Raw genomic sequence first — 41,775 nt, 5'->3', positions numbered from 1 at the left:
CTCCGAGAAGGCACCCACCGCGGCCGCCGGGTCCATCGCGTCGCCGAGATCGCGCGCGATGGCATAAAGCTCCCCGGCCGCGTCCCGGCGCCCCTCGTCCGTCGCGAACATGCCAGAGAGGCCGTCGCCGAGTTCCAAGGCGCGCAGCCCAATCGCCGCGCTCGCTTCGGCGTCAACGGCGTTCGTCTTCCGGATCTCTTCGAAGACCGCAATGCCATCCCGGATCCCGGAGACCGCCGCGTCAACGACATAGTCCGGCCGGGCCGTCACCGCCACGCCGGCCGCGAACGCCTCTGCCATGGCTGCCCCGAGACGATCGGCGCCGGCGTAGACGAGGTTCGCGACCGACAGGACAGAAGCCAGCGCGCTGTTGGCACCTACCCGTACGTAGCGCAGCGAGAAGGCGATGAAGCCTGCCCGGTCGCGCTCGCTTGTCCGCCTGAAGGTGATGCACCGTGCCCGGATGGGCCCGTGCGTCGGGAGCACGAGGACGCCGCGCCCCCCGGCCCTCATGGCGGCCGTAAGGCTATTCGCCTCCGCGTCCGCCGCATCGGACGCGACATAGGCGTCGACGTCGAAATACTGCGGCGCCTCGCCGATGTCTTCGTCGAACGGATCGTCTCGATGGACGAACTCGTGAACGATGACGCGACGGCCGCCGCTGTCGTCATCGCGAGCGACGAAGAACGGCACCCCGTTCCAAGACGCCGGAAAGAGCGTCGACTGCCAGTCGCGGCACTCGGCCATTTACTCCCTCCCCGATCCGACGATAGGCGCCGCCGCCTCCGGCATCGACACGCCGGTCGACCCCGGCCCGTTGGTACTGCCCTGCAGCGGCATGCGAGCGGCCTGTTCCCGGGCAATCTCGCGCATCCGCACCTCGAAGAGCGGGGACGGCTCGACCTGAACCTTGAGCTCGCTGCGCACCGTCGCCTCGCCGGTTACCGACATCTGGGCCGGGCCCATGCGCATCATGGCGCGGCCGCGCGCCCCTTCCGGATCGCGGCGGAACTCGTCCGCGGCGCGGCGCGCGCGCTCCATAGTGGCGGGATCGACCGCCGGCCCGCTGGGCAGCGACGGCAAGTCGTTCCAGATGCGCTTGATGCGGCCCCAGGTGCCGAGGTTCATCTCTGCCTCGGGGTCGTACCCGGCCGGATATGCCGGCTTAGGCAGTGCATCGACGGCGGCATTGATCAGCGCCTTGCCGCCGAAGTAGAGGCCGCCGCCGATCAAGCCCCCCTTGAGGCCCATGTTCACGAAGGTACCGAGGCGAGAACCGGCCGCAGCAGCGCCGACGGCCGAAGCGCCGGCCGCCGCCGCGCCGCCTCCGCCCAATGCTCCCACAAGCGCGACCAATGGACGGATCGCGAGCGTGAGCGCCCCGATGCCGCCGACGGCCATCGCCGCATAGGTGCTGAACTCGAGCAGCTTCGGGTTCGTCTCGGCCATCGACCGGAACGTCGTCGCAACCGCGTCGAGGCCTGTGGCGACAGTGTCAAGCACCCCGCTCTCGGCCAGCGAGAGGATGAGGTTGTCAAACGACGACACGAGGCGGTTATGAGCCCCGAGAGGCCCGCGCCGCATCAGTTCCGCGCCCCGCTCGGACGAGCCTGCCGATTGCTCGGTCAGGATCTTGAGGAAGCGCTCGTAATCATCGTTGAACGTCAACGTGCCGATGCGGACGCCCTGACGCTGGTCGAAGATGCGCGACATCTGGCCAGGCGTGACGCCGCGCTCACGCAAGTCCGCGAGGAGCCGATCGACGTCGAGGCGCTCGCCCAGCGATGCGGTGTACCGTGACACCATCCGGGCGACCTTGCGCTTGTCGATGATCGACTTGATGCCGAGGCCCGAGATGACCTCGTCCGTCATCGCCTCCGCGATGTCTCCACCCTCGCTTTCGGTGCTCGTGAGCCGGCGCTGCAGGCGCTTCCGGATCTTGGAAGCGTCGATGCCCTGATTGCGCAGGCCCGAGAGCAGGTCGTCGACCGAGACCGGCTTCGTCTCGAGAGCATAGTCCTCGAAGCGCATGCCCATTTCGGCCATGGCCTGCCGGCTGTCGGCGGTGGGCTTCACCGTTCGGGTCAGCATAGAGCGAACCGCAACGCCCGCCTCGTCTCCACGAAGACCGGCCTGGCCTTGTGTCGCGATCATCGCCGCGAGTTGCTCTTGGCTCACGCCGAGAGCCGCGGCAAAAGGAGCCGCATACTTGAAGCCCTGCGCGAAGTCGTCGACGCCGAGGCGCGTCACGTTCGCGCCCTTCGCGATGATGTCCTGGTACCGCGTCGCCGCGTTCACCAGTTCCTCACGGTTCTTGGGCTTGATGCCGTAGGCCGCGAGCGCCGAGACGGTGAAGTCGGCCGCCGAATAGGGGTCGACATCGCCGAACAGCGAGAAGTTCATGGTCGGGCGCGCCAGCGCATCGGCGTCGTTTTCGTAGCCGGCCTGCACATAGGCGCGCTGCAACTCAGAAACATCGCGTGCCGAGAAGCCAAGGCCTGCGGCGCCGAGCTCGCGGGCATTGCGGCGCAGGCGCGTCGCCTGCTCATCGGTGAGCTCGCCGCGCGCCTGCGAATAGGCCACGGACCGCTCGAACTCGATCATGCGGGTATACGCGCTCCGGAACGCCATGCCGCCGCCGTAAGCCGCCGCGGTGCCGGCGACGGTCGCGGCGGCCGAGCCGGCCCGCGCCATGGGGCGCTGCGATTGTGCCGGATGCGTCTGCGGGGTCAGCGGAACGCCGGATCCAGAGACGGGACCACGTCCCCAGGGGCCGCCGCGCGCCATGATCTGAGCCTGGCGCTGCAGCTGGTTGTTCGCCGCCTCGATCGACCGCTTCAGCGCGTCCTGCTGGCCGCGCAAGTTGTTCAATGGGATACCGGCCTGCTCGAGACCACGCTTCGCCTCGATGGCGGCGCGAGCCTGATCACGGTAAGCCGCGGCGGCTGAAGAGACGGCCGCCTGCGCCCGACGATAGGCCGCCTCCATCTGCCGCGTCGGCTGCTCGACCTCTCGCATCGCGCGGCTGAGGCGCTGGACTTCCTCCTGCGCAGCGCGGAACTTCTGCCGGGTCTCGGAGAGCCCGCGCTGCAGGCCGCGAAAGCCCTCGATGCGGTCGAGCTTGCCCTTCATCTCGCCGATCTGCCGGCCGATACCGGAGACGGCTTCGCCGACGGTCTTCCCCGCCTTGCTGATCTCCTTGAAGCGGTTCGCGATGTCGGCGAGCGCCTTGCCCGAGGCATCACGCGCCCGGAAGACCGCTTCGGCTTCAAGGATGATCGCCATCAGGTGCCTCTCTTGGGCCGGAAGTTGGCCCGTTCAATCCACCACCGGATTTCCCGCAGCGGAATGGACCGGATCGTGGCGATGTCCGCGATCCGGTACTCGAAGACGATCAGGTCGAGGGCGTCTCCGATGTCGAACGGGCATCGCTGAAAAAACCGAGCACGATGTCCCGGATTGCCATCGCATCGGCGAGGCTCATCTGACCCATCAGGTTCGGGTCAAGATCGACGAGCCGACCGACGTACTGGCGCAGCACACCCTTGTCCTCGGCGGGGAAGAACGTGCCGTCCTCGAGCCGGGCGACAATGTAGGGATCGCCCAGCTCCAGGTAGTCCTCGCCGTTCGGCTCCCGGATCTTCACTTCCGTGATCGGGGCGTCGGCGGTCTGCAGCGGCTTCTTCAGCTTGTGGATCACGGCCGGCATCAGTTGTCCTCGACCTTGCGGTAGCTCTGGGATGCGATCGACAGCCCGGTCACCTCACCAGTGGAGAGGTTGACCTGCGGCCGGCCGACCCACCGGGCGCGGCCGAAGAAGTGCGTGCGCCGACTGTCGTCCTCGCGGATCGTGACATCCAGCGCGCACTTCAGGAGCTCGGCATCCCAGACCAAACCGCACGGCTGCGAGAAGTTCATCTGCGCCGTGTAGGGTACCGGCTGCGAGGTGAAGAAGACCGATCCATCATGGTTCGATCCGGCCTGCACCTCGCGGTTGGTCGGGTTGATCGAGATCTCGCCGCGGGCCGAGTAGCGGACGCCGTTGACGGAGATCGTGATGCGGCCGCCGAAGGAGTTGCAGCATTCCGTTGCCATTGCTCAGATCTCCCTTAGGCCGCGTACTGCAGGAAGGTCGTGACATTCGCCGCGAAGACGCGGAGCTGGTTCACGACGTCGACCGGCAGGTAGGCATTGACCCGGGTCGCGTTGTTCGGGTCGCGCTCGACCTGGACGAACTGCGCGAAGAGGTCCGCCTTCTCCAGGACGCCAAGGGCGACGAGGTCGCTGTAGGCGTGCACGAGCGTGTCGCGGATGTCCTGCGGCGTCGTGATCTCCTGCAGGTTCGACGGGTTGTCGTCCGCCAGCGCCTGCCGGCTGTGCCGGTTCTGCACGAAGGTGCGGATATAGCGGACCGAGAACATGAGCTGCGCCATGGTCTCGATGTCGCGGTAGGTCGCGTCGGCCGCACCGGCCGCCGTCTCCTGATAGGTCGTGACGACGCGGTCGATGCGCACCAGTCCGTCGTTGCCGACCCGGGCGGCCGATATGCCGTCGACGTAGAGTGCCTGGCGGTCGTCGATATCCCACCAGTCGGCGCGCGAAGGCGGCGGCTTGATGCCGTCGAGCAGCAGCGTCTGCAGCGGGCGAGACAGCTCCGGCGCGTCCGTCAGGTGCATGGCACATTGCCCGCCAAGCGCCGCTGCCCATTCCCAGGGGGGCGACGAGGCCAGCTTCGACCCCATGATCGACACGTGCTGGTCGTTGCGGCTGTCGCCCAGGGCAGCAAGGCCCGACAGCGTGTCGAACTTCACGGTCAGGTAATGACCGTAGAGCTGCTTGGTCGGAGACCAGCGGCCCGAAGTGTCCGACAGGAAGTCGCGAACCGTGTTGAGGCTCACCGCGTCGGCATAGGGCGAGGCGATCCAGTCGAACTCGTCGTCGCCCAGATTGGCGAGCGCGTTCGTCAGGTCCGGAACGCCGGTGCCGCCTGAGAGCTGGGTGATCGTCGCATGCCCGACCAGGATGTTCGGTTCATCCGTGAGCAGCCGGACCAGCACGTCGTTGCCGATGGTGCCGACGTGCCGGAACGTCAGGGTGACCGTGCCGGTCGCGGCCGTGGCGCTGATCGGCAGCCCGGCAGCGTTGATCGCGTCGCGCACGGAGTTGCCCACCGTGGTCGCGTTGTCCGCGGCGTTGACCTGCAGCGTGATCCTGACGCCGCAGATCTCGAGCACACCGACGCCGGTAACGCCCGGCGCGGTGCACACGATGGTGCCCTCGGCCGCGGTGCCGGCCGGGTCCGCCAGGGGAAGGGCCCAGATCGGCTGGAACGGCGCGTTGCGGCGAGCCTTGGCGTACATCGCCGCGAGGACCGAGCCGGCCCCGAACAGCGCGTTCGCGTCCGCCTGGCTGCCGATAGGGCCAGCCGGGACGTCGGCCGTCGCGGAACCGGCGGCGAGCTTGGGGCCGACCAAGAGCAGGCGCGACTGGCCCTCGTATGGAGACCCACCGCTGTTGATCTCCGCGTAGAAGAAGGGGACGAGGATGTTCCCCGGAATGTTGTTGAAGGCGACCATCGAAGGCTCTCCTTATCCCTTGGACTTGCGGGTTCGCCGCGGTCGCCCGGGCTCGCCGGCGACGACGTCGCCGTCACGGAGCCGGCGGGCCCAGTAGCTCGTGACCTCGACGTGCCGCCCCTCGGGCGGCAGCGGCTCCCAGCGCCGTTCCGGCTGGCGGACGAGCGCCGTCGTTCCGTCCGGCCGCTCGGCCGGTCGGATGAAAAGCGTTGCCATTGCTGTCTCCTGTCAGGGCGCCGGCTGGTCGATATCGATGTCGGCGGTGATCGATGCCTGCCCTATCTCGCCGGAGGGGTCGGCCACATCCAGCGTGACCGAGACCGTCTGCAGCGAGACGCGAACAGGCCCGACGGGCGCCGCCTCGGCGATGCCCCCGAGGACGTCCCGCCCGTAGCTGCCTTCCGGCAGGCCGTCGTAGAGCCGGCGGATCCGCGCCGGTAGGCGATCGAGACCGGTCGGGGGCGTGGGCGGGACCATGGTCGGACAGTCGTCATCGGTCGCGACCGTGATCCGCATGACGCGGATCGCCTGCAGACGCCGCTCTTCCGACGTGCGGTCGACGTCCGATTGGATATCACGGACGCGGCTGCCGCCGGCGTCGCGGAAGAGCTTGCCAGTCGGACCGAAGAAGAGGGCGAACCGGACCTGCGCCTCGAGCAGGTCGAGGGTCGCTTCCGTCTCCGCATCCGTTGCCGGGTACGACGCCTCGAAGCCGCCGGTCTCGTTGCCATGTTCGTCGCGGCGCTTGGCGAAGCTCATCACCGCCATTTCGATGTCGATACTGATCAGGCGCAGGAATGGCACGCCGCCCGCCTTCTGCGCCGGGTCGCTGTTGTCGAGTGCGGTGTAGATCGTGATGACCGGCGTACTGGCATCGTCCGCCAGGTCGTCGATCGGCTTGAAGGAAGTGTCGTAGACACAAGGTCCGGCGATGGTCGGGTAGCCGCTGCCGGCCGTGAACGCGGCGTGTGGCAGAAGCGCCTCGAAGGCGGCAATGCGCAACGCGGTGCGGATCAGGCTCATGGCGGGGCCACCAGTTCGTTGAGATCGAGCGCATAGCCGCCCATGCCATCGGGGCGGATCTCGGCGATCTCGAAAAGCTCATTGGTATCGACGCGCAGGACGTAGTCGCCGGTGCGCGGCCTGTAGGGCAGTTGCCCAGGCGAGACGCCGACGTTGATCCTCGAGCTGGCAAAGCCTGCACGGTCGGATCGCGGCGCCATGTGCGCGATGCGCTGCCCGCTGTTGGCGCGAGATGCCACTTCGGCGGTGATGCCGAGGAAGTCGACGACGGCTCGGCTTGGATCGGGTTCCGAGCGGCCGTTCGGCTTCGTCACCGCCCGGGGGCGAAGAACGAAGCCCTCCGCGAAGACAGCATCGACTGCGGCGTTGAGCTCGCCGTTGAGGTCGTCAAACGCGGAGGGCATGGGATCAGTCCAGGATTGGGGACCCGCGATCAGGTCCGGCGACCGCGGTGCAGTGCGGACGGCATCGTGCAGATGTGGAGCGGATACGAGTATACCTCCACGTCGGCCCACGCGTTGCGCTTCTCGTCGCGGATGATCCACGAATAGAACGGCTGACCAAGCGTGTTGACGAAGTCGAACGTCTCGGCCGGCGCCTGCGCAACGGGGAAGATGCCGGCATTGACCGGAAAGAAGCGAACCTTGTCCGAGCCGACGCCAAGCGTCGTGTCGTCATCGGTCCCGCGATAGTTGTGCCAGGTGATGTCGCCGTAGTTGAACGACGTGTAGGCACCGCCATGCCCTTCCCGAAGGGACGCGGCAGCCGACCACCCCTCAAAAGTCTTGATGACCTCGGGATGGTTGACGAAATCATCCCAGAACGCATCGCCGCAGATCGCATGGATCTCAACGCGGGAGCCGCCCAGGCCCTTCAGAGCCTTCAGCATCGACCTGCGAACCTGGTTGCACTTCTTCCGGATCACGCCGGAGGCCGGGTTGGCGTTGTCCAGGTCGAAGTCGATTTCCGCCGGAACGGTCTGACCGAACTCGGTCTCCCAGTCGTAGATGACCGAGCCATCGGCATCGACCGTCTTGCCCAGGATCGCGCCGAGCCTCATGTTTTCGAACGTGAGGTCGAAATCCTGCATGATCTTGAGCTGCCGGCGGGCAACCTCAACCTGCATCGTCTTAAGTTCCGTCTCGGACCCGAAGGCTCGGATATTCTGCAGCTCATCCGCCGTGATGCGGGAAGCTTCCGCGAGGCGGACCGTGTTGAACGCCCGCGCCTTCCGCTGATCGCCGCCCTTCTGCTTCGGCTCCGCGCCGCGCGGGCTCGTCTGGATCAGTGCCGGAGCATTGGCACGTTCCTCGATCCAGATGGCCGTCGTGCGAACTGGGGTCGGCGTGAACAGCCCGCGGATCGATCCGAGGTAGCCGGGCACATAGTCGAACTTGTCGAGCGCGGCGGTGAGGGAGATGCCCGAGAACGCGCTGTCGTTGAAGACGTCCATCGTCAGCATTGACGTGGTCCTTTCCGTTTCTGCCGCGCGTCAGCGGGCGATGATGCCGAGGTCGGCGAGCGCAGCGACGACAGCGGCCTGCTGATCGGCCGTCGCTCCAGCCGGGAACGTGAGGTCGGAAAGCCGCACCTCGCAGTCGCGCAGATGGCCGGTGATGAGCTCCGTCTCCCCGGCCCCTGTCGTCGCGGGATACATCGCGATGGCGGAGGGAACCTCCGAGCCATCGGTGCCGGCGAGATTGAGGGTGGGATAGACGTAGTCGCCGTGCTCGGCCGTGACGTCGACGAAGAACTCGTCTCCAGCCACGTTCGCGACGCCGCCGGCAGTGATCGTCAGGCGCACGCCGCCCTTGTTGAAGAGCGTGCCGTGGGTCGAGGTGCCGATCTCGTTGCCGTCGGGATCCTCCCAACGGACGGTCGTCGCAGTGACCGCAATGCCCTTGTACCGGCCGTTCTTGACCTTCGCCGTAACCGGCGTCACGTCCATGGCGATGGTCGCATCGCCCGTGTTGCCACCCGCCGCGCTGGCGGTCGCGACGACGTCGGCAGGTACGGCAACCTTGCCGAGGATCTGCCCTGGCACGAGGCTCTGGTTCTCCGGGATTTTGATGGCACCGCGCGAGCGGAAGCCATTCGCCTCGGAGACGATGTACGCCCCGGCGTGGATCGTTTCGGTCTTGGTGACCATGGCGGTGTCTCCTGTTAGCGACGATTGCCGGCGACGCGCGCCGCCAGCTCCTCGGCCGAGTAGGCCGCGCCGGACTTGCCCTTGTCGGTCGGCCTGCTGCCGTCCGGCGCGCCGGCTGACGGATCATCCGAGGCGCGCTGCGCCAGAGGCGGGATGCCGGCGGCGCCAGCTTTCGGCATCGCCGCCAAGGCGCGCTTCGCCTCATCGGCCGACAGATCGGTGGTGTCGGCCAGGGCAGCGGCCGCGGCTTCGCGGCCCTGCGCCTCTTCGCTGCCGACGATTGCCGCACGGCGCTCACGCTCAGCCTTGCGCCCCTCGGCAAGGCCGGCGGCATGACCTTCGGCCCGGCCGTCCTCACGAGCCTTTGCGACGGCGGCGTCGTGATCGGCCTTCAAAATGCCCGGCGAGGTTTCGGCCCCAGGCGCGCCAGCATTCATACCCATGCTGTGTCCTCCATCGATGCGCCGGGAGCCCCGGCCATTGCTGGTGAGAGATGCCAGCACCGCCGCTCGGGTGCCGACGCTGTCGGCGAGTTTCATAGCGATCGCTTCACGGTCGCCGGTCGCCACGTTGAGGGCCCGGAACATTCGGGCCTCGGTCGCAAGTGCGAGATCGGAGGTGAGCCCCCGGGCAGATCGCCCTGCGGCGACCTCGCGCGCGAACATCAGGCGGAGATCGTCGATCTCCTGCTGGATGGAGCCCCGGACATCCGAGGGGAGCGGGGCGAATGGATGCCCGTCGACCTTGTGCCGACCGGACGAGATGAGCGATATCTGCACTCCGACCTTCTCGAGCAGACCCGAGATGTCCATGTGCATGGTGTAGACGCCGATGCTCCCGACCTGCGCCAGATCATCGGCCAGCACGATCTCGTCGGCCTGTGACGCGAGCCAATAGCCGGCCGATGCTGCCATGCTGGTGACATGCGCCACCACCGGCTTCGCCGCCCGCGCGGCGCGGATCGCCCCGGCGGCGCCGAGGACGCCTTCGACGGTTCCACCGGGCGAGTTCACGGCCGCAACGATGGCTCGGATCGAGGGATCGTCCGCCGCCCGGGCGAACTCGGTCGCGATTGCGCCGTAGCTCGTCATCCGATAGCCGTCGCCGATCATGTCGCCGCGCGACACAAGGGGACCAGTGATCGGGATGATTGCGACGCCGCGCTCTACCTGATAGCGCGCCTTGGTACCGGCCGCGGCCATGGCGGCGCTCGCCTCCGGATCGCGAATGACGGCCTCGGCGTTGATGTAGGCCTGGACGACCTCGAGCGCGTGCGCCTCATGAACCAGGAGCGGACGCGCGGCGAGATGCGCGACGGCCTCTGCCGCCACGTTCGGATTGAGCGTCATGGTGGTCAGTCCTATCCGCCGGCGCGGAGCCCGAAGCGGGTGACGCGCCCGTTCTTGGCAGCGCACGCCGCCTCGAGCCGGCGCACCTCTTCCCGGAGCGCGTTGATATCGGCGCGGCCGAACACGACCTCGCGCTCGTTGTCTCCAGAGCGATACCGGACCCGTTCCGTCCGCGATCCGCCCAACATCTTGTAGTAGGCCTCCCGGAGGATCGGGAGGACGGCACAGGGATCTGAATAGTCGATCGGATCAGCCATCGCCGTCCTCTTCCTCGCGTTCGGTGAGCAGCGCATCGGCATCCGGATCCGCCTCGACCGTCTCGGCCTCTGGCAACCCGTACTCCCCGCGCATCTCGCGCTCGCGGGCGCGCTGCGCATAGACATCCTCGACATCAGTGCCGAGATCGTTGCAGATCGCCTCGTCGGTCATGACACCGAGGCGCTTCCAGATCTCGTGCGCCTTCGCCGTCTTCAGATCATCGGCCTGCGGCTTTGCCGCTCCATGCCACTCGGCGCGGCAAATCGCGGTCCGATTGGCAAGGAACGCCTCGATGCCACCGGGCAGATCGACGCCGCCGCTTTCGATTTCCTCTTCCAGCCAGGCCTCAAAGGCGGGCTGGCAGAACGGCGTCACAACATTCTTCCGCCGGTAGCGGGTGATGGCGAAGATCTCATTCACCGCCATTCGCACCGACGAATACGTCGCACCTTCATAGTCGCCGGTCGCGCTCTCGTAGGTGAGCCCGGCACATCTCGCCAGTTCCCGCAGCAGGTGGAGCGCGAAGTCCTTGTAGTGCGAAGTCGGATGCGCCGGGCTGTGGAACTGCAGTTCCTGACCCGGAAAGAGATGCGCGACGCGGCCGTTGATGCCCACGTCGATCACGCTCTTGTCGTACCAGCCCGCTTGCGCCTCGTACCAGACATCGAAGACGGTCGCGCCGGAGCCCAGGACCCGCGCCTGCTCCTGCGGGGTGAGGAGCGAGCGGAGCATGTCCTCTGTCGGCTCGTCCGACTTGATCGATGCCGCGAATACCGTCTGCACCAAGGCCGCCATAAGCGTCGCGTCGGCGAGCTGGTCGAACTGCCGGCAGAGACGAAGTGCCGGCACGAGCGGCGTGATACCCCTCACCTGCCCGGCGACACCATCGAAGACATGCACGAGCTTGGGGCGACCGAAGCTATCACGTGCGCGGAACTCGACGTCCTGCACGCCGTTGAGGCCAGGCGCGCGCGACCGCACGATGTAAGCGATCGGGCATCCGTCCTCGTCCATCCTGACGCCCTGGACGATCCGCTCGGCTTCATTCGAAAACTTCGACAGCCACCACGGCGGCAGGAGCTTAACCTTGGTGCCGTACTGACCTCCCGGTCGATACTTGAACCGGAGCTGCGAGACGATCTCGCCTGTTGCGAACCATTGCCGGAACGTTGCCGCCTGCATCTGCCCGAAGGTCCGGCGGCACTCGATATCGCATTCCAGCGGCGTGCGAGCCCAGAGCTCGAAACGCTGCTCGACGCGCCGGGCCCATGCAGACGTAGTTTTGCGATCCCACCCGAACGCGGACATATCGGGCGTCGAGTTGAGCCGCAGGCCTTCACCCACCGTATTCGCGACGGCCTGGTCGATGATGCCCGCGACCCAGCCCGAATTCTGGATGACGTCCAGCGCCCGGCCGATCGCCAGCTCGTAGGCGTCGGCCACGTCGTGGCGGGGCTCCCGCACTGGTGGCCGCCATGCGCCCATGACGATGCCCTTGTCACCGCGCATGTACGCCGCGCTCGGCGCCTGCCGACGCGGCGATGCCGTGACCGGGAGCCCTACGGCGCCGCGGATCTTTTCGATCAGGCCCATTCGAGTTCCCTATCGGTTGTTGAGCCTCGCCGACATGTTCGCGAAGCGATCTCGGATCGACCTGACCGTCGCCGGCGCCGCGGCCGGCGTCGGAGCGGCATCGGCCGCGTCACCTTCAGCCGCTACGCCGATTTCCTGATCAAGATCGGCCCCCTCCTCGCGCACGATCCCCGCCGGCAGGCGGTGAACACCAGCGAGGAAGCCGGCAACGGCCGCGAGCACTTCACAGTCGAACCAGTGGTTCTCGCGATATCGCTTGATCCACTTCGGCTTCCCGTTCGGGGCGATGATCCTCGCCTCCGACAGGAGCTGCTTGCCGTAGTCGTCGTCGACGTCCTCGGGCAGGTAGAAGGCACCGGGCCGGCCGACCGGCGTTCGCAGCCGGTCGTGGACCATCGTCTTGAAAAAATCCGTGTTGACGTGGACGAGCTCGACGGAGCGCGACAGCTTCTTGCCCGAGCTGTCCTTCTCGATCATCGCCACGTTCACCGGCTGGCTTTGCGTATCGTGCCCCTTCGTCGACGACACGAGCCGCGGGAACTTCATCGCGAAGCGATAGACCCGATGCTCGTCGCCGGCTGCCTTCTTGTCGGGCCGATATCCGGCGTCGATCATCATGCGCTCGATGTAGAGCCCGCCGATCGGCGTCAGGAGCATCTGCTCGAGCTTCTCCCAGACCTCGTCCTCGGCCGTCAGGCCGTAGAAGATGCCGGCCTTGATCAGCCACGAGGACGCCTGAGAGCCGAAGCCGCGGATCACGTAATGGAGCGTGCGCTTGCCGACGTCGACGCCGCACATGAGGCGCACGACCCGGCGGGGCACCTCGCCGGACTGGTACGGCACGACGCGGGCGCGGACTTCCTCCCATTCCGGGAGGTCGCCGCCGCCGCCTGTCGCGTAGAGCTCGCCGAAGCCGGCATTGATCGCGGTCTGGACCTTGTCGTCTTCGCCCGAGGCGACCGCCTTGAGGTAGCGCTCGACACGATCGCCCCACGTCACGAAGGGCGACGCGAGCCCGGACGCCCACATCGACCAGGTCGAGCTATCCGGCGGGTCGCCGTAGACGACGCCATTTTCGATCCACTGTCCGGGTGCGACGAACAGGCCGCGCTCGTTCATCTTGGCCTTGTCGTCGTCGACATGCAGGCCGCCGCAACGCGGGCACGCGAGATGCGTATTGCGCCGCGCTTCGGCAGGCGTGGCGCCGTCGGGATACCGGAGCAGCTTCGACCGCGGAATGAAATACTCGCCGCAGTGCAGGCACGGCCACGCCCAGTGGTACCGGGTCCCCTCCTGGAAGAGCCGCCAGATCGGACTTTCGATCTGGTCAGGCTCCATGACCTTCCAGAATTCGAGGCCGTTCTCATCCACTTCCGTCTCGCAGAGGCCGCGCGAGCACGTCGAGGTGACCGCGGTTGTGAAGTCGGCGAAGGTGTCGCCTCGAGCTTCGACGAGACCGAGCGGATCGCCCTGCCCCTTGATGTTCGCGAGCATCTCGTCGAACTCGTCGACAACGGCGAGCGCGGCCGGGTCCGACTTGAGCGCCGTCGAGGACCCCGCATGGGCGAGGCGGACGCGAACGCCGGCGACGCGCTTCAGGGTCTTCTTGTTCGCCTTGCCCCGGCTCACCTTCGCGGCGAGGGTCTTGGCCTGGTCGAACAGCTCCATGAGGCGCGGCTCGAACTGGTCGGTGAGGAACTCCTTCGACGGCCCGACGTAGAGGATCGGGGCCGGCCGCTGGTCGAGGCGCTGGCCGATGATGTCGAGGAAGCTCTCGGTCTTGCCTGCCTGCGCACAGGTGACGGCGACGACGCGCTTGTACCGGCCCGATGCGACAGCGCGACCGAACGGCACCATGTAGGGCGTCAGGTACGGATTGCGCTCGCCCGGCACGCCGGACGTCGGCGGATAGACACGATTGTCGGCGCCCCATTCGTCAGGTGTCTGCCTCGTCGTCGGCCGGATCAGGATCCTGGCTGTCGCCAAGACCCTTCTCAAGTTCCGCCGCGCGATCGGCCACGTCGGTGCGGATGGCGTCAATGGCGTCCTCGATCTTGCTCCTGAGCGCCGGGTCTCGCGTGACCTGCGCCGGCAGACCCTGCATCCGCGCGATCAGCATCCCGACGATCTCTTGCGTGTAGGCCGTGGCCTCCTGCCAGGGCACGAGCTCGCGCTGGTCCCGCGCCGTGCGCAGCTCGATCTGGCGCGCCCGCGCCCTGCGGACCGCACTCTCGCCGGCCGACTTCGTGCTGCGCCGATCCTCGTCTCGGAGCCACGCGACATAGCCGCGGATCGTCTCTTCCGCCGGGTAGGCTCCTCGGATCGACTTCGGGATGGCGCCCTCGCGAGAGAGCTGCCGCAGTCGCTCGGTCGTGAGGGCGAGGACGCGGGCCATGTCGCCCGCGGTCAGTCGCTCGGGCAACTTCCCCGTAGACGCCTGTTTCGGAACGCCTTTCGGCATCGCATCGCCCCTCCTGGACAGCGACGGACTTTGCGCAGACGCACGGACCTTCGCGAAAACCAAAGCCGGAATTTGCATTGTCGAAATATGCGAAAAGCCGGGGCCTTCGCGCCGTGGCCGGCGCCACGACCGGGAGACGGTCCCTTTTCGACCGATGCAACCGGCTGCGACCGCATCGACCGCGTGGCCCGGGCGGGGCCCTAGCGGCGGCGCGGCGGGGCTGAGGGGGCGGGCCGAGGAGCCACCATGCCCGCCCCCTGCCCTGTCCTCGTCAGCCGTAGCCGAGGAGGACGCGAGAGAGTTCGTGCGACAGGCGCTGCGAGAAGACCTTGCGGGCAGTCGCGATGAATACTCGGGCGGGCTCGCCTGCAACCATCTCCTCCGGGATCGTCACTTCGGAGCGGACGAGCCGGACCGGGCCGCCCCAGCGCTTGACCCCGGGCAGGCGCTCGAAAACCTGGCCGCCCATGTTGAGGGTCTTGCGGTTGGGGAAGCGGCCGCCCTTGATGAACGTGCCGGCGAAGACCTGCCGTTGACCACGAGGAGCAGCGGAGACGCCGCGAAGGGTCTCGCGAGCGCCGAAGTGCTTGAGCCTGATCTTGCCGCCACGGCTGACGATTTTGAAACCGTCGTCTGTGGTGACGATTTTGAGCGCCCGATGGATGACGCGGGGCTTGAGGCCGGTTGCCTTGACGAGGGCGGGCCGCATGGCGGTGCGCGTCTGCTCGCCTGTGCGCTTGGCTGCTCGACGAACGGCGGCCTGGGCCTTGGGGCCGGCCGCTGCGAACATGTTCGCGAAGCGGTCGATGGCTGAGGTGTCGACGGACAGCATCAGCGACGAACCAGCTTGGCGAGGGCGGCGTTCTTGAGCGCGCCGCTCCTGAAATCGGCCGCGAGGGTGCGCGCGTTGTACGCGAGCGCCGGCCGGATGCCGGAGAAGTTGCCCTGCCGCACCTGGGAGAAGGTCTGCTTGATGACATCGCCGCGCTTGCTGCAACCGCACATGACGACCTCCTGAAACGAATGCGGCCCGGGCGAGGTACCCGGGCCGCGCTCGACGCGCGTGACATGGCCGTGACGGCCCCTCGCGCGGAGACACTGAGATGAAGCGTTGTTCTCTGGGTGACTGGGAGGAAGGTTACCCGTGTCGCTCACTCGCTCGCCGCTGATCGCGGCTCGTTCGCGACACTAACCCACATTTCTCCCCTCTCCGCGCACGTGATGCCATTTTGCGCTCACCTGTCAACGGGCAATTGTGCATGGTTTTTTTAACGTCACCCCTCGACGGCGGCGGATAATCGCGCCGCTTCAGAGAGATGCCGGTAAATATGGGCAGCAAGTCTGAAGTTGAGCAATTGTGCATGTTTTTTTGTAACCGCGCGGCTTTTCTAACGTTCGGCGCGGTCTTTGCAACCGCCGCAGGCATGTTGCTTCGGGGTGATTTGCCCGGAGGGCTGCGAGAGGGCACCACGTGACACGGCAGGCGCCGCCAGTGACTGCGCTGTGACAAAACGGCGCCCTTCGCAACGCAGGCGTGCGGCGGCGTGACAACTAAGCTGGCGCGCGTGACAATCGCCGCGGTCGCGGCCTCACCGGCCGCCGACACCCTGGGGAGCACATCGACATGTCAGAACCACACACGGTGACGCTGCAGCACATCCTTGCCATTCGCAGTGTCGGCTACAATAAGATCGAGAGTTGCGCCAACGCGTACACGGTCTACGGCGTGCTCCTGATCGACGATCTGTCAGGATCAACGAAGCAGGTTGCAGGATCGTTGCACTTCTTCAGCGGCGGGAAACAAGACAATACGCTCGCCCTTGTGCCGACGGGTCCGGGCGGCCTAGACCGCTTCAAGGAAATGGGAGCTGACTTGAACGTTATCGACCGTGAACGCGTCATCGCCGCGAGGGCGATGAGCACCGAAGTTTGCCAAACGCTGGAGAGGCTTCTCCTCATCCCTCGCGAGACCAAGCTAGAGATGTCGATCTCGGTCGACTTGCCGGAGTTCTTCCTCGAAGGAGAAATCAGGAAGAGCGGCGAAATAACAGGCTTGGTGGTCGCGATCGTCAACGAGTTCTGACGCCACATCACGCCCGCCGGATAGCCTCGCGCTGCACGGTCCGCCACTCGCCGTTGGCGATCCGGTTGAGCGCCGCCGCCTCCTGCTCGCGCGTCATGGCGCCGTGCCGGATGAGGTATGCCAGCGAACGCCGCGTCGGGCCGCTGAGCCCCACCTTGGCGAGCGTGATCTTGCGGACCGGCGAGCCATCGCCGGCCGCATCCGCCAGGCCAAGCGCGGCCGTCATCTCGCGGTGCGACAGGCCGGTGTGCTTGAGCGCCGCCCTCATGAGCTGAGCGTCTCGCTCCCGCGCGGTCCGCTCCCGGAACGCCTCGGCTTCCTCGGCGGTGGCGAACCAGCCGGACGGCGCCGGCAGGCCTTCGAGCCACGCGCGGCACGCGGCAACACTCTCTTTCGCGTCGGGCGGGGTGACGCGCAGCTCCGCCACGCGGTCGAGCAGGGCGGCATCGCTGTCCGCCTCAAGGACGGCCGGCGCGACGCCTTCGGCAATGATGATCGCAACGGGCATGGTGCCCTCCTGTCATTTCGATGGGTTGGGGCCGCACTCGCCGCGCGGCCCCGGGTGTGGGGCGCTACCGCCCCACGATTTCCGTTTCGCCGTCCGGGTAGGAGACGAACACCGCCTCCTGATCCGTGTCGTCGAGGAGGCGTTCCGCCAGACCGCGAAGGGTCGAGCGGGCCTCGACCGTCTTCGGCGCCGCAGCGACGATGACCTTGACCGGCTCGACATAGAGGCGCTGCTCGGCGTTCATCCAGAAGCCCTCGGCGTTCCAAGCGGTCGCGCCGCCGAACGCGCCGATCAGCGAGCGGATCGTGCGCTCGATCACGGGCGCATTGTCGCTGCCGTCGTTGTCGTGGAGGGGGATGATGATCGAGGCTTGGTGAAGCATGCTGTCAGTCTCCTTTGTCGGATGGGCAATGTGCCCCGTTGACGAGAAGAACTTAGTGCATATTGCACTATGCCGTCAAGCCGGAAAGTGAACCGCAGCAAAGAAAAAATCGCACTATCGGACGGGCACAGTCGATTGCGCCAGAGCGGACGCGATGATGGTCAATCCAGCCTGCCGGCGGCGGCGCACGGTGGCGTCGTTCCACTTCATGCGCTGGCATAGCGCCTTGATCGAGACGCGCCGGGCCTGCGCGATGGCGACGTGCATCACGAGCTTCGCAAGGGCCGGATCATGGGCGAGATGGCGCCCCGGCCACGCGAGCGCCTCCTCCATGCGCGAGATGGCCGACGACGGAACCGGAAGCCGGATCCGCGCCGGCTCGGCCGTGCCGGCCTCCTCCTCGGCTGCCGCTTGCTCCTGCTGCGCGCGCAGGTCCTCGGCCTCGTAGACATAGGAGGGCCAGCCCTGCCCGTGGCCGCGCGCCACTTCCTTCTCGGGCAGATGGCGCAGCGTCTCGAAGGCCTGGCGCAGCCGGACGCCGACATATTCCGGCGTCCACGCGTCCGGCACCTCGTTCGGGTTGAGGCGCTGGAACTCGCGGAATGCGGCCCGGCGGCGCTCGGCGCGGGTCCGCCGGCGGGCGCCTTCATCGGCGCCATCGTCAATCACTGCATCGTCGCTCATATGAGCCCCCTATATCCCCGCTGCCCGTTCGATGGCCTCGCACTTGCACCTCGCCCAGGCGGCATCGATCCTGCGCCACATGCGGACGGCGCGCAGTCTCTCGGGCGATCCGGCCGGCAATTTCCAATACTCGCGATAGATTGGTCGGCGCGCGATGATCCGGCGGGCTCGGCGCTTGGCGAGGTTGTATGCCCCTCGCGTTTCCAGCGAGACGAGCGGCCAGTGCTTCGCGCAGATCCAGTCCGTGAAGCGGCCGGCCTTCGTCGTGCGCCGGCAGAACGGGACGCAGCATGGCAGGCGGTCGCTCATCATGCGGGTGCCCCCTTCCATGATCGGACGAACCGTCGTGCCTCGCGCCTACGACGGGCTGCCGTCGACTTCGAGAAGGGCGCCGGATGTCGGCGCCACGTGCGACCGTCGAGAAGCTTGCGGAGCGCCTTCTCAAGACCGGAGAGCTTTGGGGGCTTGCGGCGGCGCATCGATCACTCCACCGCAGTGTGGCTGGTTTCAATCTGCTTCGGCACCACCGGCACCACCGGGGGGTCAGCCTCTGGAAACCAGCGGGCGCGCAACTGCCTGCATACGGCACGGGCGATCTGCTCGCCCGTCATGCGCCACGCCATGCGCTCCATGAGCATCGGTGCGGTGTCCCGCGACCGGAAGGGGATGCCGTGCCGCTCGCACTCCCACTGGAGCTCCGCGCGCCAAAGCAGTTCCAGCAAGCGCAACGCATGAGGCTGTCGCATTGTCCGCGCCGGCAACCGCCACCGATACAGACCATAGGGCGAGATGTCTGCGCTCGGGTCCGGATAGCACCACGTCCCGTGGGGCCCCGCCGTTCTGTGGGGCCACGACAGGCGCGGCGTACCGTTGGCGTAGGGCTCGCGGTCGAACCAGCGTTCGTGCGCGACGACGATCGTATAGTGAGAGGCAGACGAGAATGCCTTGACCTGATCGCCGAGCCTGTCGAGCGTGTCGCGCTCCGATTTGATCTCGAAGAGCCAGATCTGCTCACGTTCCACTGCCGCCAGATCGGCACGCCGGCCGCCGCACTTCAGCTCATGGATCACGCGCGCGCGCGGCAGCTCGCGCCCGAGCCAGCCGGCGAGCGCTTCGCGGATCTCGCGCTCGGCAGCGGAGGCCATCACCGCACCTCCGGCATGGCGTTGTGCTCGCGGCCGTCGAGCAGGCGGCCGGCAGCTTTCTTGGCGACCTTCAGCATGTCGCAGCCGCCTCCGCCGTTCTCATTGGCGTTCCCGGCGCCCACGGAACCATCTGGCCAAACCGTGATGGTGTCCGCCGTCCACGGCCGGTGTGGCACCCACGCGCCCCACTGCTTGAAGAAGAACGCCGTGCCCGCCGCCGCGCACTGGTCGCGGATCGAGCGGGCCCAATCGGGATGCATCGGCCGGGCGCCGGGGCCGCTCTCGCCGCCGACGATGATCCAGTCGATCCGGTCAAGCCACGGCTCGAAGTCGATCGCGCCAAGCAGTGGCTCCGCCGAGATGAACCGCACGGCCGCCGGCGCCTCGCGCAGATCCGGCACGCGCTCGTTGGCGCGGCGTTGGTCCTCGGCCGAGACGCCGAGCCAGACGTTCGGCAGTGGCAGGTGCATGCCAACCCATCCGCGCTTGCCATCACATTCGGGCGCGTACCATCCTTGCCGCTCGTCTCCACCGACGCTGCTCATCAGCCCACCAAGTGCCTCACGGCGGTCCCACATGCCGTCGACGTAGGCCCGCATCCGGTCAGACCGCTTCGTCAGCACCTGGAACGTGTGCTGCGGACACATCGCCATGACGGCGAAGACGCGGTCGATCCATTCGTCGGGCACCGACTCGTGGAAGAGGTCCGACATGCTGTTGACGAAGATCCGGCGCGGGCGCTTCCAGCGCAGCGGCGCCGTCAATGCCCCGTCGACGAGGTGCACTTCGCCGGTCCAGATGGCCTTGCCGTTCATGATCCGCGTCGTTCCGAAATAGGGGGTGTCGGCCGGATTGCCGGTGCGGCCCTCGGTCATCCGCTTGATCCGATGGGCCATCTGCATCGCATAGCAATTCGTGCAGCCAGGGGAGACGACGGAGCAGCCGGCGAGGGGGTTCCAGGTCGTCTCAGTCCATTCGATCTTGGTGTTGGCGCCCATGGTCAGTGCCCCCCAGTCGATGCGTTCTCCGCCTCGGCCAATGCCAGCTCCGCGGTCTTGATCGCGCTGTCGTTGACCAGGTCCATCGCCGTCTTGAGTGTGGCGAGATACGTGGGGCCACCTTGCTTGACGATGACATTCGCGAGGATGCAGCCGAGTAGGGCGGCGACTTCGCCGGTGGCACGGCCGATTGCTTTGGCCTCGCATGCCAAGAGGTTCGGCTCGTGCTTGAACAGGACCTTGGACAGTTCAACGGAAAGGCTGTCGGACATCGCCGCCTCCTACTGAATGACCGAGAAGCAATTCGGGGTCGTGCACTGCGCGTGCAGATGGCCGTTGCGCGGGGAGCGGGACCAATGCACCCGGCCGACCTTGCAGGCGGGGCAATCGATCACGCCGCCCTGGCCCTTCGGGATCGCCGCCATGACGATCCGGACGCGCTCATGGCTTTCATCGACCCATGCGCGCCAGGCTGCGCGCTCCTCATCGGTGTAGTCTTCGCGCAGCGGGCAATCGATCCTTGCGCGGAACTGGCTGCCAGCCGGCAGGCAAGGACTGGCTTCGCCCGGTCCCGAGATGTCGATCCCCTTGGCGCATCGCGGGCCGGTGCCGGAGAGGAACCCGTCGAGATCGAAGCTGTAGTGCCGGCAGTGGTCGCTGGTGCAAATCGGCGGCGAGAAGTCGGGAGCGTCACCCATCGGCCGCCTCCATGTTGTCGATGTTCGCGAGGACGGGCCGGAAGCCGTAGACGGCGACAAACGGGTTTGCCTCCCATGAGCCGGGGCCGTGGAGGCTCTCCCAAAGGGCCGCATACCAGCCGATCGGATAGGCATCCCGTACCTCAGCTATGCCGGTCTTCGCGCGGTCCTGGGGAGCCGGCCAGCCCTCCGCCTCTGCATCGTCCTCACTGATGTCCTGCAGGCGCTCGACGCGCACGTCGGTCACGAGGAGCGTGATGCGGCTCGCCCATCTCGGCATGAACCGGGCGTGGCGGTAGCGGCCATCTTGGAGCGGCAACCTAGTCGGGCCGGCCTCATACTGGATCGGCTCCTCACCGCCCATCTCCGACGGCGAAAGGTCGTCATAGGCTCGACCGGTCCGCCACGCCTCCTTCACCCAGAGGCGGTCGCCAACTCCATGCGTACGCGGCCAGCGATAGCTGCGGTCGTTGGCATCAAGCGCGGTGACAACGCCATCCGCGATAAATGCTGGCGGGTCGTCGCATGCGCCGGTGAGATACCGCCGCGTCTGCGTCTTGCCCGTGCCGGGCTGCTCGATCTCGCGCAGGATCGCGCGGACCATGAGCGGCGAAAATGGGATCGGTCGGTCAGTCATGCCGCTTCCTCGCTGGTGAGCAGGTCAAACAGGGACGGCACCGCGAGCTGACGCTCGGCGGCTTCCAGGTAACGGATGCTGTCGCGCCAATACTTCGCTTCGAGTTCGGCGCCTGCGCCGAGGCGCCCGCGCAGGACCGCGCGATAGGGCACCGTGCCGATGCCGGCGAACGGGTCGTAAACGAGCTCGCCGCGCATCGAGTAGAGGTCGATCAGGCGGTCAACGATATCGAACTGAAGGGGGCAAACGTGCTGCTCACGCCCTTTCGCCGCCTGGTCGGTGTTGAGGGTGAGCATCCGGTTGATGTCGGTCCAGACGCTCGGGTCCGCGCTGTGGGGCGGCACCGCCATGTAGGTCTTCGGAAGCGCATCGATGGACGCGAGCGCCTCGGCAACCTCGACGTGACGGCCGTAGTCGTAGACCGTAGCGAGGTTCTCCTCGCGCCAGTGCGCGATGATCGCCTGCATGCCACCCTTGCGCCCGGCCAGTGCCTTCCACTCGTCGGGTGCCAGCAAGCGGTTCCCGGACGATTGCCAATAGCCGTGCGCATCAATCTGCCACCGCGCGAGACCGTATTCCTCGGCGGACTTGATCACGGGATCATCTGCATATCCCCGGGAGCGGTCCGACTGCGGCTTGCAGAACATGAGCACGAACTCTTGCGAGCCCGCCCCCATCTTCGTCGCATCCTTCAGCATTTCGCCATAGCTGAGCCGGTACGTCTGGTTGTTCTCCCGGACGACGTCTGTCGTGATGACGCGCATGCCCATGTAGAGAAAGCCGTGCGCCCGGAAGTGCTCGATCGTGTCGGCATGAAAGGGCTCGACGGTGTACCGACCCGTCCCCGTCACGCTGCCAAACTGGATCCTGTCCTTGACGTGGACGCACGCGACCCGGCCGGGCTTGAGCACGCGCAGCAGCTCCGGCGTCAGAAAGTCCATCTGCCGGAAGAAGCCGGCATTGTCATCGTTGTGGCCGAAGTCGTTGTAACTGGCGCAGTACTCGTACTGGGTTCCGAAGGGGATGGACGTGACGACGAGGTCGACCGAATTGGTCGCCATCCGCCGGGTCTCATCGACGCAGTCATTGTTAGCAACGCGCCAGTTCTCGCCGGCGGCTTCTTGCCGGTCGATGCCGATGGAGCGCGTCAGCACATCGAAGCCGGACAACTTGTCGAGGCCATGCTCCTTGATGAGAGCGGACATGGTCTCCCGGAGTTCGCGATCTTGCGCCCACTTCCGTTCCAGGTCGCGCCGCACCTCGCGCTCGGTCTCCGCATAGATCAGGTCGATCTCGACCGGATACCGCTGCCCATACCGCTGCAGCCGGTGCACCGACTGCAGGAAGTCATGGAACTTGTGGCCGATGCCGGCATAGATCGCGCGGTGGCAGTGGCGCTGCAGGTTGCCGCCAGCGCCCAGCATAACCGGCTTCGCGGCAAGGTCGGTGATCTCACCGGCCTTGAAACCAACGATTGTCTGCTCGCGCTCGTCCGGATCCTGCGTTCCGTAGACGCTTCGGGACTGCGGCAAGGCAGCCTCGATGGCCCGACGCTCATCCTCGAGATCGTGCCAAAGGATGAAATGATCTGCCGGCGAAGCGCTGCGGATCTCGACAAGCTTTTCGATGCGCCTGGAGAGCGTGTTGCGCTTCTCGCGTGCCGTCGCCTGAAGGCCAACGGCCGCGTCGCGCATCAGTCGAAGCTGCCCGTCATCGTCGGCCCCAGCGTCCGCGATATCGACCTTGACCTCATGCCAGCGGACGATGAGCTCGGGCAGGATGTAACCCTCGTCGGAATGGCCGAGGTCCGACGGCTGCTGCAGAAAGATCGCCCAGCTGTTAAGCCACAGAAAGAACTCGCGCGTCTTGTGCGGATAGAGCGTGAGATCGCCGGCCTTCGTGCTGTTGCGCTGGAAGAAGCGCGTTAGGGCCTGCCCAGTGTCCATGATGCCGAGGAAGCCGGCGTAGTGGATCAGCTCCTTGTAACGGTTGGGCGAAGGCAGCGCCGTCGCGACATACCGGAACCGAACGTCCTCGAAGAGCGGCAGGAACTCCTGATAGGTCTTCGAGCCATAGCTCCGCAGCACCGCAGCCTCGTCGAGCGATGCGACCGTGAACTCGGCAGGGTCAAGTTTGCCTTCGCGGATCGTCTCGTAGTTGGTGAGGTAGAGCCCCGTCTCGTCGGCATCCTCGATCCGCCGGATGAACTCCGGCACCGTCGACCAGCCCAGAATGTTGCGGGCGTCGTCGCGGAACTCGATCCGCACATCCTGCGGCATCACGATGAGACCGCGGCCGCCGGCGCGCTCAAGGATGAGCCGGCTCGTTTCCAGTTCCATCACCGTCTTGCCAAGGCCGAAGCGGGCGAAGTAGGCGCGGCGCCCACCGGCGACACCCCAGCGGACGATATCCCGCTGGTGCGGCTGCAGCGCCGGGTTGATCTCGTCTTCCGAGACTTCGAACCCGGTGCGAGGCGCCATCTTGACCTTCGTCTCGAGAAACTGCCGATAGCGGTCCACGGTCACGAGGATGACCTCCGGCGATGCGCCCAGGCGCGGATTTCGGGATAGGTGACGCCCTGCAGCGCGCGCCAGGCGCGCCGGCAGGTCTCAAGGTCGAAGAACGCGGTGTGCGTCTCCTCCCGCGACAGGCCGAGCCTCTCGGCGAGGAAGGCGTACACGCGGTTTCGGGCCGCCCGGACGATCTTCGCGCGCGCGGCGCGATCCTCGGGCTGGTAGCCACCGGCCTCGATCGCCGTCATCCAGAGCGGATCGATCATCTGGTCGTGCAGCAGCATGCGGGCCCGGCGCAGCTCGGCACCGGCCGGCGTGCCAAGCGGCCGCGTCGTGCCGGGGTGGCAGCCGACGTAACCGTCGCAGCCGTCGCACCGCCAGATCGGCTTGTCGTGCAGGTCCGGGCGGTGCGAATAGACCTCGCGCCCGTTCGTGAGCCGGCAGACGAGGTGGCACGCCGGGCAGACGGGCGCCTCGGGAAGAGCTGATCTGGCGGCGTTACGCATCAGCTCCGTCCCGCATCCTGCGGAAAGTCTCAAGCATCCGCAAAACGGTCGTCTCATCGACCTTTAGGGCCAGCCCAATTTCCGCGGTGTTCCAGTCCTTCGCCCACAACAGCGCGACGGCGGCACACATCCTGTCCAGTTGCAGATCGCCGGTTTCCTTGCACCTCGCGGTGTAGGCCGCCTCGAAGAGCCGCTCGGCATAGGCTGTGCGGGATAGCCCCGCCTCCTTGGCCATCTCTCCAAGGCGGTCGTACATGATCCGCGAAACCGTGATGGTGATTTGCCGACGCTCGATCAGACCCGGATTGATCGTCCGCGCTGGATTGAAAGCCCCTTCCTTGCTCATGGCGCGACATCCTGTTGCAGGGGCAACCGTTCAGATCGCTCGCGCCGTCGCCTGTCCCGCTCCGCGGCGGCTCGGGCCGCCTTCTCCTGTGAGCGCTTTGTCGTGCCGAGCGCGTAAAGGACCGAGGTGTGGTTGATGCGGAAGATCTCGCCGATCTTCACGCTTGAGAGGCCGCGCTCATCCTTGACGCGGCGGATCGCCTCCCGCTTGGCGGCAAGCGTCTTCCGGTCCTTGCAACGACTACGGACAAGCGCCTCGGGAACCCCGTGGCGCTCGGCGACTTCGCGGATGATGTCGAGGGTCGCCTCGTGTGGGGTGCGGATCGGCTCCATCACACCCCCTCCCCGGCGAGCGTAACGGACACAGTCACCGGCAGTCGGGAGCGCATGCCGAGCTCGGCCGCGACGGCCAGCGCGTCGCGCGGGTCCTCGATGTCGGTGATCGCCCCGGCCTCCCCGTCGGCACTGCGGCCGTACACGGTGAAGAACTCGGCGGCCCCGGCGGACTGTCCACCGGCAATCATCGTGCCGGCCGGGTCGTCCGTGCCGTTGAGATCGCGGCAGCCGGCGAGTTCCAGCGACGTGAAGCGCGACCAGTCCGGCTCGGCATGGTCGGTGCAGCAATTGAAGAGGCGGGCGCCCGTCACAGAGCTGGCGCTGTCGGCTCGCGAAGCGCTCCGTTTCTCAATGCGCTCGGAGCCCCCCAGTGCGGCCGCTTCGGAGAACTCAGCCGGCACGTTGGCGGCGCCGCCCCACGGGTCGGCGTCGCCCTCAACGACGCCGTAGATGAACGTGGCCGTCGGGTCGAAGGTCTCGACGTGCGTCTCAACCTCGCCGTTGTCGACCATGTCGACGGCCTTTCGGCAGGCGTCGGCGAAATCCTCGGCTTCGACCACAATCCGGGCGCGACGGTCGCTATCGTAGAAGGCGGCGATGGCGGTGAAGGTCTTCAACATTGGCGTGTCCTCCAAACACTGTGCGGTTAGATTAACCGCATCTGAGACGAACGACAACCGAAAAACGCGGTGAATTAAACCGCATCAAACGAAAGGCAGGTCGTCGTCGTAGGCGGTGGGCACGGCCGGCGCCGACGCCATCGGTTCCGGCGCCGGTTCGCCGGCGAGGCGTTTGCCGGTGAGCCAGACGTAATTCCCTGCCTTGCCGATGATGCCGCGCCGCATCAGGGCCTCGCCGTGACGCTTCAGCGCCTGCCGGACGGCCGCGGCCCGCTTCTCTTCGTCGCCCTCGTCGCCGAACCAGGTCGCGGCGAAGCGGTCGCGAACGTGCTTGTACTCGACGACGCGGATCGAGTTGGGCAGCGGGACGCCCGCCGGCGGCATGATGCCGTGGCTATCGAGCGCGTCCTCGATCGCCCGGCGGAACATCTCGGCCTGGTCGGACAACCGGGGGCCGCGGTCGGGCGACCGTGCGTCGACACCTTCCAGCGCGCCCATGTCGGGCGCCTCGACGACGCATGACGTGATCGGCTCGTCGTACTTGTTCCGGCCGATCTCGACCTGCCGCAGCACGAAGCGCCATTCGAGGCCGTCCTCGCCGTCCTTCTGCTTCGTCACGAGCGCGCGCTTGATCTTGCGCCCCTGCGCGTCCTTCACGATCTGGCCGGGCTGCCCCTTGTGGCCCTCGGTCGTGACGTGGTCGATGTCGATGACATTCTCGACGTCCGCGAAGATCGACGTGTGCCCGCGCGGCTTATTGCCGACGCTGTTCTTGTGGTGGACGATCGTCACGGCCCCGCCGGTCGACAGCACCATTTGCTGCGCCCTGCGCAGGAGCCGGCTGACATCCTCGCTCGTGTTCTCGTTCCAGCCGGGCGCCACTGCCGAGAGCGTGTCGATGACGATGAGCGCGAGCGGCAGGTCGAACATGGCCGCGATGGCCCGCACCTCGTCGATCAGCGCAACCATGTCGTCGTCGTTCCGGAACAGGTCGACCGGCTTCGTCAGCACGACGAAGGGGATCGCCTCGTCGGCCGGAATGCCGTGATACTGCCGGTAGGCTTTGAGCCGCTTGCGCACGCCGCGCGCGCTCTCGGCGGCGATGTAGATGACGAGGCCGCGCTCGACACGCCGGCCGAAGAACGGAACGCCCCTGGCAACGGCCATGCCGAGCGTGATCGCCCAGAATGACTTGCCGGTCTGGCTCGCCCCGACGATGAGGGACCGCTCGCCTTTCGTCACCATGCCGTCGACGAGCATCTCGTATTCGTCGCCGGTCTTGTCCAGGTCGCCCCAGAACACGGCACCGAAGCGGCTCCGGAACTCCGGCGTCAGGAACCTGGCGGCCTCCGGCTCCCAGTCTGCGAAGGCGACGAGCGGCGGGAGGTCCATCATGCTGCGTCCCGCTGCTGCTCGGAGTAGACGTCCGAAAAGTCCTTGCCGTCGGGTGCGATCGTCACCAGCACCTCGAGCCCCGCCGCCTGAAATTTCCGTCCGCCCGTCAGGAGATGCGCCCGCGTTGCGAACGGCTCGCTGTCGCCGTCGCCGAGCAGGATGACGCCCTTGACGCCGACCGGCATGACGAGGCCGGGGCGTTGCGGATCCGGGACGCCGTTCTGGATGGTCCGCCCCCGCACCTTCGGATGGGGCATGGTGTCGAGCGACGCGCCCGACAGGTTGCCGAGGCTGCCGGCGGCGGCCACGCCGCATTCCTCCGGCCCGATCCCGAGTTGCCACCAGGCGAGCGAAGTCTCGATGCCTTCGCCGATGGCCATGTAGGGCATGATCGGACCGAGGCGGATCATGCCGTTGGCGTTGCCGTACATCTTCTTCGCAGCGTTGCGCGTCCGGTCGCCCGGCGGGACGAGCTTTTTCGGTTCGACCGGATCGAGATAGGTTCGATGGACGCCGATGATCTCGCCGGCGGCGTTGCGGATCGCGGCGATCATCGCCGGATATTCGCCCAGCTTCTCCTGCTCCTCCGCGTGCTTGTCGGTGAAGCCGAGGTAAGGCAGCGACGGCATGAACCGCAGGTCGCAGGCCTGTTCCGACGACAGCACGAGATGACGCCGGCGCATGTAGGCCTCGGCATGGGAGCCGAAGAACGGCCCGGCCTTCTCGAAGAGGTCCGCCGCCCCGTTCATCTTGCGACGGCGCTCTTCGTGGAGCTCTTCCTCGCGCTGCCGCTCGGCCTCGCGCCGCTCTTCGCGGCGTTCGCGAACCACGGCCGGATCCGGCGGCCGGCTGTCCCGGCCGGGAGGCGCCTCGCCCGTCAGGAGCTCGCACGCCGGAAGGAACTCGATGTCCTGGCAGTGCATCACGAGGCCGATGGCGTCGTCGCCGCCGCGGGCGCCGCGGCAGTTCCAGACGTGCTTCTTGGGGTTGATCGAGAACCGGTCGGTACCGCCGCAGGCGGGGCACGGGCCGATCATCTCGGGGCCGCTGCGGCGCAGCTTGGCGCCAACCATGTCTGCTGCGCGATCGAGCGGCACCTCGCGGGCGCGCGACACCCAGTCGTCGAAGGCGAGATCGTCAGAGCCGGACATGCGCTGCCCTCACCCGTTCGCCGGTGCGCGCAAAGTGGCGCCGCTCGATCTGCTGGATGCTGTTGCGGTGCATGCCGAGCATCTTCGCTATTCGTGTTTCAGGGATCTCGGTGCGCCGCAGGAGGTCGATGATGAGGCGTTCCCGCCGCTCGATCACGCGGCGGTCCTGCGTGCGCCGACCGATGGCGTTTGTTGCAAGATCGAGCTGCTGCGCCGCCTCTCTGATGAGGTAGGCCGCGAGCCGGTAGTCGTCTTCGCGCTTCATGTTGCCTCGCCCCGCGGGGGCTGCGGATCTGGTAATTGCCGCCGCTAGGCGCCGCGGCTGCCGTTGCTGCGCGCCTTGGCGGCGCGGATTGCTTGCTGGATCACGTCGCGGTGCTGAGCGAAGAGATCGAGGAGATCGATCACCGCATCGAGCACTGCGACGCGCCGCATTTGCATTTCGTCTGGCGCCAGGCGGAGGCCGCAGCCGACGAGCGCCCGTTGCATGCTCACCGTCCTGCAGCGCTCGTCGAGACAGACCTCTCGCATCTCGGCCAACGTCGGCTTGTCCGGCCGACGGCCCCCACCCGAGTTGTCGTCGCCTGTCTCGGCGGCTTCCACCGGCGCCCGCATCAGGCGACCTGTTCTCTCAGGAGGGGTTGACCGGATGCATGCGCCTTCGGGAAGAGCACGGCGCAGGCGTAATCCCAAACGGCCGCGGCATCGGCCGCGTTGTGGTCGAGCGGAGCGTCCGGATCAGCCCATCCGAGCTGCTTGACACGCCGCATCGTCGCCGCCTTCGCCTCCGCCGATTTCATCCGTCGCGTGCCGATGAAATGCCCCCGCACATCCTGCACGTCCGCTTCGCGAATGATCGGGACCTGGCGGAGCTTCGCGACGGCCGGGATGACCATCACAAGGCCCATCAGGACGCGGGCGGTATTCGCATTCGTGCGCCCTCGCATGTGCGATGACGGAAGAGGTGCCTCGAAGACGAGGATGTCCGGCTGGTGCACCGCGAAGAAGTCCGATGCCCAGCCGATGGCTGCGGCACCGATTTCCTCGTGCGACGCCCCCGGCGGGCAGAAACGGATTGTTCCCATGAGGGGCCGGGTGCCTGGATATGCCACTGACCAACCAGTCGTCGTCGCGATGTCCAACGCGGCGATCTTCTTGCCCTGCATCGTGTTGCACTCCCACAGTTGCCGCCCGGTTCCGGCGGGCGGCAACATCGAAGCATCCGCCGGGGAACCAATTCCTTGAGGAGGTCGCAGGTCCTGCTAGAGCTGCTTGAGACCGGAGAGGATCTCGGCGCCGTTGCCCTTCGGCTTCTCGGCGGCAGACATAGCCGCCTGACCGAGCGGCGTTTCGGCGAGCCCGCCCAGCGCATCCTTGAGCATGTCGTAGGTCTCGCCCTCTTCGCCATCGAGGCCGGCGCGGATCGCGCGGGCATTCGCGAGGTGCTTGCGCTCCTTGCGCAGCTTCTTGAACAGATCCTTCGGGATGCCGGCGTCCTTGGCGCGGTCCAGCAGATCCGCAATCATCTGGTCGCGCCCCTTCTTGAAGGCCCGGAACTCGCCGAGCTTCGACGCAACCTCGTCCTCGTGCTTCGTCATCTCCTTGTCGAAGCGCTTGAGCAGCTCCGGATCGAACGTGTTCGATCCCCCCTTCACCTTCTTCGCCATGATCGGCTCCTCACCCGGCAATAGCTGCAGCACCGCCGCGCGGCCGGCGCGCGTTCGGCGGGACGTTGGAAAGGTCTGTCGGGAACGGCACCTCGGCCGGCCACTGCTCGGCGGCGCCCTCGGGCCAGTGCTTGGCGCAGAATGCCAGCGCCGTCGCAGCGCTGTCGGTGTACATGTCCTGCACACCGCCGAGGAACTTGCCGAGGCGCGTTCCATCGGAAAGCGCCTTGCCCGAGACGCTGGCGAGGGCTTCGTTCTGCGCCCGGCAGTACGCGGGCACGACGAGTTCGAGCATCTCAACCGGCCGCCAGCTTATCGCCGACGCCGGGTGCGGCACGTCGCTCGGCCATTTCGCCTCCTCGGGCCAGTTTTCGGCGAAGAACTCGACCAGCGTCGCCCACTTGGCGCACCGCATGTCGTTCCGGCCGACGAGATAGCCGTCGACCTTGTCCCACCGGCCGAGCACGATGGCGGCGGGCGCGCGCGTGTTGCCCTTCACAGCCCGATAGGCCTCGGCGAGCGCGTGGGCCCGCATCCGAAACAGCGTCATGTCTGGGGTACCTCGATCCTCCAAATCAACGATACGGTAACCTTAACCGCGCGGTGAAATCAACCGCCTTTCGCATCTGCTGGCGCGGTTACGAAAACCGCGGTATTTTCTAGACGCGGTTCTCGGGTTTGGAGGGCACGAGATGAGTTATGGCGTAAGAGACTTGGCCGATCGGATCAGGCAACGGCTCGAAGATCTGAGCATGTCCGCAAGAGAAGCGAGCATCGCTGCTGGCGGATCGCCGGACATGATCCGGAATATATTTCGGGCCGCCGAGGCAGGACGAAGGGGAGCACCAAGGGTCGAGACGCTCGAAGCGCTTGCATCCGTCCTCAGAACGAACGTCGACTGGCTGCTGACCGGCGGGGGCGACCCCAAGATGTTGGACGCCCCGCGACCGGTAGCCGTTCCTCGAGGCGGACTTCCCGTTGCACTCGCCGGAACGGTCGAGCCCGGTGTCTGGCGTTCATCAGGAGGATCCGCGCCAGGCCCTGCCCTGCCACAGATCCCATCCTTTGCGGACCTACCCCAGTCCGGATACGAAATCCGGGGGCATTTCGAGCAGCGCTACCTGTTGCGGGACGGGATGTTTGCGATCGCGCTTGCCTTGGGACCGTATCGCGAGAAGCACGGCGATCTCGTGTCGGGAGACCTGGTCGTCTTGCAGCGCGAGCGCGATGATGGAGAGCGCGAGCTGACGATCCGCCGTGTCGCCGTAGCGGGCGACGCCGTGAAGCTCGAAAGCCTCGTCTCGGGTCATCCGGAGATCACGGTCCCGCGTGGCTCTGACGCTTCGGACAACTCCCGCATCGTCGGCGTGGTAGCTGCTGCCGTCGCATATTTCTGCTCTTGACGCTGACGCGAAGCGCGCTATCGCGCGCGCCTTCGCGCATCACGCGCGCGCGGCCTCCCTCTATAACGTTCCTCGTAATGGATACCTCCCCCTTCCAGGTACAACGGTTCATCTAGGCGGACGCTTGAAGAGCGCCGCCTAGACCTGGAGCAACGTCGATCTCCCGGCCGCGCGCGCGAGGCCCGCCGCGCGGTTTTTTTGTGGACCCAACCGACCCGCTGAAAAATGAATGCGGTGAGAAAAACCGCATTTTCCTCTTTACAGCGGTTAACCTTACCGCATATGGTTACCGCATCGCTAAGCCATGGAGGACACGCGATGCACCTGACCAACACGATTTCAGCCCCGCCAGCTTCCACGAAGTTCAAGGTCGCCAATATCGGCGGCGGCGAGAGCCGCGGCGATCTCTCACGCCAGTGGATCTCCCGCCCGTCCGATGAGCGCTTTCTGTCGCTCGACGCGCTGTATGCCGCCGTGAAGGCCCGCAGTGACGTGACGTTCGAGGAGCGGATCGAGACGCGCGGCATCGAGTTCATCGCACCGGATCCGAAGTCGCTTGAGGACACGCACCGGATGACGGTCGGCCTGCGCGGCGGCCGCGAGGTCGCGCCGACGCATTGGAGCTTCGGGCAGCTCGCCGGCCTCGCCGGAGCCCCGGCCGGCTACCTCCGCAAATTGCCATCGCAGATCGCAGCGGACGCGCTGTCCTACGGCATGCGCTACGGGCGCGACGTCGAGACGATCAAGCTCTACGGCCGCGACCGGCTCGACCTGCGCGCCGCCACCGGCCCGGACTATGGCCGCATCTTCGATCACGACGTCGTCGCCGCGGTCCAGCAGATCGCAGGCAAGGGCAACGGCGATGCACGGTGGAAGGTGCCCGGCGTCATGGACTGGCGCACCATGATCTACGACCCGGAGCACCCGGTCACGAAGGACACCACGACGCTCTACGCGAGCGACCGGGACGTGTTCATCTTCCTCGTCGACGACCGCAATCCCATCAGCGTCGGAAAGCTGCCGAATGGCGACGATGACCTGATGTTCCGCGGCTTCTACGTCACCAATTCCGAGGTCGGGAAGTCGAGCCTCAAGATCGCGGCCTTCTACCTTCGGGCGATCTGCTGCAACCGCATCATGTGGGGCGTCGAGGGTTTTCAGGAAGTCTCGATGCGCCACAGCAAGTACGCCCCGGCGCGCTTCGTCGAGGAGGCCCGGCCGGCGCTGCAGTCCTTCGCCGAAGGCTCGTCCCGGCTCCTCATCGAGGGCGTCGAAAAGGCCAAGGCCGCGAAGATCGCCTCCGACAAGGACGAGGCGCTGGAATTCCTCGCCGGGCGCGGCCTCTCCCGCAAGCGGGCCGTCGAGGTCTTCGAGAGCGTTGAACAGCACGAGGGCCGGCCGATCCGAACGGCATGGGACGTCGCCCAGGGCATCACGCGTGTCGCCCAGACCATCCCGCATACCGACGATCGCGTCGAGTTCGAGAGCGTCGCCGGAAAGCTGCTCGACAAGGTCTCGGCCTGACCGAACCCGGGGGCGTGCCGGTCGCGCCCCCTACCAATCCGGATCGATCACATGTTCCGTCTGAAGATCCTCTCGGGTCCGGGGCCGTCCGGCCTTTACTCCCGCCCCTGCTTCCTCCGCGCCATTGAGCCCGGCGGCGTCGTGACGACGCACAACCCGCGCGCCGCGAAGCCTTTCGCCGATCCTGCCGAGGCCGTCGTGTACGGCTCCCCCATCGCCCGAACCTATCGCCTCTGCATCGAGCCGATCCCGCCCGGCGAGAGCGGCTACAGCGAGCAGATGATCGCCGAGATCCTCGTGGAGAGCGGCTGCGATCTCGCCGACGACGAGGCCTGCATCGAGGCGCTCGTGGCCCGCGGCATCCGCCCGTCCGAGATCGTCTGCGACTGGCACTCCGCAAAGACCCGCGCCTTCGACGCGCTCCACCCAACCGAAAGGGCCTGACATGTCGATCTCGACAGCAATCGAACGCGCCAGCAAGGGCGAGGCACGGGAGACGCTCCGCGCCACCCAGGAGGCGCAGATCTTCGCCACGGCCTGCGAGATCGGCCGTCTCGAGAACGGACATGGCACGCCAGGCCCATCCGAACTGAAGCTGTTCGACGTCATGCGCCGCGCCCTCGCCGCCTACCACCTCACCAAGGACGGCGGCGAAAACTTCCCGGCCACCGTCTCCCCCGAGGTCGCAACCCAGCGCATGGCCGCGATGGGCGAGGCGCAGCGCCCCGCGACGCCGCCGGCCAAGCGGGACTGAGGGGGGCGCTGATGCCGATCGAGACCCACAAAGTCACCGACCGCGCCTCCTGGCTCAAACTCCGCGAGGCGGATGTAACCGCCTCGGTTGCGGCCTGCCTCCTCGGCCGCGAGGTCCACGACTACCAGACCGCATTCGGCCTCTACATGCTCAAGACGGGCCAGATCGCCGAGGATCCGGACGAGGCTCCGCCGATGCTGCGCGGGCGGCTCCTTGAGCCGGTGGCCCTGCAACTTCTGCAGGAGAAGCATCCCGAGTGGACCGTCGTGCAGCCGTGCGTCTACCTGCGTGACCCCGATGCTCGCCTCGGCGCGACCCCGGACGCCTATGCGACAAACGCGGACGGCCGCGGCATCGTCCAGATCAAGAGCGTCGAGCCAAGCATCTTTCGGCAGAAGTGGCGCGATCCTGATACCGGCGAGTTGCGGCCGCCGCTCTGGATCGCGGTGCAGGCGATCGTCGAGGCGCACCTTTCCGGCGCCGACTGGGCGATGGTTGCGGCCCTCGTCGTTGGGCACGGGCTCGACCTGCACGAGGTACCGGTCCCGATCCACGACGGCATCGTCGCCCGCGTCCGCGAAGAGGTCGCCCGGTTCTGGGAGCTGGTCGCCGCCGGCACGCCGCCGGAGCCCGAGTATGACCGCGACGCGGCCGTCATCGCACGGCTCTACGACCAGGACGACGGCACCGAGGTCGACCTGTCGGGCGACAATCGATTGCCGGAGGCGCTGGTTCGCCGCGCCGAGCTCAAGGATATCGAGAGCGCCGGCCGTGACGCGGAGAAGGAGCGCCGGGCGATCGATGCCGAGATCATCGCCAAGCTCGGCACGGCGACACGCGGCCGCCTCGCCGACGGCACGGTCATCACCGCCAAGACGATCCGTCGGAGCGGCTACTCGGTCCAGCCGTCCACCTATCGCTCCGTGAAGATCGCCGCCGGATCACTCCGGCCGGCCCCTGCCGCCTCGGCGGCGTCCATCCCCGAGAGGTTCTGATCATGTCGACCGCCGATGCGCCCGGCCTCGGGCACAACCAGCCGCCGCCGCTGCGGGACATCCTCGCCGAGAACCATGCCGGTCTTGCCGGCGACGTCGAGACCATCGCCGAGCGCGCCAACAAGGCGCCGCGCGAGATCAAGAGCGAGGACGATCTCAACGCAGTCGGGACGCTGGTGAAGGACGCCGGCACCCTGGCGCGCCGGGTCGAGAGCATCCGGACTGCGGAGAAGGCGCCGCATCTGCAGGCCGGCCGCGAGGTGGATGCCTTCTTCGGCGCCTTCACCGACCGCCTCGAGCGCATCCAGAAGGTCTTCCAGGGCATCGCCAACGACTATGTCCGCCGGAAGCGGGAAGAGGAGCGCCGCCGGCGGGAGGAAGAGGCCCGGAAGGCGCGCGAGGAGGAAGAGCGCCAGCGCAAGATTGCCGAGGCCGAAGCCGAACGGAACCGTCCGACGGCCGCCGAGAAACACGAGGCGAAGGCGGAAGCGGCGGCCGAGCGCGCCGCGACGGCCGAAGCCGCTGCGCAGGCGACGCCGGCCGAGATGACCCGGACGCGGACCTCCTCGGGCACGCTCGCCACCGCACGAAGTGAGTGGGCCTTCGAGATCACGGATTACAGCGCGATCCCGCTCAACGAGCTGCGGCCGTACCTCGTGCGAGCCGACGTCGAGAAGGCCATCCGCTCCTTCGTGCGCGTCAACAAGGACGCCGTGCCACTCGCCGGCGTCCGCATCTTCGAGGACGTGAAGGCCTCGTTCCGCTGATCCGTCCCTGCCGCCTCCTCCGAGGAGATCGACCCCTATGGAAAAGCCTCCCACCCTCGAACCGATCGAGATCCGCCAGGAAGACGGCTTCACCGTCCGCCAGGGTGACCGCGAAAGCGGCGACCTCACCTGGGACGAGATGCTCGGGCAGGTCGTCGGTCTAACGCACCCCAAAATCCGCAGCGCGCACTACCGGATGATGTCGCCGGCGGAGCGCGCCGACGAAGAGGTGCGGCGAGCCCGCTGCTTCCCAGTCGCGAAACGGACTGTCCGGTTGGATACCTCATATGAGGAAGCCCAATAGCTCGCCCGCGCAATTCAGACGCTGCTCATCTGGGCCAACGGCGTCAGGGCCGCCCTTCCACACAACCCGGAGCGCTGGCCGCCGCATCTTGAGGCGCTACGCGATTTCAACGCCTTGCTGAAATCCGAGATGGCGAGGGTCGAAAACCTATGAGCGGCAACGATCTTCGGACCGCCCAGGACGATCTCTCCGACCTCATCGACAAGAACATCCGCTGATCCGCTGCCCCCCAGCGGTGACGGGGCCCGGCGTGCCTTTCGCCTCCCCCGGGGTGACGCCGGGCCCCAATCCAGACTTTCAGGAGAAGAAGATGGCCGAGAACCCTCTTGTCACGACCGAGACCGAGCATCGCATCGCCAGCCGCATCGACGGGCAGACGTCGCAGGAGCTGGCGATCTCCGACGGTGCCGGCGGCATCGCCTTCGCCAGCATGGCCCAGGTCATGGAGTTCGGTAAGCTCATGGCGGTGTCGCAGATCGGCGTCCGCAAGCACCTGCGCGGAAACCCCGGAGCCTGCGTCGCGGTCACGATCCAGGCCATTGAATGGCGCATGTCGCCCTACGCGGTGGCGAACAAGAGCTATCTCGTCAACGATCAGATCGCCTATGAGGCGCAGCTCATCCACGCCGTGATCCTGCGGCGGGCCCCGATCAAGGGCCGGCCGAAGATGGAATTCATCGGCGATGGCGGGAAGCGAAAGCTCCGCGTCTGGGCCGAACTGTCCGACGGCTCCGGCGAGATCGTCGAGTACACGTCGCCCGAATTCGACAAGATCCAGCCGAAGAACTCGCCGCTCTGGAAGAACGATCCGGATCAGCAGCACTGGTATTACAGCATCCGCGCCTGGTGCCGCCGCCACTTCCCGGATGTGATCCTCGGCGTCTATGCGGTGGACGAGCTGCAGGATGCGGGGTACCAGATCGACGACGGCCGCGCTGCGCCGCCTGCGCCGCGCCCCGGGCTCAAGAGGGCCCTCGACAGCCTCGCAGAGAAGCGAGGGCCGGTGATCGAGGGCTCGGCGGCCGAGGCCGAGCAGTTGTCGGAACAGGCGTCTTTCGACGAGGAGACGCAAGAGACGTCCGCCCCTGCGGCGGACCAGGGGGCCGGTGCGGAAGGCGTGTCCTCCAAACCCGGCGACGCGCCGGCCCCCGACCTTTTCCCCACCAGAGATGCCCTCGCCGCGGCCCGCGACCGCGGCCGGGAAGCGAAGCGCGACGGGATGAACCGTCGCGCCCTCCCGGGCGAGTACCGGCAGCCCGGCCGCGAGGCCGAGGCGGACGAATGGCGCGCCGGCTACGACGAGGAGACGGCGCAGGAAGGCGGTGCGTCATGACCGCCCGCTACGATGGAGGGCCGGCGTTCCCGCAATTCGATGTGGTCTCGGGCGAACGCGACGGTCACGGCGATCTCATTGAGCCATTCACCTCTGCGTCAGGCGGCATGTCGCGACGCGACTGGTTCGCCGGGCAGGTCTTGCCCGCGGTTTTCGCCAGCGCGGTGCGGCACAACGACGGGACGGGCAGCACCTGGCCGGTGACGATCAGCGAGGTCGCGGAAAAGTCCTTCGCCGTCGCTGACGCGATGCTCGCCGCCAGCGAGAAGGAGGGCCGGTAATATGCCGTTCCGCCTTCCCATCTCCCTCTCGCCGGCGGGCCGTTGCGCCCCGACCACCGCGCCAATGCAGCGCTCGCCGCCGACGTGCTCGAGATCATGCGCCGGCACGCGCCGGCCATCCTCTCTGCCGTGCCGCTTCAGGATCCGGATCGGCGCCAGATCGCCGCGAACACGATGATGCTCGGGGCCTGCGCGGCGGCCCTCAGGCATCACATCGAGCACGACGTCGACATGAGCACGGCCGATCGGGACGCCGCGTTCAAGGTCGCGGTCGCCATCACGGCGGAACGGGCCTTCGACATCGATGCCGACGACTGCCCTATCGCGGAGATCGGCTGAGATGCGGCCGCGCTCGCGCACATTGACCGACGGCGATGCGGCGCTCGTTCGCGCGCTGCTCGCCCGCAACTGGGCGCAGCACGACATCGCCAGCCTTCTCGGCTGCAACCAGGGCCGTATCGCCGAGATCGCCGCCGGCGAGCGCCACGCCGGCGTGGAGCCGGCCGACCTCTCCACGGACGCGGCCCGGGCACACATCGCAGTCCTCGAAAACGCGTGGGCGCTGCGCATGCACCGGATGCTCGCCGACGTCCTCAGACCCCAAGGCACGATCCTATGACGACGATCTCGCCCTATCCCCTGCAGTGGCCCGACAACCGCACCCGCCTGCCCGCCAACAGGCGCGTCCGCAGCCCGTTCAGGACCGGCTTCGGCAAGGCCGTCGACAACGTGAAGGCGAGCCTTCGCGGCTTCCAGAAGGATGCCGGCATCCGGATCGAGCACGTCGTGCTGTCGACGAACGTCGACCTGATGAACGACAACCCCCGCGACCCGGGCGCGGCCGTCTGGTTCACCATGGACGGCGAGTGGGTGGCATTCGCCGTCGACCGCTTCCCGGACGTCGCATCGAACGTCCAGGCCATCCACCACATCATCGAGGCCCGGCGCACCGAACTGCGCTACGGCGGCCTTGAGATCGTGCGCCAGACGTTCCGCTCCTTCGTCGCGCTGCCGGCACCGCGCGGCTGGCGGGAGGTGCTCGGCTTCAGCGCGGACAAGCCCGACACGATCACGAAAGAGCGCATCGAGGGCGCCTATCGCCTGGCGGCGCAGGCGGCGCATCCCGACAGGCCGGGAGGTTCGCACGAAGCCATGGCCGCGCTGAACCGAGCGCGCGACGAGGCCCTGCGGGAGGTCTGTGCGAAATGACGATCATTCGAGACGAGGAGGGAGCGATGGGGCTGCCCGACGACACGACCCTTCGGACCGGCGATATCGTGCTGGTGCGCGCAAAGATGCGGTACGACCGCCGGCCGGGTGAAAATGCCGTTCACCTTGACATCGCTGGGGCGTCGAGCACCTACGCGAGCATGGCCGCCATTGTCTCGATCGAGCGGCGGCACTTCAAGAAGGGAGAGCGCGTCCGATACGATGGGAACGAGGGCACCGTCCTCGCTTCTCATGACGCCTACCTCTGGATCGAGCTCGACGGGCTCTGCCCGGTGTCGGTTCCGGCGAAGGCGTGCGAGCTCGTCGCGACGCTCGATCAGATCAGCAGCCAGCAGCTAGACGAGACCATCGAGCGCGGGAGGGCCCTCTAATGCTCCTCCGCTGCATCGATTTCGAGACGACCGGCGAGAACAAGGAAGACGAGCGTCACGCCGTCTGCGAGGTCGGCTGGCAAGACCTTGAGGTCGTCTTCGGGGATCCCATTCCCGGTGCCGTGCAGGCGTTCATGGGCGGCGGCGCTTCCATGCTGTGCAACCCCGGCCGGCCGATGCCGCCGGAAGCGCGCGCCGTCCATCACATTGGCGATGCGGACGTCGCGGACGCCCCGAGCCCGACCGAGGCGTTCATGCGCCTCATGGTGGGGCCGCCCGCCTTTTTCGTCGCGCACAACGCCGACTTCGAGAACTCGTTCTTCGGCGGCGGCGAGGTGCCCTTCATCTGCACGTACAAGGTCGCGCTGCGCGTCTGGCCGGACGCGCCGGGCCACGGCCTGCAGGTCCTGCGCTACTGGCTCGGCCTGGACATCGACCCGGCCCTCGGGCTCCCCGCGCACCGCGCCGGGCCAGACGCCTTTGTCGGGGCCGTGCTCATGGCACGGATCCTCGAAGAGCCGGGCGCGCCCGACATCGACACGATGGTGCGGTGGTCGCGCGGCGCCGCTCTTCTGCCGAAGATCACGTTCGGCAACCGGTACAAGGGCCAGCCGTGGGAGGCGGCCGACACCGGATATCTTCGGTGGATCGTCGACAAGAGCGAGCTGGACCGCAACGTCAAGGCCAACGCCCGCCACCACCTCAAGCTGCGGGGAGCGCTGTGAGCGTCCCGTGCCCCTTCCGTGCGATTTTGGCAGATGACCGCCTTTGCGGTTATGCTGGCCGCGCACGCCAGGAGGGGGCGCACCATGCAACAGAACCGTGCCAGCTTGACCATGGGCACTATCGCCAAGGCCTGCCTGGCGATCGCCGCTCTTCTCGTCATAGCTCCCGTCGCCGTGCCGCTCATCTGGGCAGGCCTGCGCGGCATGGTCGAGGTCGTTCTCCGCTAGTACGGGCGCACGCCGGATGTGCCAGCGCCGCATGCCGGAGCCCCCGGCATGCATGAGCGCCTGTCCGACGATCCCATCGGAGCCCTCGTGCGGGCCCTTGCCCGCCGGCAAGCGCGGCTCGATGCCGTTGCCGCCGCGCGGAGGCAAGCTGTAAGGTCGGCGCCGGAGGACATGCCAGATGAAACAGCGCGCGGCGTTGTACGCCCGGTTTTCGACCGCCCATCAGAACGAACGGTCCGTTGACGACCAGCTCGCTCTGTGCCGCGACTTCGCGGCGCGGAACGGCTTCGCTGTCGTGGCGGAGTATGCAGACCGCGCGAAGTCCGGCGGCACCATCTTCGGCCGCGAGGGCCTCCTCGACCTGATGGCGCGCGCCGAGCGCCGCGACTTCGACGTCGTCGTTGTGGAAGCCCTCGACCGTGTCAGCCGCGACATGGAGGACATGGCCGCGATCCACAAGCGGCTCCGCTTCGCCGGCATCCGCCTCATCGCCGTCAACGACGGCGAGGCCTCGACGATGCTCGTCGGCCTGCGCGGACTTGTCGGGCAGCTCTACCGAGAGGACGGCGCCGAGAAGGTGCGCCGAGGCATGGCCGGCGTGGTCAGGTCCGGCCGCTCTGCCGGAGGCCGCAGCTACGGCTACCGGCCCGTGCTCGGCAAGCCGGGCGAGCTCGAGATCGTGCCGGACGAGGCGGCCGTGGTGCTCCGCATCTTTGAGGATTACGTCGGCGGCATGTCCCCGCGCGACATAGCCCACCGCCTCAATCGTGAGGGCGTCGCCCCGCCGCGTGGCGCGAAGTGGAACGCGAGCACGATCAACGGCAACCTGGCACGCGGGCACGGGATGATCCTCAACCCGCTCTTCGCCGGCCGGATCGTCTGGAACCGCACCGTCATGGTGCGCGATCCGGATACGGGCCGCCGGGTGCCTCGCCCACGGCCGGAAAGCGAGTGGCAGTCGGTCGACGCGCCCCATCTGCGGATCGTGCCGCAGGACCTGTGGGAGGCGGCGCAGGACCGCAAGCACGGCCGCTCGCGCGGCGCGGGGCGCACCCTCGTCCGCACCAAGCGTCTCCTGTCGGGCCTCATCCGCTGCGGTCACTGCGGCGGCGGCATGTCGATCGCCAGCAAGGCACGCGGCCGTCAGCGCATCACCTGCTCGCGCGCCCGCGAGAGCGGCACGTGCCAGAACACGAAGAAGGTCTTTCTCGACGCGATCGAAGAAACCGTGATCGAAGGCCTGCGCGTCCAGCTATCGGATCCGCAGCGCCTCGCCCAGTATGTGCAGGAGTACCGCGAGCGGCGCCGTGCCGAAGCGGCCGCGGCGACCCGGGAACGCACCGCCGTCGAGCGGCGGCTCGCCGAGGTGACGGCCGCCATGGACCGGATCGTCTCCTCGATCGGCGCGGGCATCCTGACGACGGAAGAGGCCCGCGGCCAAATGGCACAGCTTCGGCAGGAGAAGGCGGTGCTCGAGGAGCGCCTCGACGTAGCCATGCGAGAGCTGACGATTGTCGAGCTCCACCCCGAGGCCGTCGAGGCCTACCGGAAGGCCGTCCAGTCGCTGTCGACTGTCCTTCGCGACGCCATCGAAGACGAGGATCAGGACGTCATCGCGGCGTTCCGCGCGCTCGTCGACAGCGTCGTCGTCACACCTGGCGCTCGCTACGAGGCGCCCATCGTCGAAATCAAGGGAAGGCTTGCGGCTTTGACCGGAGCCCCGATCGCGCCATCCGGACGATATCGCCGCGCCGGTGTGGCTCTTGAGGTGGTAGCGGAGGAG

General features: G+C 67.2%; 55 protein-coding genes. 17 read left to right on the top strand and 38 right to left on the bottom strand.

Annotated elements, in window-relative coordinates; genetic code table 11:
* From ASC46_RS19600 to ASC46_RS21415, 17 genes are all read right to left on the bottom strand, one after another.
* Nucleotides 1–747 (bottom strand): DNA circularization N-terminal domain-containing protein (locus ASC46_RS19600; RefSeq protein WP_210166025.1); only part of this gene is annotated, 747 nt, incomplete at its 3' end.
* Nucleotides 748–3,285, bottom strand: coding sequence for a phage tail tape measure protein (locus ASC46_RS19595; RefSeq protein ID WP_055460980.1), 2,538 nt, complete (start codon nucleotides 3,283–3,285; stop codon nucleotides 748–750).
* Nucleotides 3,286–3,394: 109 nt separating this feature from the next.
* Nucleotides 3,395–3,709, bottom strand: coding sequence for a phage tail assembly protein (locus ASC46_RS19590; RefSeq protein WP_055460979.1), 315 nt, complete (start codon nucleotides 3,707–3,709; stop codon nucleotides 3,395–3,397).
* Complete coding sequence (locus ASC46_RS19585) at nucleotides 3,709–4,095, bottom strand: phage tail tube protein (RefSeq protein WP_055460978.1); 387 nt, start codon at nucleotides 4,093–4,095, stop codon at nucleotides 3,709–3,711. The genes ASC46_RS19590 and ASC46_RS19585 overlap by 1 nt, the downstream gene beginning before the upstream one ends.
* A gap of 14 nt (nucleotides 4,096–4,109) precedes the next feature.
* Nucleotides 4,110–5,576: a phage tail sheath subtilisin-like domain-containing protein gene (locus ASC46_RS19580; protein ID WP_055460977.1), complete on the bottom strand. Its 1,467-nt coding sequence runs from the start codon at nucleotides 5,574–5,576 to the stop codon at nucleotides 4,110–4,112.
* A gap of 12 nt (nucleotides 5,577–5,588) precedes the next feature.
* Nucleotides 5,589–5,792 carry a DUF2635 domain-containing protein gene (locus ASC46_RS19575; RefSeq protein ID WP_055460976.1) on the bottom strand — a complete coding sequence of 68 codons (204 nt, stop codon included), beginning with the start codon at nucleotides 5,790–5,792 and terminating at the stop codon, nucleotides 5,589–5,591.
* 12 nt (nucleotides 5,793–5,804) lie between these two features.
* Entirely contained in the window at nucleotides 5,805–6,599 is a 795-nt protein-coding gene (locus ASC46_RS19570; protein ID WP_055460975.1) for a hypothetical protein, read from the bottom strand.
* On the bottom strand, nucleotides 6,596–7,003 hold the full coding sequence (locus ASC46_RS19565; protein ID WP_055460974.1) for a hypothetical protein: 408 nt from the start codon (nucleotides 7,001–7,003) through the stop codon (nucleotides 6,596–6,598). The genes ASC46_RS19570 and ASC46_RS19565 overlap by 4 nt, the downstream gene beginning before the upstream one ends.
* 29 nt (nucleotides 7,004–7,032) lie before the next feature.
* On the bottom strand, nucleotides 7,033–8,061 hold the full coding sequence (locus tag ASC46_RS19560; RefSeq protein ID WP_055460973.1) for a major capsid protein: 1,029 nt from the start codon (nucleotides 8,059–8,061) through the stop codon (nucleotides 7,033–7,035).
* A 30-nt stretch (nucleotides 8,062–8,091) separates the two neighbouring features.
* Nucleotides 8,092–8,748: a head decoration protein gene (locus tag ASC46_RS19555; RefSeq protein ID WP_055460972.1), complete on the bottom strand. Its 657-nt coding sequence runs from the start codon at nucleotides 8,746–8,748 to the stop codon at nucleotides 8,092–8,094.
* Between the two features lie 14 nt (nucleotides 8,749–8,762).
* On the bottom strand, nucleotides 8,763–10,097 hold the full coding sequence (locus ASC46_RS19550) for a S49 family peptidase (RefSeq protein WP_055460971.1): 1,335 nt from the start codon (nucleotides 10,095–10,097) through the stop codon (nucleotides 8,763–8,765).
* Between the two features lie 11 nt (nucleotides 10,098–10,108).
* Entirely contained in the window at nucleotides 10,109–10,354 is a 246-nt protein-coding gene (locus ASC46_RS19545) for a hypothetical protein (RefSeq protein ID WP_055460970.1), read from the bottom strand.
* The gene (locus ASC46_RS19540) at nucleotides 10,347–11,948 is read right to left on the bottom strand and encodes a phage portal protein (protein ID WP_055460969.1); all 1,602 of its coding nucleotides are present in this window, start codon (nucleotides 11,946–11,948) and stop codon (nucleotides 10,347–10,349) included. Before ASC46_RS19540 ends, ASC46_RS19545 begins: the two co-directional genes overlap by 8 nt.
* A 9-nt stretch (nucleotides 11,949–11,957) precedes the next feature.
* The gene (locus tag ASC46_RS19535) at nucleotides 11,958–13,934 is read right to left on the bottom strand and encodes a terminase gpA endonuclease subunit (protein WP_055460968.1); all 1,977 of its coding nucleotides are present in this window, start codon (nucleotides 13,932–13,934) and stop codon (nucleotides 11,958–11,960) included.
* On the bottom strand, nucleotides 13,885–14,409 hold the full coding sequence (locus ASC46_RS19530; RefSeq protein WP_141659724.1) for a hypothetical protein: 525 nt from the start codon (nucleotides 14,407–14,409) through the stop codon (nucleotides 13,885–13,887). The genes ASC46_RS19535 and ASC46_RS19530 overlap by 50 nt, the downstream gene beginning before the upstream one ends.
* A 271-nt stretch (nucleotides 14,410–14,680) precedes the next feature.
* Nucleotides 14,681–15,241 carry a hypothetical protein gene (locus ASC46_RS19525; protein ID WP_055460966.1) on the bottom strand — a complete coding sequence of 187 codons (561 nt, stop codon included), beginning with the start codon at nucleotides 15,239–15,241 and terminating at the stop codon, nucleotides 14,681–14,683.
* On the bottom strand, nucleotides 15,241–15,414 hold the full coding sequence (locus tag ASC46_RS21415) for a hypothetical protein (RefSeq protein WP_157672359.1): 174 nt from the start codon (nucleotides 15,412–15,414) through the stop codon (nucleotides 15,241–15,243). Before ASC46_RS21415 ends, ASC46_RS19525 begins: the two co-directional genes overlap by 1 nt.
* Before the next feature lie 619 nt (nucleotides 15,415–16,033).
* On the opposite strand from ASC46_RS21415, the gene ASC46_RS19520 reads away from it, so the two are divergent.
* Nucleotides 16,034–16,492 carry a hypothetical protein gene (locus ASC46_RS19520; protein ID WP_055460965.1) on the top strand — a complete coding sequence of 153 codons (459 nt, stop codon included), beginning with the start codon at nucleotides 16,034–16,036 and terminating at the stop codon, nucleotides 16,490–16,492.
* A 7-nt stretch (nucleotides 16,493–16,499) separates the two neighbouring features.
* On the opposite strand, the gene ASC46_RS19515 is transcribed toward ASC46_RS19520, so the two are convergent.
* The 21 genes from ASC46_RS19515 to ASC46_RS19415 all read right to left on the bottom strand — a co-directional run bounded on the left by ASC46_RS19515 (nucleotide 16,500) and on the right by ASC46_RS19415 (nucleotide 30,627).
* Entirely contained in the window at nucleotides 16,500–17,000 is a 501-nt protein-coding gene (locus ASC46_RS19515) for a hypothetical protein (RefSeq protein ID WP_055460964.1), read from the bottom strand.
* Between the two features lie 64 nt (nucleotides 17,001–17,064).
* Nucleotides 17,065–17,382, bottom strand: a complete 318-nt coding sequence (locus ASC46_RS19510; protein WP_055460963.1) for a DUF3574 domain-containing protein — start codon at nucleotides 17,380–17,382, stop codon at nucleotides 17,065–17,067.
* 114 nt (nucleotides 17,383–17,496) lie between these two features.
* The gene (locus tag ASC46_RS19505) at nucleotides 17,497–18,066 is read right to left on the bottom strand and encodes a DUF6362 family protein (RefSeq protein WP_055460962.1); all 570 of its coding nucleotides are present in this window, start codon (nucleotides 18,064–18,066) and stop codon (nucleotides 17,497–17,499) included.
* 9 nt (nucleotides 18,067–18,075) lie between these two features.
* Entirely contained in the window at nucleotides 18,076–18,378 is a 303-nt protein-coding gene (locus ASC46_RS19500; RefSeq protein ID WP_055460961.1) for a hypothetical protein, read from the bottom strand.
* A 170-nt stretch (nucleotides 18,379–18,548) separates the two neighbouring features.
* Nucleotides 18,549–19,211: a hypothetical protein gene (locus ASC46_RS19495; RefSeq protein ID WP_055460960.1), complete on the bottom strand. Its 663-nt coding sequence runs from the start codon at nucleotides 19,209–19,211 to the stop codon at nucleotides 18,549–18,551.
* Nucleotides 19,211–20,209 carry a DUF5131 family protein gene (locus ASC46_RS19490; RefSeq protein WP_055460959.1) on the bottom strand — a complete coding sequence of 333 codons (999 nt, stop codon included), beginning with the start codon at nucleotides 20,207–20,209 and terminating at the stop codon, nucleotides 19,211–19,213. The genes ASC46_RS19495 and ASC46_RS19490 overlap by 1 nt, the downstream gene beginning before the upstream one ends.
* Nucleotides 20,210–20,211: 2 nt before the next feature.
* On the bottom strand, nucleotides 20,212–20,481 hold the full coding sequence (locus ASC46_RS19485) for a hypothetical protein (protein WP_055460958.1): 270 nt from the start codon (nucleotides 20,479–20,481) through the stop codon (nucleotides 20,212–20,214).
* Between the two features lie 9 nt (nucleotides 20,482–20,490).
* On the bottom strand, nucleotides 20,491–20,907 hold the full coding sequence (locus ASC46_RS19480; protein ID WP_055460957.1) for a hypothetical protein: 417 nt from the start codon (nucleotides 20,905–20,907) through the stop codon (nucleotides 20,491–20,493).
* The gene (locus ASC46_RS19475; protein WP_072249617.1) at nucleotides 20,900–21,544 is read right to left on the bottom strand and encodes a hypothetical protein; all 645 of its coding nucleotides are present in this window, start codon (nucleotides 21,542–21,544) and stop codon (nucleotides 20,900–20,902) included. The genes ASC46_RS19480 and ASC46_RS19475 overlap by 8 nt, the downstream gene beginning before the upstream one ends.
* Nucleotides 21,541–24,069 carry a DNA methyltransferase gene (locus tag ASC46_RS19470; RefSeq protein ID WP_245280635.1) on the bottom strand — a complete coding sequence of 843 codons (2,529 nt, stop codon included), beginning with the start codon at nucleotides 24,067–24,069 and terminating at the stop codon, nucleotides 21,541–21,543. The genes ASC46_RS19475 and ASC46_RS19470 overlap by 4 nt, the downstream gene beginning before the upstream one ends.
* A complete protein-coding gene (locus ASC46_RS19465) occupies nucleotides 24,066–24,563 on the bottom strand; it encodes a zinc-finger-containing protein (protein WP_055460955.1) in 498 nt (165 codons plus the stop codon). Before ASC46_RS19465 ends, ASC46_RS19470 begins: the two co-directional genes overlap by 4 nt.
* Complete coding sequence (locus ASC46_RS19460) at nucleotides 24,556–24,909, bottom strand: hypothetical protein (protein ID WP_055460954.1); 354 nt, start codon at nucleotides 24,907–24,909, stop codon at nucleotides 24,556–24,558. Before ASC46_RS19460 ends, ASC46_RS19465 begins: the two co-directional genes overlap by 8 nt.
* On the bottom strand, nucleotides 24,906–25,241 hold the full coding sequence (locus tag ASC46_RS19455; protein ID WP_055460953.1) for a hypothetical protein: 336 nt from the start codon (nucleotides 25,239–25,241) through the stop codon (nucleotides 24,906–24,908). The genes ASC46_RS19460 and ASC46_RS19455 overlap by 4 nt, the downstream gene beginning before the upstream one ends.
* Complete coding sequence (locus tag ASC46_RS19450; protein WP_055460952.1) at nucleotides 25,241–25,864, bottom strand: hypothetical protein; 624 nt, start codon at nucleotides 25,862–25,864, stop codon at nucleotides 25,241–25,243. Before ASC46_RS19450 ends, ASC46_RS19455 begins: the two co-directional genes overlap by 1 nt.
* 84 nt (nucleotides 25,865–25,948) lie before the next feature.
* Nucleotides 25,949–27,259, bottom strand: coding sequence for an AAA family ATPase (locus ASC46_RS19445; RefSeq protein ID WP_157672358.1), 1,311 nt, complete (start codon nucleotides 27,257–27,259; stop codon nucleotides 25,949–25,951).
* Nucleotides 27,256–28,410: a DUF7146 domain-containing protein gene (locus ASC46_RS21410; protein ID WP_055460950.1), complete on the bottom strand. Its 1,155-nt coding sequence runs from the start codon at nucleotides 28,408–28,410 to the stop codon at nucleotides 27,256–27,258. Before ASC46_RS21410 ends, ASC46_RS19445 begins: the two co-directional genes overlap by 4 nt.
* Nucleotides 28,397–28,675, bottom strand: coding sequence for a hypothetical protein (locus ASC46_RS19435; RefSeq protein WP_055460949.1), 279 nt, complete (start codon nucleotides 28,673–28,675; stop codon nucleotides 28,397–28,399). Before ASC46_RS19435 ends, ASC46_RS21410 begins: the two co-directional genes overlap by 14 nt.
* 44 nt (nucleotides 28,676–28,719) lie before the next feature.
* The gene (locus ASC46_RS21635; protein ID WP_141659723.1) at nucleotides 28,720–29,013 is read right to left on the bottom strand and encodes a hypothetical protein; all 294 of its coding nucleotides are present in this window, start codon (nucleotides 29,011–29,013) and stop codon (nucleotides 28,720–28,722) included.
* Nucleotides 29,014–29,024: 11 nt separating this feature from the next.
* Nucleotides 29,025–29,624 (bottom strand): hypothetical protein, encoded by a 600-nt coding sequence (locus ASC46_RS19425; RefSeq protein WP_055460947.1) that lies wholly within the window; start codon nucleotides 29,622–29,624, stop codon nucleotides 29,025–29,027.
* 48 nt (nucleotides 29,625–29,672) lie between these two features.
* The gene (locus ASC46_RS19420) at nucleotides 29,673–30,077 is read right to left on the bottom strand and encodes a hypothetical protein (RefSeq protein WP_055460946.1); all 405 of its coding nucleotides are present in this window, start codon (nucleotides 30,075–30,077) and stop codon (nucleotides 29,673–29,675) included.
* Between the two features lie 10 nt (nucleotides 30,078–30,087).
* The gene (locus ASC46_RS19415; RefSeq protein WP_055460945.1) at nucleotides 30,088–30,627 is read right to left on the bottom strand and encodes a hypothetical protein; all 540 of its coding nucleotides are present in this window, start codon (nucleotides 30,625–30,627) and stop codon (nucleotides 30,088–30,090) included.
* A gap of 142 nt (nucleotides 30,628–30,769) precedes the next feature.
* Between ASC46_RS19415 and ASC46_RS21405 the strand changes: the two genes are divergently transcribed.
* From ASC46_RS21405 to ASC46_RS19340, 16 genes are all read left to right on the top strand, one after another.
* A complete protein-coding gene (locus ASC46_RS21405) occupies nucleotides 30,770–31,480 on the top strand; it encodes a helix-turn-helix domain-containing protein (RefSeq protein WP_141659722.1) in 711 nt (236 codons plus the stop codon).
* Between the two features lie 318 nt (nucleotides 31,481–31,798).
* A complete protein-coding gene (locus ASC46_RS19405; RefSeq protein WP_055460943.1) occupies nucleotides 31,799–33,004 on the top strand; it encodes a DUF932 domain-containing protein in 1,206 nt (401 codons plus the stop codon).
* Nucleotides 33,005–33,055: 51 nt separating this feature from the next.
* Nucleotides 33,056–33,448 carry a hypothetical protein gene (locus ASC46_RS19400; RefSeq protein WP_055460942.1) on the top strand — a complete coding sequence of 131 codons (393 nt, stop codon included), beginning with the start codon at nucleotides 33,056–33,058 and terminating at the stop codon, nucleotides 33,446–33,448.
* A gap of 1 nt (nucleotide 33,449) precedes the next feature.
* A complete protein-coding gene (locus ASC46_RS19395; protein ID WP_055460941.1) occupies nucleotides 33,450–33,758 on the top strand; it encodes a hypothetical protein in 309 nt (102 codons plus the stop codon).
* A gap of 11 nt (nucleotides 33,759–33,769) precedes the next feature.
* Nucleotides 33,770–34,753 (top strand): YqaJ viral recombinase family nuclease, encoded by a 984-nt coding sequence (locus tag ASC46_RS19390; protein WP_055460940.1) that lies wholly within the window; start codon nucleotides 33,770–33,772, stop codon nucleotides 34,751–34,753.
* A gap of 2 nt (nucleotides 34,754–34,755) precedes the next feature.
* A complete protein-coding gene (locus ASC46_RS19385) occupies nucleotides 34,756–35,520 on the top strand; it encodes a hypothetical protein (RefSeq protein ID WP_055460939.1) in 765 nt (254 codons plus the stop codon).
* Nucleotides 35,521–35,557: 37 nt separating this feature from the next.
* A complete protein-coding gene (locus ASC46_RS19380) occupies nucleotides 35,558–35,824 on the top strand; it encodes a hypothetical protein (RefSeq protein WP_055460938.1) in 267 nt (88 codons plus the stop codon).
* A gap of 310 nt (nucleotides 35,825–36,134) precedes the next feature.
* Nucleotides 36,135–37,157: a recombinase RecT gene (locus ASC46_RS19375; protein ID WP_055460937.1), complete on the top strand. Its 1,023-nt coding sequence runs from the start codon at nucleotides 36,135–36,137 to the stop codon at nucleotides 37,155–37,157.
* Nucleotides 37,154–37,438, top strand: coding sequence for a hypothetical protein (locus tag ASC46_RS19370; RefSeq protein ID WP_055460936.1), 285 nt, complete (start codon nucleotides 37,154–37,156; stop codon nucleotides 37,436–37,438). Before ASC46_RS19375 ends, ASC46_RS19370 begins: the two co-directional genes overlap by 4 nt.
* A gap of 42 nt (nucleotides 37,439–37,480) precedes the next feature.
* Nucleotides 37,481–37,777: a hypothetical protein gene (locus ASC46_RS19365; protein WP_055460935.1), complete on the top strand. Its 297-nt coding sequence runs from the start codon at nucleotides 37,481–37,483 to the stop codon at nucleotides 37,775–37,777.
* Nucleotide 37,778: 1 nt separating this feature from the next.
* Nucleotides 37,779–38,057: a hypothetical protein gene (locus tag ASC46_RS19360; RefSeq protein ID WP_055460934.1), complete on the top strand. Its 279-nt coding sequence runs from the start codon at nucleotides 37,779–37,781 to the stop codon at nucleotides 38,055–38,057.
* Nucleotides 38,054–38,647: a hypothetical protein gene (locus tag ASC46_RS19355; protein ID WP_072249615.1), complete on the top strand. Its 594-nt coding sequence runs from the start codon at nucleotides 38,054–38,056 to the stop codon at nucleotides 38,645–38,647. Before ASC46_RS19360 ends, ASC46_RS19355 begins: the two co-directional genes overlap by 4 nt.
* Nucleotides 38,644–39,039, top strand: coding sequence for a hypothetical protein (locus tag ASC46_RS19350; protein ID WP_055460933.1), 396 nt, complete (start codon nucleotides 38,644–38,646; stop codon nucleotides 39,037–39,039). Before ASC46_RS19355 ends, ASC46_RS19350 begins: the two co-directional genes overlap by 4 nt.
* The gene (locus ASC46_RS19345) at nucleotides 39,039–39,764 is read left to right on the top strand and encodes an exonuclease domain-containing protein (protein ID WP_055460932.1); all 726 of its coding nucleotides are present in this window, start codon (nucleotides 39,039–39,041) and stop codon (nucleotides 39,762–39,764) included. The genes ASC46_RS19350 and ASC46_RS19345 overlap by 1 nt, the downstream gene beginning before the upstream one ends.
* 84 nt (nucleotides 39,765–39,848) lie before the next feature.
* Nucleotides 39,849–39,992, top strand: coding sequence for a hypothetical protein (locus ASC46_RS21400; RefSeq protein WP_157672357.1), 144 nt, complete (start codon nucleotides 39,849–39,851; stop codon nucleotides 39,990–39,992).
* Nucleotides 39,993–40,170: 178 nt separating this feature from the next.
* Nucleotides 40,171–41,775: recombinase family protein (locus ASC46_RS19340; protein ID WP_055460931.1), on the top strand; the 1,605-nt coding region annotated here is incomplete at its 3' end.

Source organism: Chelatococcus sambhunathii, from assembly GCF_001418005.1.
Classification (GTDB): Bacteria; Pseudomonadota; Alphaproteobacteria; order Rhizobiales; family Beijerinckiaceae; genus Chelatococcus_A; species Chelatococcus_A sambhunathii.
This window is presented reverse-complemented; position numbering and strand designations above follow the sequence as displayed.

Coding starts and splice junctions, on each gene's coding strand:
- ASC46_RS19405 (WP_055460943.1), top strand. CDS start 31,799: ATGCACCTGACCAACACGATTTCAGCCCCGCCAGCTTCCACGAAGTTC.
- ASC46_RS19465 (WP_055460955.1), bottom strand. CDS start 24,563: ATGCGTAACGCCGCCAGATCAGCTCTTCCCGAGGCGCCCGTCTGCCCG.
- ASC46_RS19510 (WP_055460963.1), bottom strand. CDS start 17,382: ATGCTTCACCAAGCCTCGATCATCATCCCCCTCCACGACAACGACGGC.
- ASC46_RS19530 (WP_141659724.1), bottom strand. CDS start 14,409: ATGCCGAAAGGCGTTCCGAAACAGGCGTCTACGGGGAAGTTGCCCGAG.
- ASC46_RS19375 (WP_055460937.1), top strand. CDS start 36,135: ATGGCCGAGAACCCTCTTGTCACGACCGAGACCGAGCATCGCATCGCC.
- ASC46_RS19505 (WP_055460962.1), bottom strand. CDS start 18,066: ATGAGCGACGATGCAGTGATTGACGATGGCGCCGATGAAGGCGCCCGC.
- ASC46_RS19390 (WP_055460940.1), top strand. CDS start 33,770: ATGCCGATCGAGACCCACAAAGTCACCGACCGCGCCTCCTGGCTCAAA.
- ASC46_RS19360 (WP_055460934.1), top strand. CDS start 37,779: ATGCGGCCGCGCTCGCGCACATTGACCGACGGCGATGCGGCGCTCGTT.
- ASC46_RS19345 (WP_055460932.1), top strand. CDS start 39,039: ATGCTCCTCCGCTGCATCGATTTCGAGACGACCGGCGAGAACAAGGAA.
- ASC46_RS19495 (WP_055460960.1), bottom strand. CDS start 19,211: ATGGCCTCCGCTGCCGAGCGCGAGATCCGCGAAGCGCTCGCCGGCTGG.
- ASC46_RS19575 (WP_055460976.1), bottom strand. CDS start 5,792: ATGGCAACGCTTTTCATCCGACCGGCCGAGCGGCCGGACGGAACGACG.
- ASC46_RS19350 (WP_055460933.1), top strand. CDS start 38,644: ATGACGATCATTCGAGACGAGGAGGGAGCGATGGGGCTGCCCGACGAC.
- ASC46_RS19555 (WP_055460972.1), bottom strand. CDS start 8,748: ATGGTCACCAAGACCGAAACGATCCACGCCGGGGCGTACATCGTCTCC.
- ASC46_RS19385 (WP_055460939.1), top strand. CDS start 34,756: ATGTCGACCGCCGATGCGCCCGGCCTCGGGCACAACCAGCCGCCGCCG.
- ASC46_RS19450 (WP_055460952.1), bottom strand. CDS start 25,864: ATGTTGAAGACCTTCACCGCCATCGCCGCCTTCTACGATAGCGACCGT.
- ASC46_RS19455 (WP_055460953.1), bottom strand. CDS start 25,241: ATGGAGCCGATCCGCACCCCACACGAGGCGACCCTCGACATCATCCGC.
- ASC46_RS19585 (WP_055460978.1), bottom strand. CDS start 4,095: ATGGCAACGGAATGCTGCAACTCCTTCGGCGGCCGCATCACGATCTCC.
- ASC46_RS19540 (WP_055460969.1), bottom strand. CDS start 11,948: ATGGGCCTGATCGAAAAGATCCGCGGCGCCGTAGGGCTCCCGGTCACG.
- ASC46_RS19545 (WP_055460970.1), bottom strand. CDS start 10,354: ATGGCTGATCCGATCGACTATTCAGATCCCTGTGCCGTCCTCCCGATC.
- ASC46_RS19520 (WP_055460965.1), top strand. CDS start 16,034: ATGTCAGAACCACACACGGTGACGCTGCAGCACATCCTTGCCATTCGC.
- ASC46_RS19590 (WP_055460979.1), bottom strand. CDS start 3,709: ATGCCGGCCGTGATCCACAAGCTGAAGAAGCCGCTGCAGACCGCCGAC.
- ASC46_RS19355 (WP_072249615.1), top strand. CDS start 38,054: ATGACGACGATCTCGCCCTATCCCCTGCAGTGGCCCGACAACCGCACC.
- ASC46_RS19395 (WP_055460941.1), top strand. CDS start 33,450: ATGTCGATCTCGACAGCAATCGAACGCGCCAGCAAGGGCGAGGCACGG.
- ASC46_RS19435 (WP_055460949.1), bottom strand. CDS start 28,675: ATGAAGCGCGAAGACGACTACCGGCTCGCGGCCTACCTCATCAGAGAG.
- ASC46_RS19560 (WP_055460973.1), bottom strand. CDS start 8,061: ATGCTGACGATGGACGTCTTCAACGACAGCGCGTTCTCGGGCATCTCC.
- ASC46_RS19580 (WP_055460977.1), bottom strand. CDS start 5,576: ATGGTCGCCTTCAACAACATTCCGGGGAACATCCTCGTCCCCTTCTTC.
- ASC46_RS19475 (WP_072249617.1), bottom strand. CDS start 21,544: ATGACTGACCGACCGATCCCATTTTCGCCGCTCATGGTCCGCGCGATC.
- ASC46_RS19595 (WP_055460980.1), bottom strand. CDS start 3,285: ATGGCGATCATCCTTGAAGCCGAAGCGGTCTTCCGGGCGCGTGATGCC.
- ASC46_RS21405 (WP_141659722.1), top strand. CDS start 30,770: ATGAGTTATGGCGTAAGAGACTTGGCCGATCGGATCAGGCAACGGCTC.
- ASC46_RS19525 (WP_055460966.1), bottom strand. CDS start 15,241: ATGCTGTCCGTCGACACCTCAGCCATCGACCGCTTCGCGAACATGTTC.
- ASC46_RS19425 (WP_055460947.1), bottom strand. CDS start 29,624: ATGTTGCCGCCCGCCGGAACCGGGCGGCAACTGTGGGAGTGCAACACG.
- ASC46_RS19380 (WP_055460938.1), top strand. CDS start 35,558: ATGGAAAAGCCTCCCACCCTCGAACCGATCGAGATCCGCCAGGAAGAC.
- ASC46_RS21410 (WP_055460950.1), bottom strand. CDS start 28,410: ATGTCCGGCTCTGACGATCTCGCCTTCGACGACTGGGTGTCGCGCGCC.
- ASC46_RS19480 (WP_055460957.1), bottom strand. CDS start 20,907: ATGGGTGACGCTCCCGACTTCTCGCCGCCGATTTGCACCAGCGACCAC.
- ASC46_RS19420 (WP_055460946.1), bottom strand. CDS start 30,077: ATGGCGAAGAAGGTGAAGGGGGGATCGAACACGTTCGATCCGGAGCTG.
- ASC46_RS19490 (WP_055460959.1), bottom strand. CDS start 20,209: ATGGGCGCCAACACCAAGATCGAATGGACTGAGACGACCTGGAACCCC.
- ASC46_RS21400 (WP_157672357.1), top strand. CDS start 39,849: ATGCAACAGAACCGTGCCAGCTTGACCATGGGCACTATCGCCAAGGCC.
- ASC46_RS19415 (WP_055460945.1), bottom strand. CDS start 30,627: ATGACGCTGTTTCGGATGCGGGCCCACGCGCTCGCCGAGGCCTATCGG.
- ASC46_RS19485 (WP_055460958.1), bottom strand. CDS start 20,481: ATGTCCGACAGCCTTTCCGTTGAACTGTCCAAGGTCCTGTTCAAGCAC.
- ASC46_RS19565 (WP_055460974.1), bottom strand. CDS start 7,003: ATGCCCTCCGCGTTTGACGACCTCAACGGCGAGCTCAACGCCGCAGTC.
- ASC46_RS19500 (WP_055460961.1), bottom strand. CDS start 18,378: ATGATGAGCGACCGCCTGCCATGCTGCGTCCCGTTCTGCCGGCGCACG.
- ASC46_RS19570 (WP_055460975.1), bottom strand. CDS start 6,599: ATGAGCCTGATCCGCACCGCGTTGCGCATTGCCGCCTTCGAGGCGCTT.
- ASC46_RS19445 (WP_157672358.1), bottom strand. CDS start 27,259: ATGATGGACCTCCCGCCGCTCGTCGCCTTCGCAGACTGGGAGCCGGAG.
- ASC46_RS19550 (WP_055460971.1), bottom strand. CDS start 10,097: ATGACGCTCAATCCGAACGTGGCGGCAGAGGCCGTCGCGCATCTCGCC.
- ASC46_RS21415 (WP_157672359.1), bottom strand. CDS start 15,414: ATGTGCGGTTGCAGCAAGCGCGGCGATGTCATCAAGCAGACCTTCTCC.
- ASC46_RS19515 (WP_055460964.1), bottom strand. CDS start 17,000: ATGCCCGTTGCGATCATCATTGCCGAAGGCGTCGCGCCGGCCGTCCTT.
- ASC46_RS19460 (WP_055460954.1), bottom strand. CDS start 24,909: ATGAGCAAGGAAGGGGCTTTCAATCCAGCGCGGACGATCAATCCGGGT.
- ASC46_RS19370 (WP_055460936.1), top strand. CDS start 37,154: ATGACCGCCCGCTACGATGGAGGGCCGGCGTTCCCGCAATTCGATGTG.
- ASC46_RS19400 (WP_055460942.1), top strand. CDS start 33,056: ATGTTCCGTCTGAAGATCCTCTCGGGTCCGGGGCCGTCCGGCCTTTAC.